The sequence below is a fragment of the Vibrio chemaguriensis genome, from assembly GCF_012275705.1.
GTDB lineage: Bacteria > Pseudomonadota > Gammaproteobacteria > Enterobacterales > Vibrionaceae > Vibrio > Vibrio diabolicus.
Genome location: NZ_SHOE01000031.1, coordinates 1 through 49,102, shown reverse-complemented (window position 1 = coordinate 49,102; position 49,102 = coordinate 1). Strand labels below are relative to the sequence as shown.

45 protein-coding genes, 3 tRNA genes and 1 pseudogene are annotated in these 49,102 nt (G+C 46.0%); 12 read left to right on the top strand and 37 right to left on the bottom strand.

Annotated elements, in window-relative coordinates; translation table 11 throughout:
• Nucleotides 1–154: 154 nt before the first annotated feature.
• From fusA to fkpA, 8 genes are all read right to left on the bottom strand, one after another.
• Nucleotides 155–2,254, bottom strand: coding sequence for an elongation factor G (gene fusA / locus EX191_RS20560; RefSeq protein ID WP_005397643.1), 2,100 nt, complete (start codon nt 2,252–2,254; stop codon nt 155–157).
• A gap of 75 nt (nt 2,255–2,329) precedes the next feature.
• Nucleotides 2,330–2,800, bottom strand: a complete 471-nt coding sequence (rpsG, locus tag EX191_RS20555; protein ID WP_005382796.1) for a 30S ribosomal protein S7 — start codon at nt 2,798–2,800, stop codon at nt 2,330–2,332.
• Between the two features lie 101 nt (nt 2,801–2,901).
• The gene (gene rpsL / locus EX191_RS20550; protein WP_004399892.1) at nt 2,902–3,276 is read right to left on the bottom strand and encodes a 30S ribosomal protein S12; all 375 of its coding nucleotides are present in this window, start codon (nt 3,274–3,276) and stop codon (nt 2,902–2,904) included.
• A gap of 177 nt (nt 3,277–3,453) precedes the next feature.
• Nucleotides 3,454–3,729 (bottom strand): sulfurtransferase complex subunit TusB, encoded by a 276-nt coding sequence (tusB, locus tag EX191_RS20545; RefSeq protein ID WP_041852883.1) that lies wholly within the window; start codon nt 3,727–3,729, stop codon nt 3,454–3,456.
• A 7-nt stretch (nt 3,730–3,736) separates the two neighbouring features.
• Nucleotides 3,737–4,093, bottom strand: coding sequence for a sulfurtransferase complex subunit TusC (gene tusC, locus EX191_RS20540; protein ID WP_005397648.1), 357 nt, complete (start codon nt 4,091–4,093; stop codon nt 3,737–3,739).
• Nucleotides 4,090–4,485 (bottom strand): sulfurtransferase complex subunit TusD, encoded by a 396-nt coding sequence (gene tusD / locus EX191_RS20535; protein ID WP_005397650.1) that lies wholly within the window; start codon nt 4,483–4,485, stop codon nt 4,090–4,092. Before tusD ends, tusC begins: the two co-directional genes overlap by 4 nt.
• Entirely contained in the window at nt 4,482–5,204 is a 723-nt protein-coding gene (locus EX191_RS20530; RefSeq protein ID WP_193448380.1) for a helix-turn-helix transcriptional regulator, read from the bottom strand. The genes tusD and EX191_RS20530 overlap by 4 nt, the downstream gene beginning before the upstream one ends.
• Nucleotides 5,205–5,347: 143 nt before the next feature.
• Nucleotides 5,348–6,130 (bottom strand): FKBP-type peptidyl-prolyl cis-trans isomerase, encoded by a 783-nt coding sequence (gene fkpA / locus EX191_RS20525; RefSeq protein WP_005397659.1) that lies wholly within the window; start codon nt 6,128–6,130, stop codon nt 5,348–5,350.
• Nucleotides 6,131–6,258: 128 nt separating this feature from the next.
• Here fkpA and EX191_RS20520 point away from each other — a divergent pair, with 128 nt between their 5' ends.
• Together EX191_RS20520 and EX191_RS20515 are read left to right on the top strand one after the other, a co-directional pair.
• Complete coding sequence (locus EX191_RS20520) at nt 6,259–7,245, top strand: WD40 repeat domain-containing protein (protein WP_031780644.1); 987 nt, start codon at nt 6,259–6,261, stop codon at nt 7,243–7,245.
• Entirely contained in the window at nt 7,242–7,469 is a 228-nt protein-coding gene (locus tag EX191_RS20515) for a SlyX family protein (protein WP_005381455.1), read from the top strand. Before EX191_RS20520 ends, EX191_RS20515 begins: the two co-directional genes overlap by 4 nt.
• Nucleotides 7,470–7,553: 84 nt before the next feature.
• Here EX191_RS20515 and EX191_RS20510 read toward each other — a convergent pair whose 3' ends face one another.
• The 5 genes from EX191_RS20510 to kefG all read right to left on the bottom strand — a co-directional run bounded on the left by EX191_RS20510 (nt 7,554) and on the right by kefG (nt 11,862).
• Nucleotides 7,554–8,495 (bottom strand): isoaspartyl peptidase/L-asparaginase family protein, encoded by a 942-nt coding sequence (locus EX191_RS20510; protein ID WP_193448379.1) that lies wholly within the window; start codon nt 8,493–8,495, stop codon nt 7,554–7,556.
• Between the two features lie 130 nt (nt 8,496–8,625).
• Nucleotides 8,626–9,162, bottom strand: a complete 537-nt coding sequence (gene slyD / locus EX191_RS20505) for a peptidylprolyl isomerase (RefSeq protein WP_047010415.1) — start codon at nt 9,160–9,162, stop codon at nt 8,626–8,628.
• Nucleotides 9,163–9,254: 92 nt separating this feature from the next.
• The gene (locus EX191_RS20500; protein ID WP_193448378.1) at nt 9,255–9,455 is read right to left on the bottom strand and encodes a YheV family putative zinc ribbon protein; all 201 of its coding nucleotides are present in this window, start codon (nt 9,453–9,455) and stop codon (nt 9,255–9,257) included.
• A gap of 33 nt (nt 9,456–9,488) precedes the next feature.
• A complete protein-coding gene (gene kefB, locus EX191_RS20495; RefSeq protein WP_046874533.1) occupies nt 9,489–11,285 on the bottom strand; it encodes a glutathione-regulated potassium-efflux system protein KefB in 1,797 nt (598 codons plus the stop codon).
• On the bottom strand, nt 11,269–11,862 hold the full coding sequence (gene kefG, locus EX191_RS20490) for a glutathione-regulated potassium-efflux system ancillary protein KefG (RefSeq protein ID WP_046874534.1): 594 nt from the start codon (nt 11,860–11,862) through the stop codon (nt 11,269–11,271). The genes kefB and kefG overlap by 17 nt, the downstream gene beginning before the upstream one ends.
• Before the next feature lie 209 nt (nt 11,863–12,071).
• Between kefG and EX191_RS20485 the strand changes: the two genes are divergently transcribed.
• The 6 genes from EX191_RS20485 (at nt 12,072) to crp (ending at nt 17,684) form a co-directional block, all read left to right on the top strand.
• Nucleotides 12,072–13,991 (top strand): ABC transporter ATP-binding protein, encoded by a 1,920-nt coding sequence (locus EX191_RS20485; RefSeq protein WP_193448377.1) that lies wholly within the window; start codon nt 12,072–12,074, stop codon nt 13,989–13,991.
• Complete coding sequence (locus EX191_RS20480; RefSeq protein WP_193448376.1) at nt 13,988–14,476, top strand: TIGR02444 family protein; 489 nt, start codon at nt 13,988–13,990, stop codon at nt 14,474–14,476. Before EX191_RS20485 ends, EX191_RS20480 begins: the two co-directional genes overlap by 4 nt.
• 87 nt (nt 14,477–14,563) lie before the next feature.
• Nucleotides 14,564–15,571 carry a hydrolase gene (locus EX191_RS20475; protein WP_046874535.1) on the top strand — a complete coding sequence of 336 codons (1,008 nt, stop codon included), beginning with the start codon at nt 14,564–14,566 and terminating at the stop codon, nt 15,569–15,571.
• Nucleotides 15,572–15,604: 33 nt separating this feature from the next.
• Nucleotides 15,605–15,817: a YheU family protein gene (locus EX191_RS20470; RefSeq protein ID WP_005397677.1), complete on the top strand. Its 213-nt coding sequence runs from the start codon at nt 15,605–15,607 to the stop codon at nt 15,815–15,817.
• Nucleotides 15,818–15,941: 124 nt separating this feature from the next.
• Nucleotides 15,942–16,811 carry a phosphoribulokinase gene (locus EX191_RS20465; protein ID WP_005397679.1) on the top strand — a complete coding sequence of 290 codons (870 nt, stop codon included), beginning with the start codon at nt 15,942–15,944 and terminating at the stop codon, nt 16,809–16,811.
• A gap of 240 nt (nt 16,812–17,051) precedes the next feature.
• A complete protein-coding gene (crp, locus tag EX191_RS20460; protein ID WP_005381432.1) occupies nt 17,052–17,684 on the top strand; it encodes a cAMP-activated global transcriptional regulator CRP in 633 nt (210 codons plus the stop codon).
• A 145-nt stretch (nt 17,685–17,829) separates the two neighbouring features.
• On the opposite strand, the gene EX191_RS20455 is transcribed toward crp, so the two are convergent.
• The 6 genes from EX191_RS20455 to EX191_RS20430 all read right to left on the bottom strand — a co-directional run bounded on the left by EX191_RS20455 (nt 17,830) and on the right by EX191_RS20430 (nt 26,777).
• Nucleotides 17,830–18,621 (bottom strand): DUF1338 domain-containing protein, encoded by a 792-nt coding sequence (locus EX191_RS20455; RefSeq protein WP_005397681.1) that lies wholly within the window; start codon nt 18,619–18,621, stop codon nt 17,830–17,832.
• Between the two features lie 249 nt (nt 18,622–18,870).
• A complete protein-coding gene (gene astD, locus EX191_RS20450) occupies nt 18,871–20,328 on the bottom strand; it encodes a succinylglutamate-semialdehyde dehydrogenase (RefSeq protein ID WP_193448375.1) in 1,458 nt (485 codons plus the stop codon).
• A 28-nt stretch (nt 20,329–20,356) separates the two neighbouring features.
• Nucleotides 20,357–21,376: an arginine N-succinyltransferase gene (astA, locus tag EX191_RS20445; protein WP_006742982.1), complete on the bottom strand. Its 1,020-nt coding sequence runs from the start codon at nt 21,374–21,376 to the stop codon at nt 20,357–20,359.
• A gap of 109 nt (nt 21,377–21,485) precedes the next feature.
• Complete coding sequence (locus EX191_RS20440) at nt 21,486–22,697, bottom strand: aspartate aminotransferase family protein (RefSeq protein WP_005397689.1); 1,212 nt, start codon at nt 22,695–22,697, stop codon at nt 21,486–21,488.
• A 361-nt stretch (nt 22,698–23,058) separates the two neighbouring features.
• On the bottom strand, nt 23,059–23,646 hold the full coding sequence (locus EX191_RS20435) for an aminodeoxychorismate/anthranilate synthase component II (protein ID WP_005397690.1): 588 nt from the start codon (nt 23,644–23,646) through the stop codon (nt 23,059–23,061).
• Nucleotides 23,647–23,822: 176 nt separating this feature from the next.
• Complete coding sequence (locus EX191_RS20430; RefSeq protein WP_053807772.1) at nt 23,823–26,777, bottom strand: ExeM/NucH family extracellular endonuclease; 2,955 nt, start codon at nt 26,775–26,777, stop codon at nt 23,823–23,825.
• Between the two features lie 546 nt (nt 26,778–27,323).
• Here EX191_RS20430 and EX191_RS20425 point away from each other — a divergent pair.
• Nucleotides 27,324–27,698: a hypothetical protein gene (locus tag EX191_RS20425; RefSeq protein WP_005395366.1), complete on the top strand. Its 375-nt coding sequence runs from the start codon at nt 27,324–27,326 to the stop codon at nt 27,696–27,698.
• Between the two features lie 55 nt (nt 27,699–27,753).
• Here EX191_RS20425 and trpS read toward each other — a convergent pair whose 3' ends face one another.
• The 5 genes from trpS to nsrR all read right to left on the bottom strand — a co-directional run bounded on the left by trpS (nt 27,754) and on the right by nsrR (nt 33,534).
• Nucleotides 27,754–28,770, bottom strand: coding sequence for a tryptophan--tRNA ligase (gene trpS / locus EX191_RS20420; RefSeq protein WP_005395367.1), 1,017 nt, complete (start codon nt 28,768–28,770; stop codon nt 27,754–27,756).
• A gap of 115 nt (nt 28,771–28,885) precedes the next feature.
• The gene (locus EX191_RS20415; protein WP_005395368.1) at nt 28,886–29,572 is read right to left on the bottom strand and encodes a phosphoglycolate phosphatase; all 687 of its coding nucleotides are present in this window, start codon (nt 29,570–29,572) and stop codon (nt 28,886–28,888) included.
• Between the two features lie 99 nt (nt 29,573–29,671).
• A complete protein-coding gene (gene rlmB / locus EX191_RS20410; protein ID WP_193448374.1) occupies nt 29,672–30,418 on the bottom strand; it encodes a 23S rRNA (guanosine(2251)-2'-O)-methyltransferase RlmB in 747 nt (248 codons plus the stop codon).
• Between the two features lie 70 nt (nt 30,419–30,488).
• Entirely contained in the window at nt 30,489–32,993 is a 2,505-nt protein-coding gene (gene rnr, locus EX191_RS20405) for a ribonuclease R (RefSeq protein WP_193448373.1), read from the bottom strand.
• Between the two features lie 115 nt (nt 32,994–33,108).
• Nucleotides 33,109–33,534, bottom strand: coding sequence for a nitric oxide-sensing transcriptional repressor NsrR (nsrR, locus tag EX191_RS20400; protein ID WP_005387939.1), 426 nt, complete (start codon nt 33,532–33,534; stop codon nt 33,109–33,111).
• Nucleotides 33,535–33,691: 157 nt separating this feature from the next.
• On the opposite strand from nsrR, the gene hmpA reads away from it, so the two are divergent.
• Complete coding sequence (gene hmpA / locus EX191_RS20395; protein ID WP_193448372.1) at nt 33,692–34,876, top strand: NO-inducible flavohemoprotein; 1,185 nt, start codon at nt 33,692–33,694, stop codon at nt 34,874–34,876.
• Nucleotides 34,877–34,960: 84 nt separating this feature from the next.
• Here the strand turns inward: hmpA and motX are convergent, their stop codons facing one another.
• Nucleotides 34,961–35,596, bottom strand: coding sequence for a flagellar protein MotX (gene motX, locus EX191_RS20390; RefSeq protein ID WP_005387944.1), 636 nt, complete (start codon nt 35,594–35,596; stop codon nt 34,961–34,963).
• Between the two features lie 219 nt (nt 35,597–35,815).
• Nucleotides 35,816–37,132: an adenylosuccinate synthase gene (locus EX191_RS20385; protein ID WP_005395372.1), complete on the bottom strand. Its 1,317-nt coding sequence runs from the start codon at nt 37,130–37,132 to the stop codon at nt 35,816–35,818.
• 172 nt (nt 37,133–37,304) lie between these two features.
• On the opposite strand from EX191_RS20385, the gene EX191_RS20380 reads away from it, so the two are divergent.
• Complete coding sequence (locus tag EX191_RS20380) at nt 37,305–37,490, top strand: DUF2065 domain-containing protein (protein ID WP_005381383.1); 186 nt, start codon at nt 37,305–37,307, stop codon at nt 37,488–37,490.
• A 62-nt stretch (nt 37,491–37,552) separates the two neighbouring features.
• Here EX191_RS20380 and hflC read toward each other — a convergent pair whose 3' ends face one another.
• The 8 genes and pseudogenes from hflC to tsaE form a co-directional block, all read right to left on the bottom strand.
• Nucleotides 37,553–38,533, bottom strand: coding sequence for a protease modulator HflC (gene hflC / locus EX191_RS20375; RefSeq protein WP_193448371.1), 981 nt, complete (start codon nt 38,531–38,533; stop codon nt 37,553–37,555).
• A gap of 2 nt (nt 38,534–38,535) precedes the next feature.
• Nucleotides 38,536–39,741: an FtsH protease activity modulator HflK gene (gene hflK, locus EX191_RS20370; protein WP_005395374.1), complete on the bottom strand. Its 1,206-nt coding sequence runs from the start codon at nt 39,739–39,741 to the stop codon at nt 38,536–38,538.
• Between the two features lie 45 nt (nt 39,742–39,786).
• A complete protein-coding gene (gene hflX / locus EX191_RS20365) occupies nt 39,787–41,076 on the bottom strand; it encodes a ribosome rescue GTPase HflX (protein WP_005381380.1) in 1,290 nt (429 codons plus the stop codon).
• Nucleotides 41,077–41,114: 38 nt separating this feature from the next.
• Nucleotides 41,115–41,378, bottom strand: coding sequence for an RNA chaperone Hfq (hfq, locus tag EX191_RS20360; protein WP_005381379.1), 264 nt, complete (start codon nt 41,376–41,378; stop codon nt 41,115–41,117).
• Nucleotides 41,379–41,571: 193 nt separating this feature from the next.
• Nucleotides 41,572–42,504: a tRNA (adenosine(37)-N6)-dimethylallyltransferase MiaA gene (miaA, locus tag EX191_RS20355; protein ID WP_005395375.1), complete on the bottom strand. Its 933-nt coding sequence runs from the start codon at nt 42,502–42,504 to the stop codon at nt 41,572–41,574.
• Nucleotides 42,501–44,513: pseudogene (gene mutL, locus EX191_RS20350) on the bottom strand (DNA mismatch repair endonuclease MutL). Before mutL ends, miaA begins: the two are co-directional and overlap by 4 nt.
• An 18-nt stretch (nt 44,514–44,531) precedes the next feature.
• Nucleotides 44,532–46,247, bottom strand: coding sequence for a LysM peptidoglycan-binding domain-containing protein (locus EX191_RS20345; RefSeq protein WP_193448370.1), 1,716 nt, complete (start codon nt 46,245–46,247; stop codon nt 44,532–44,534).
• Nucleotides 46,241–46,705 carry a tRNA (adenosine(37)-N6)-threonylcarbamoyltransferase complex ATPase subunit type 1 TsaE gene (gene tsaE / locus EX191_RS20340; RefSeq protein ID WP_005395381.1) on the bottom strand — a complete coding sequence of 155 codons (465 nt, stop codon included), beginning with the start codon at nt 46,703–46,705 and terminating at the stop codon, nt 46,241–46,243. Before tsaE ends, EX191_RS20345 begins: the two co-directional genes overlap by 7 nt.
• Nucleotides 46,706–46,982: 277 nt before the next feature.
• Between tsaE and queG the strand changes: the two genes are divergently transcribed.
• Nucleotides 46,983–48,110 carry a tRNA epoxyqueuosine(34) reductase QueG gene (gene queG / locus EX191_RS20335; protein ID WP_193448369.1) on the top strand — a complete coding sequence of 376 codons (1,128 nt, stop codon included), beginning with the start codon at nt 46,983–46,985 and terminating at the stop codon, nt 48,108–48,110.
• Nucleotides 48,111–48,729: 619 nt separating this feature from the next.
• On the opposite strand, the gene EX191_RS20330 is transcribed toward queG, so the two are convergent.
• The 3 genes from EX191_RS20330 to EX191_RS20320 form a co-directional block, all read right to left on the bottom strand.
• Nucleotides 48,730–48,806 (bottom strand) — tRNA-Met (locus EX191_RS20330).
• Between the two features lie 59 nt (nt 48,807–48,865).
• Nucleotides 48,866–48,941: transfer RNA gene (locus EX191_RS20325), tRNA-Gly, on the bottom strand.
• A gap of 35 nt (nt 48,942–48,976) precedes the next feature.
• Nucleotides 48,977–49,052 (bottom strand) — tRNA-Gly (locus EX191_RS20320).
• Nucleotides 49,053–49,102 lie beyond the last annotated feature (50 nt).

Sequence of the window (49,102 nt, the reverse complement as noted above, 5' to 3'; positions counted from 1 at the left end):
CGATCGTGTTCCTTCCTAGTTATGATTCGTCGTGATCATTATTGATCGACGACGCGCCAGAAATTGTTATTTTATGCGCCAACGCCCGTTAGCGCAATATTTGGACGCCCTGATCTCGCAAAAAGTCGTAAACTTTTTGTAGTTCAATCGTCAATTAGTAACCACGCTCTGCAATAATTTTATCTGCGAAGTTTTTCGGCACTTCAGCGTACTCGTGAAACTCCATAGAGTAAGACGCACGGCCTTGAGTTGCAGAACGTAGATCAGTTGCGTAACCGAACATTTCAGATAGTGGTACTTGAGCACGGATGATCTTAAGACCAGCCACACCTTCGTCCATGCCTTCAATGATACCGCGACGACGGTTTAGGTCACCAACAACGTCACCCATCCAGTCTTCCGGAGTGGTTACTTCGACATTCATCATTGGTTCTAGAATCACAGGTTGTGCTTCTAGTGCACCTTTCTTGAATGCCATCGAGCCAGCGATCTTAAACGCCATCTCGCTTGAGTCTACATCGTGGTAAGAACCATCAAATAGTGTAGCTTTAATATCTAGTACAGGGTAACCCGCTAGAACACCACTATTCATTTGTTCCTCGATACCTTTCGATACCGAACTGATGTATTCCTTAGGAATCACACCACCCACGATTTCGTCTACGAATACGAAACCTTCGCCAGGTTCAGAAGGCTCAAGTTTGACCCACACATGACCGTATTGACCACGACCACCTGATTGACGAACAAACTTACCTTCAACTTCCGCTTTACCACGAATGGTTTCACGGTAAGCAACCTGAGGTTTACCAACGTTACAATCAACGCTGAATTCACGCTTCATACGATCAACGATAATGTCTAGGTGAAGTTCACCCATACCTGAGATCAGAGTCTGACCTGATTCGTCGTCCGTTTCCACGCGGAATGATGGATCTTCCGCAGCCAGTTTACCTAGCGCGATAGCCATTTTCTCTTGGTCTGCCTTAGAACGAGGTTCTACAGCAATCTGAATAACTGGTTCAGGGAACTCCATGCGCTCTAGAATCACTTTGTGGTTCTGATCACACAGTGTGTCACCTGTTGTTACGTCTTTCAGACCGATAGCAGCAGCGATATCACCAGCGCGAACTTCTTTCACTTCTTCACGCTTATTCGCATGCATCTGAACGATACGACCGAAACGCTCTTTCTTCTCTTTTACAGAGTTGTAAACAGCGTCGCCGGAGTTTACTACACCAGAATAAACACGCATGAACGTTAGCGTACCCACGAATGGGTCAGTCGCGATCTTAAATGCTAGCGCAGAGAATGGTTCGTTGTCGTCAGCGTGACGCTCAACTTCATTTTCTCTTTCGTCAACACCTTTAATTGCAGGTACGTCAACTGGCGATGGCAAGAACTCGATCACAGCATCTAGTACCGCTTGAACACCTTTGTTCTTAAACGCACTACCACAAGTGGCCAGTACGATTTCGTTGTTTAGTGTACGAGTACGTAGAGCTTGTTTGAGCTCAGCTTCAGTCAATTCACCTTCTTCAAGGTACTTGTCCATCAGCTCTTCGCTAGCTTCAGCAGCGGATTCAACCATGTGGTTGCGCCACTCTTCAGCAAGTTCGATCATGTCAGCTGGGATGTCTTCGTAAGTAAACGAAGTGCCTTGATCGGCTTCATTCCAGTTGATCATCTTCATCTTGATAAGGTCGATGACACCTCTGAACTCATCTTCTGCACCAACGTTCAGTTGGATTGGAACAGGATTCGCACCAAGACGATTTTTAATTTGGTCCACAACGCGTAGGAAGTCTGCGCCCGCACGGTCCATCTTGTTTACAAATACCAAACGTGGAACGTGGTATTTGTCTGCTTGACGCCATACAGTTTCAGACTGAGGTTCAACACCAGATGAGCCACAGAACACAACCACAGCACCATCAAGTACACGAAGAGAACGCTCTACTTCGATAGTAAAGTCAACGTGTCCAGGGGTATCAATGATGTTTACGCGATGCTCAGGGAACTGTGCTTCCATACCACGCCAGAATGTAGTAGTCGCAGCGGATGTGATAGTGATACCACGTTCCTGCTCCTGCTCCATCCAGTCCATGGTTGCTGCACCATCGTGAACTTCGCCGATTTTGTGAGAAAGGCCAGTGTAGAACAGAATACGCTCAGTTGTGGTTGTTTTTCCTGCATCTACGTGAGCACAGATACCGATATTACGGTAGCGCTCAATAGGAGTTTTACGAGCCACGATTGTATCCTCTTACTAAGGTGTACCTTAGAGTATAGAAAAGTGCTGCGAGAGAACCTCGCAGCACAGAAGGTATTACCAGCGGTAATGAGCGAACGCTTTGTTTGCGTCAGCCATGCGGTGAACGTCTTCACGTTTCTTAACCGCAGTACCTTTGTTCTCAGACGCGTCTAGCATTTCAGCTGCTAGGCGTTGAGCCATAGATTTTTCACCACGCTTGCGCGCAGCTTCAACCAACCAACGCATAGCAAGTGCGTTACGGCGAACCGGACGTACTTCTACAGGTACTTGGTAAGTTGAACCACCAACACGGCGAGATTTAACCTCTACCGCAGGGCGTACGTTTTCAAGAGCTTCTTCAAAAATAGCTAAGTGGTCTTTACCAGACTTTTCAGCCATAGCATCTAGTGCAGTGTAAACGATTTTCTCTGCAGTAGATTTTTTACCGTCAACCATTAGGATGTTAACGAATTTTGCCAGCAATTCAGATTTGAATTTTGGATCTGGAAGGATCTTACGCTGACCAATGACGCGACGACGTGGCATGGATTTATCTCCGTTGTCTTCTTCAGGTTTTATCCAAAACTTTTCAGTTTTTTCAAAAAATTAAAAATAATTTAGTGTTTGGCCTTACTTAACGGAATCCATTAAGACTTAGGACGCTTCACACCGTACTTAGAACGACCTTGTTTACGGTCGTTAACGCCAGCACAGTCAAGTGCACCGCGAACAGTGTGGTAACGTACACCCGGAAGGTCTTTTACACGACCGCCACGGATTAGTACAACACTGTGCTCTTGAAGGTTGTGACCTTCACCGCCGATGTACGATGTAACTTCGAAGCCGTTTGTCAGACGTACACGACAAACTTTACGAAGTGCTGAGTTAGGTTTTTTAGGTGTAGTAGTGTAAACACGAGTACATACACCACGTTTTTGTGGGCACGCTTCTAGTGCAGGCACGTTGCTTTTAACAACTTGCTTTGCACGAGGCTTACGTACCAACTGGTTAATAGTTGCCATTAACTAGCTCCTGATTTACTTGAAAGTAAGCTTTGTGAAAAATCTATCCCCAACTACCATTGCAGTTAGGGACGCAAAATTCTATGCAGCAGTGAGAGGTGTGTCAAGAAATATACGGATCTTTTTTGTTCAATTAGGACAATTCATCCGTAAAGCTTTAGCGACAGTAAATCACGTTCAATCCCAAGTAAGCGATTTATCCTGTTTAACTGTGAGCTCAACGAAGCCTGAGTAATTCACGATCGTCAGTGATGGACTGATACGATTCGCAATACCGCGAGCGTGAATATCGCTCTCTAGCACAAATACACTGCGGTTTTTTAGGTGGGAGAACGCTTTATGCTGCGAATTAGCAGCGTACACGGCATCTTCTATAAGTAAGATGTCATCCTGTGCACTGCATAAGGGCATGGCGTCTTCTAGAGCGGAGACCGTTTTTATAATATGTAGCATAACTTCCTCAGAACGACAGTAGCTTGCCAGCGTGTTGCAACTTATCTTTGAGCTGCTCTGAGCTTAACGCTTGAGCTTCAATGACTAAGTCCGCTTGAGCCAAACCTCGCTGAGCTAATGACTCTGAGCACACAAAGACTTGTTCAATATCGTATAAATCGAAAAGCTTCAGCATCGGCGCATAATCTTTGCTCAAGATCTTACTCGGTTCTTGTCCTAGTAGAAGCTGGTAAACCCCATCGCCCATGAAAATGACGCTGATATCTTCACAGTAAGCCGACGCGGCTAACAGTGCATCCACACCTTCACGGCCAGCCGCACTGCCATGCGGTGCGCTACGAAATAGATAAGTTAGCTGACTCAAAACTGTACCACTCTGTCTTGGGTTAACATCGCTTCGGCTAAGCTACCTAAGCCGGCTTGCTCAAAACCTTCCGCTAGATTGCTCTGGAGCAAACCATGTTGATTCGCTTCTTCTTCACTTACGATCCCGCGACGCAAAGCCGCAGCAACACAAGTTTCTAGACGAACACCATGCTCTTTTGCCAAAGATTGCCATGCCTTATTGAGATCAAATTCGTCGTTGGCAGGCACACTCAAAGCAGTACCATTGGTCACGCCCTCTTGATAAAAGAAAACGCTCACTAACTGATGGCCTTGCTCAATCACCGCCTTGGCGAACTGATAAGCACTGCGCGCTGACTGGCTACCGTAAACAGGACCGTTCACCACCAACGTGTAAGTCAGTTTACTCACTTTTCATCGTCCTCGGTTTTACGTTGACGAATGTATAAGTAGACGGTGTGTTTTGAAATGTTAAGACGATCTGCAACGCGGTTGATGGCATCTTTAATATCGAAGATGCCTTTGTCGTACAATTCCATCACGATTTGGCGATTCTTGGTGTTGTTCGATACGGATTTATCCGCATTGATCTCTTCGATGGTGCGTTCAACAGTTTGGTCCACCAGCTCTTCTACGTCACTAGCAAAGTTAACCGAGGAAGCCGCTTCTTTTGCTTCTTGCGTTGGCATGAAAGATTGAAGGACTTGCGAGAAGGGCGCGTCCAAGCTGACGTTGATACACAACAAACCAATAACGCGATTTTCACCATTACGAATGGCGACAGTGATCGACTTCATCAACACGCCACCTTTTGCACGGGTAAAGTACGAACGTGAGAAGTTGCGCTCCGAGCCTTCGATGTCTTTTAGCATTTTAAGCGCTAAGTCAGTGATCGGTGAGCCGACTTGGCGACCCGTGTTTTCACCGTTAGCGATTTTAATTGCAGAGGTATTTAAGTCTTCTAGCGAGTGAAGAACGATTTCACAAAAGGGACCTATCAGGCTGGCGATACCATCAACGACCGCCTCATAAGATCTTAAAATGATTTTGTCGTGCTCGGTAAACGGCATCACGTTAACGGATTCCATTTCGAGCAGCATCTCCGCGTTTATTGTTTCTGTAGTTGTCATAAGCCTTCGAGCGAAAAATCAACAAATTGGTGTAAGTTTATCAGAAAATTTGAAAATCAACCTAGCAAACTCACCAACTAGTGACCTAGAACAAAAAAGGCCCGTTAAACGGACCTTTTTCAATAACTTATCGCGGCTTATTGTTATTGCTCTGCGTTGTCGTTCTCAACTTTTAGCAGCTCAACTTCAAATACTAGCGTTGAGTTAGCAGGAATGCTTGGTGTGTCTTGATCACCGTATGCTAGCTCTGGCGGGATAACGAATTTGAATTTAGAACCCACAGGCATTAGCTGAACACCTTCTGTCCAACCTGGGATTACACGGTTAAGTGGGAATGTTGCAGGTTCACCACGATCGTAAGAGCTATCAAATTGCGTACCATCGATTAGCGTACCTTTGTAGTGTACTTGAACCGTATCAGTGTCTTTTGGCTTCTCACCTTCAGCAGGAGTAATAACTTGGTATAGAAGACCTGTATCTGTCTTCACTACGCCTTCTTGCTTCTCGAACTCAGCACGGAAATCATCGCCAGCTTTTTTTGCTTCAGCTGCTTTCTCAGCCGCTTGTGCTTGCATCTTTTCAGCAACACGCTTATCTAGAGATTCTAGTGCTGCACGTGTTTCTTCTTCATTCAACTCAGCATTGCCTTTGAAGACGTCTTCGATACCTTTTAGCACCAAGTCTTTGTTAAGATTAATGCCGATTTCGCTTGGCTTGTCGATGCTTGTGCTTAGGTAGTTAGCAAATGAAACACCGATTGCGTATGCCGCTTTATCGTCGTCGGTTTTAAAGTGAACCGCTTTACCGGTTTCTGCTTGAACTTGTTCTGCTTGAGGTGCGGCTTCTGTTTTAGTTTCTTCTTTCTGACAACCTACCGCTAGCATAACTGTTGCAGCAAGTAGCGACACTTTTAAAACTGATTTCATTAAATTCTCCCAATAATGGCTTTGCCATTGGTTGTTGTGCACAAATCTTCTATGAGACTAGTGAAGACAATCGTTATACCAATATACTAGCTATATGTCTTAAGACACAAACCGGATTATTAGATGTGATGCAAAGAATTTCTCATTTATTCCTATATTTAATTGTCATCACCACGTTAAATGGTTGCTTTTTCGCCGAGCGTGAAGTGCAGCGTTGGCCGATAGAACCTCAGGGTGCGACGAGCTTCGCACTTAGCAGAGATGGACGATTTGCTCTGCTCTATTCTCAGCAACACCATTTGATGTTGTGGGACCTAGAGCAAAATGAACAACTAGCCAACCTGGGTGAGCTCGATGCCGATGCCAACGTGGTATCCCATATTCGTATCTCAGACAATGGTCGCTATGCAGTCACAGCAAGCCAAATGAACTTCGCAGTTTGGGACTTAGGTTGGACGCAATCCGAAGGCCTTTGGTCTATTTCTGATGCGCTCATTCGCGACGTTGATATCACCAGTAACGGTGAGCAAGTTCTGCTCGGGTTATCCAACGGTAAAGCAATTTACGTCAACTTAGTCACCGGACGTCGCTTGGAGTTCCTTGCGCATCGTGAAAAAGTCAATTCCGTCGCCATTTCTCCTAATGGCCGATTCGCACTGACTGGTGGTAATGACTACAAAGCGTATTTGTGGGACACCGAAACCGGACAAGTGCTGCGGACCTTCGAACATGAACAACGGGTTGTTCGTGTTGCCCTGCAACGAGATGGCAAGTTAGCAATGACATCCGATGGCGGAAACCAAGCGGTAATTTGGGATTTAAAAACTGGACAAGAGGTCACACAGTTGAGCAGTTGGTCGCGCCAATTGATCTTCTCTACTGCGCGATTTTCTGATGACGGAACTCAGTTAGTGACAGGAACGCCTTCTGGCCGCGTTTCAATATGGGATACTCAAACCGGAAAACGGATTGGCGGATTTGAAGTTGAGCCAAAAAAAGACACTCGCCCTCCCCGTGCGGTCGTGTATGATGCAGCCTTTGATTCAAAACAACGCGTAATTACTGCTACTTCAGCAGGTATTGCCCAAGCTTGGCAGTTAGAGAACGGATCATGACAGAAAAAATCATTCAGCAATTGGAAGCACGCATTAATGACTTAGAATGTCAGCTTGCGTTCCAAGAACAGACTATTGAAGATCTGAACGGCGCCTTATCGCAGCAGCAACTGCAAATTACCAAGATGCTCGATCAGATGAAATATGTGGTAGGTAAAGTAAAAAATATGGACTCGTCGAATTTAGCCGATCCGTCAGAAGAAACCCCACCACCGCATTATTAAAATGCAGGCTCAAATAGCACAAAGCCCAGAACATATTCTGGGCTTTTTTGTATTGATTACTTAAGAATGTTGCTCAAGGGGAAGCTATTCGTCAGCGTAGATTTTGACGCTCAACTCGCCTTGAGTGTTGATGCCAGCTCGGTACATACCAGAGCTGTTCATCGCAAAGTGCAGCTCACCTTGCGCGTCAATTGCGATTAAACCGCCTTCGCCGCCCATCTCTTTCAGTTCCCCCTGAATAATATGCTCACAAGCAGTATGAATATCTTCTTGTAAGTAACGCATCCGCGCGGCGACGTCTTCTGCGGCACGTTTACGGATAAAAAACTCACCGACACCCGTAGTTGAAACCGCGACAACGCCATTTTCGGCCACCGTGCCACAGCCTATCAAAGCCGAATCCCCAACTCGGTTGTATTTCTTATTCGTCACGCCACCCGTACTGGTGGCAGCGGCTAAGTTGCCTTGTTGGTCCAATGCCACCGCACCAACCGTACCGTGCTTACGATCATCTGGGTAACGAGACTCCGACAAAGCAAACTGCCCTTTCTCACGCATAGACAGCAACTGCTCATAACGGCGATCAGTAAAGAAGTAATCCTGTTCGGTATACTCATGGCCTTGTTCAAAAGCAAACTTCTCTGCGCCCTCACCCACCAACAACACGTGATTGCTGTTTCGCATCACGTCACGAGCGAGCTCAATTGGATTCTTGATATGACGAACACCAGCGACCGCGCCTGCGGCTTGGTTTCGACCATCCATGACAGAGGCATCCATTTCTACCATTTCGTTGTTGGTCAGCACCGAGCCTTTACCCGCATTAAAGTTAGGCGAGTCTTCCAATACTTTTACTGCAGCAACAACCGCATCCAAAGCGTCGCCGCCTTTCTCTAGAATTTGATAGCCAGCTTTTACCGACGCTTCCAAATCAGCCAAGATCGATTGCTGAAGTTCATTGCTCATCTGTTCACGTAAAATGGTGCCTGCGCCACCATGAATCGCAATCGAGAAAGGTTTTGTCATCGCTTTTTCCATGAGTTGTTCTTTTCTTCTATGCACTACACCTTAGATAAACAAAAAGCGCAAGTTGAAACCTCAACTTGCGCTTTTCAAAGCTTTACTAGATAAGATTATCTAGTGAAGGAGCTTGTGATTAGTGAGAACCACAGCTGCCGCCGCCACAGCAGCCTTCATCATCGTGATCATGGTCATGACCACAACCACCAGCTTGATGGATATGACCGTGTTCGATCTCTTCTGCTGTTGCTTCACGTGTAGACATAACTTCTACTTCGAAAGTTAGTGTTTGACCAGCTAGCATATGGTTACCGTCAACAACCACTTCGTTGCCATCAACTTCTGTTACTTCTACAGGGATTGGACCTTGGTCAGTGTCAGCTAGGAAGCGCATGCCCACTTCGATTTGGTCAACGCCTTGGAATACGTCCGCAGGAACGCGTTGTACTAGCGCATCGTTGTGCTCGCCGTAAGCTTCTTCAGGAGCTACCGTTACTGAGAACTTGTCGCCAGCCACTTTACCTTCAAGCTCTTTTTCAAGACCAGTGATTAGGTTGTTGTGACCGTGAAGGTAATCTAGAGGCGCTTCTGCTGTTGATTGATCAACAACGACACCGTCTTCCAACATTACTTTGTATGCAAGGCTTGCAACAACGTTCTTTTCAATTTTCATACTAACTCCAGGGAGATTAATTGACTTAACCTGAATGGGGTTAAGTACTGAGATATCTGGGTGTATTATGGGGATCAATTATCGAAGTTCAATTATTCCGGCTTAAAAATTCCGATCATTTCCTGATTTGAGTGTTTATTTTTCTCTACAGATTGCGGTTTACGCTGCTCAGTAAACTCACACTCGACACACTCAACTAACTCGATATTATTTTCAATCCACCAGCGCAGGGTATCTTGCTGGCTGCAATTTGGGCAGCTAGCGCCGGCAATAAAACGTTTCTTGATTTTCACGCTATTTCCTTAGCTTGAGTCTTGGCTCAAGTACTACTTCCAATGATTAGGTGACTGATGGTCGCTCTCCATCTCACGACCAAAAATTTCTTCTAGCTCTTTGCGTGCCTCTTTCGCTCTCTGAGCCAATTTCTTATCTTCATTGTGCTGAGGCAATAAGTCCTTAAGCATAGCATTATCTAACTTACGAAAATGTGCTTCTGCCCGCTTTGCTTGATAAGGGTGCATACCAAGTTCTACGAGCGCTTGACGACCGAGATCCAATGCCCCTAAAAATGTTTCACGAGAGTAATTCTCGACACCGTGGCTCATTAACTGATACGCCTCGACACGGCTTCTTGCTCGGGCTAGCAACTTAAGTTTCGGGAAGTGCACGCGGCAGATATCAACGATGGCCATCACCTCATCAGGTGAATCGGTACAAATGACCAATGCTTCTGCTTTATCTGCGCCAGCAGCCCGCAAAAGATCAATTTGGGTAGCATCGCCATAAAACACTTTGTAACCATACTTGCGCAGTAGGTGGATTTGGCTGGCATCACTTTCTAATACCGTCACTTTGATTTTATTGGCATACATTAAACGTCCGACGATCTGACCGAAACGTCCAAAGCCTGCAATGATCACACGCGGCCGACGATCCACTACTTTCGTGGTCATGCCCTCTTCTTCTTGATTCAGGGTATGAGCAAACCATTTTTTTTGTCCCATCAGCAAAAGTGGTGTCGTCACCATGGATAAACTGACCACCACCAACAAAAACGCCACTTGCTCTTTGGATAAAATGCCCTCTTGGCTCGCTGCGGTAAATATGACAAAGGCAAACTCACCACCTTGGCTTAAAATCGCGGCCATACGGCTTCTCGCTTTGGCTCCGACACGGGCAGCTCTCGCCAATGCATACAAAACCAAGCCCTTAACCACCACCAAAGCCACCACCGCGCCCAGAATCTCTAAAGGGTGTAATGCCAATAACCCCAAATTTACCGCCATGCCAACCGCGATGAAGAACAACCCCAACAACAAACCTTTAAACGGCTCGATAGCGATTTCCAATTCATGTCGATATTCACTCTCAGCCAGCAGAACGCCGGCTAAGAAAGTTCCTAGAGCCATAGAAAGCCCAAGCTTTTGCATCACGACAGAAATCCCAAGCACGACCAATAGTGCGGCGACGGTAAAGAGCTCACGAACGCCGCTCATCACAACAAAACGAAATAGTGGACGCAATAAGAAATGGCCACCAATCAACAGGGCCACCACACTGCCTAATACCGTGAAGACATCCAACCAACTACCACCACTCTGCCCGCCAGCAAGCAAGGGCAACATTGCCAACATTGGGATCACTGCAATATCTTGAAAGAGCAATACTGCAAAACCAGACTGACCCGTTTCGGTGCCATTGAGCCCTTGCTCTTCAATCACTTTTAGAGCAATTGCCGTTGAGGACAGCGCCAACCCCATCCCAATCACCAAACTCACTTGCATGCTTACGCCGAACATACTGACGACACTGCCTAGCACGGCGGTCGTAACCACCACCTGCGCGCCGCCTAAACCTAGAATCGGTCCTCGCATTTGCCACAGTTTTTTAGGATTTAGCTCAAGGCCGATCAAGAACAGTAACAACACGACCCCAAGTTCAGCAAAGTGCAAAATAGCATCAACATCACTGATTAAGCCAAGACCCCAAGGGCCAATCAACACACCGGCAAGTAAATAACCTAAAACCGAGCCAAGTCCGAGACGCTGAGCAATCGGCACCGCGATAACCGCAGCCGAGAGAAAGACCACGCTACTTTGAAGAAACTCACTGGTTATCGCCATACTGACCTCCTTGGTCTGTTGCTTCCCAGTTTTCAAGTGGGTTGTTCAACCACCGACGATACAATTCTGCGTGCTCATACCGCTCAATATCCGAGACATTACGCGACCAATACAACACCAAAGGTTCAATCCAGTGCATTTGACACAGGGCAGCCGTCAGTTCAAACGGTTGTAAGATTTGCTCTAATGGATATTTGTTGTACCCCTTCGCGCTAAAGGCCTCTTCTTTCCCCCCCGTTGTAATCACACTGCGCCAGTATTTTCCCTCTAGCGCCGAACCTCCGCCAAAAGCAAAACCTTTGCCCAGCACTCGGTCCAACCACTCTTTTAACAGGGCTGGGCATGAATACATATAAAGCGGGTGATGAAACACGATCACATCATGCGTGAGCAACAACTCATGTTCATAATTCACATCAATAAAGAAGTCAGGGTAAACACCGTAAAGATCGTGCACAGTGACGTGATCAAGCGACTGAGCTTTTTTAATCATCACTTGATTAGCAATCGAGTTATGTGGCTCTGGATGAGCATAAATGACCAGAACTCTTGGGAGAATAGACGGTGCAACAGCCAAATGGTCGTCCTTGTGGTTATTTTTATCCGTTATCAAATTGTTATACTTTTTTGTACAGCATAATGCAATTAAAGCGAATCAATCGACTTTTCCGGCCAATACCCCTACTATTCACCGCTAGATATATACCCAAGTGGCTTTAAAAACGATTGAAACCACTTCGCTATGTAACCAAGCAACGCGCACTGCGCAAAGTGAATGAAAACTTTATGATTACCTTCTCTGATATTCAGTTACTGCGTGGCGGTAAACCTCTTTTAGATCAAGCTTCAGCGACTATCCATCCTGGCGATAAAGTCGGCCTTGTGGGTAAAAACGGCTGCGGTAAATCAACGCTATTTGCATTGCTGAAAGATGAACTGTCGATTGATGCAGGCTCATTTAGCCAACCTCAACATTGGGAGTTGGCCTGGGTCGCACAGGAAACGCCTGCGCTAGAGCGCACTGCACTGGAATACGTCATTGATGGTGATCGCGAGTACCGAGCGCTCGAAAAGCAGTTGGCTGAAGCGGAAGCACAAGACAACGGCACCTTGGTTGCCGAGATCCACGGTAAAATTGAAACCATCGGCGGTTATAGCATTCGCGCTCGCGCGGCAGAATTGCTCGACGGTTTAGGTTTCAGCCAAGAGCAAATGAGTTGGAGTTTGACTCAATTCTCAGGTGGTTGGCGTATGCGCCTTAACTTAGCCCAGGCGCTATTGTGCCGTTCTGACTTATTGCTACTCGATGAGCCAACCAACCACTTGGACTTAGACGCAGTGATGTGGCTTGAACGTTGGCTACAAAACTACCCAGGCACACTGATCCTGATCTCGCACGACCGTGACTTCCTTGACCCAATTGTCGGCCGTATTATTCACATCGAAAACCAACAATTGAACGAATACACGGGTAACTATTCGTCGTTCGAAAACCAACGAGCGCAAAAAATGGTGCTGCAGCAAGCGATGTTCGAGAAGCAACAGAAACAGATGTCGCACATGCAAAGCTACATCGACCGCTTCCGTTATAAAGCCTCTAAAGCACGCCAGGCTCAAAGCCGTATTAAAGCTTTGGAGCGCATGGAGAAAGTGTTACCCGCTCAATTCGATAACCCATTTAGCTTCCAATTCCGTGAGCCCGCGGCGCTGCCAAACCCAATCATGATGATGGATGAAGTATCGGCAGGCTACGGTGACAACCTGATCTTAGAGAAGATCAGGTTGAACTTGGTTCCTGGCAGTCGCATTGGTCTACTCGGCCGTAATGGCGCGGGTAAATCGACCTTGATCAAATTGCTCTCTGGTGAGCTTAACGCGCAAGGTGGCGATCTGACTTACTCACAAGGCGTAAAAATAGGTTACTTTGCCCAGCATCAATTAGAAACGCTGCACCCAGAGGAAACGCCGCTGCAACACATGATGCAGATCGCGCCGGATCAAACCGAACAACAGCTACGTGATTACCTGGGCAGCTTTGGCTTCCAAGGCGACAAAGCACTGGAGAAAGTCGCGCCGTTTTCGGGTGGTGAAAAAGCCCGTTTAGTGCTGGCCTTAATTGTGTGGCAAAAGCCAAACCTGTTGCTACTTGATGAACCAACCAACCACTTGGATTTGGACATGCGTCAGGCATTGACGATGGCACTGCAAACGTTCGAAGGTGCAATGGTGATTGTTTCGCACGACCGTTACCTATTGCGTGCTACAACCGATGACTTGTACTTGGTGCACGATCGTCAAGTTGCGCCGTTCGATGGTGACTTAAACGACTACTACAAGTGGTTAACCGGGCAACAAAGAGCAGAACGCAAAGAAGCACAAGCCGCACAGCCAGCCAAAGATAGCGCCAACAGCGCGGCAGCGAAAAAAGAGCAGAAACGTCGCGATGCAGAATTTCGTAAGCAGACGGCGCCAATTCGCAAAACGCTGACACAATTAGAAAATAAAATGGATAAGTTAGGTGCTGCACTGGTCGAAGCTGAAGAACAATTGGCAGATAACTCACTGTATGAAGCCGAAAATAAAGCTAAACTTAACCAAGTGCTGGCTCTTCAAGCTTCTAGTAAGGCAGAGCTCGAAGAAATTGAAATGGAATGGATGTCTGCTCAGGAAGAACTGGAGCAGATGGAGCTAGAGTTTAATCAATGAGTAATCAACACGCTGAATACACACTCACCCTAGAACACCTTTGGCAGTTCAGTCTGCAATTTTATGGTGTGCGAGAAGTGAAAGAAGCGTGTTTATCATTACAGAACAATTATCACGGCAACGTGAACCTACTCCTGCTGCTCAGATGGCTCGATGAGCAGCAACTCATTTTCCAAGAAAAAGACTGGCCTCTGGTGCAAAGCTGTCTGGGCCGAAGCGAAACCTTACTGCACTCTTTTCGCGACTTACGTCGCCATCTTAAGTCTCAAGTCAATGACGCTTTATATCGTGAAACCTTGCAGTTTGAGCTGCAACTAGAAAAGCAGCAACAAGCGGATTTGGTGAACTGCATTAACTCGCTCACGCTGGTCAAAAATGATGGCGCCCCACTCACGCTGAGATACTGTCGTCAACTTGGTGGTGAGCATTTGCAACAGGCCTTTGCTATTCCGGTGCCAAACATTCAACCACCAAAACGCCCATAAATCTGTAGAATACCTATAATCTTTATAAAGGATTATATTAATAAGCTCTTCAACTGACACCGAAGAACCGCATAAGAGCAGTTAGGTATGACACAATTTTTCGCAGCCGCCGGGATCAAAAACCCGCATCTTCAAACGCTTTTACCGCGTTTTATTCGCAAAAAAGCGTTGTTTACGCCGATTTGGCAAACCCTCGATACATCCGATGGCGATTTTCTCGATCTCGCATGGAGCGAGGACCCAACCCAAGAACCTGCGCAAAAAAAGCCGATTTTTGTTTTATTTCATGGACTAGAAGGCTGCTTCTATAGCCCTTACGCCAATGGCCTAATGAATGCATTTGCTCAATCCGGATGGCTGTCGGTGATGATGCATTTCCGCGGTTGTAGCGGTAAGCCAAACAAGAAAGCTCGCGCCTATCATTCTGGTGAAGTGACTGACGCCCGCCACTTCTTAGAGCACCTTGAGCAACGCTTTCCTGATAACCCCAAAGTTGCGGTTGGTATTTCTCTTGGCGGTAACATGTTGGCGAATTATTTAGCCCAATACAAAGACCACCCCATTTTGAATGCGGCGACCATTATCTCAGCACCTTTAGACTTAGCAGCGTGTGCGAACCGTATTGAACAAGGCTTTTCGAAAGTGTATCGCCGTTACCTACTCTCTTCGCTCAAACGCAACGCATTGCAAAAACATCACTTGTTGCATGGCGAGCTCGCTTTGTCCTACAACTCAATAAAACGTGTCACACGATTGTATGAATTCGATGATTTGATCACGGCACCACTGCACGGTTTTAAAGACGCACAAGATTATTACGATCAATGTTCTGGCTTAAGTAAATTACAACAGATCACGCTACCGACACTGATCATTCACGCCAAAGACGATCCATTCATGACCGACGATGTGATCCCGAAATTTGTTCTGCCAGATAATATTGATTACCGTCTCTTTGAGCACGGTGGGCATGTTGGTTTCCTTACAGGTTCAGCGCTCAAGCCGAAATTTTGGTTGGAAGAAGCGCTGCCAGCGTATTACGAAAGTATTGCCGCAGATTACCTTTCTGCTGTATCCAAGCAGCGAAAGCAGTAAACTAGCCGCTCATCATAAAAGTTCGAGGTATTTATGATCATTCCATGGCAAGACATTGCGCCAGAAACATTGGAAAACTTAATTCGTGAATTCGTCTTACGTGAAGGCACGGATTACGGAACCGTCGAGGTTTCTTTGCAAGACAAAGTGGATCAAGTAAAAACTCAATTAGAAAAAGGCGAAGCGGTTATCGTATTCTCTGAACTGCACGAAACCGTCGATATTCAGGTAAAAACAAAATTTTAGACCCTTCACATTTTACCGTACCCCACTCAATGACAAGGCATTGTTACGTGCTATAGTGGGTTATCGACCGTGCAGTAGCAGCCTACTGCACATTACAGGTAAGTAATTTTCGACAAGGTTTGTCATGTCAGCTAAACACCCAATTATTGCGGTTACTGGTTCATCCGGTGCCGGCACGACCACTACATCTGAAGCCTTCCGTAAGATGTTCAATATGATGAACGTTAAACCCGCATGGGTTGAAGGCGACAGCTTCCATCGCTTTACTCGCCCTGAAATGGATATAGAAATCCGTAAAGCGCGCGAGCAAGGTCGACACATTAGCTACTTTGGCCCTCAAGCTAATGACTTTCCAGGATTGGAAGAGTTTTTCCGTAAATATGGTCACGATGGCGCAGGCAGCGTACGTCGCTACCTACACACCTTTGACGAGGCCGTACCTTATAATCAAATGCCTGGTACCTTCACACCGTGGCAAGACTTACCGGAGAACAGTGACGTTCTCTTCTATGAAGGCTTGCACGGCGGTGTTGTGGATGGCGATGTTAATGTTGCGCAGCATGTGGATTTCTTGATTGGTATGGTACCAATCGTAAACTTAGAGTGGATCCAAAAGTTTGTGCGTGATACTCGTGACCGCGGTCATTCACGAGAAGCAGTAATGGATTCTATCGTGCGCTCGATGGACGATTATCTTAACTACATCACTCCGCAATTTTCTCGCACTCATATTAACTTTCAGCGCGTCCCAACGGTCGATACCTCCAACCCCCTTAATGCGAAGGGTATCCCAAGCCTGGATGAGAGCTTTGTCGTAATTCGCTTGCGTGGGATAAAGAAAGTCGACTTCCCATATCTCCTGGCTATGATTGATGGCTCATTCATGTCACGCCACAACACGATTGTCGTGCCAGGCGGTAAGATGAGCTTTGCAATGGAGCTCATAGTTCGACCTATCCTACAACAGCTCATCGAAACAGGGAAAATTGGCTAAAAACCTGCCTGCGAAGATGTTTACTTTTCATACCGTGATCATGTGCACAGTTTTGCTTACAAAATCTCAATCATGGCACGATTAAAATCAAGAAATCGTTTTCGAAAAAGGATACTATTTCTTACCGAAACACAAGAGAGCTTGCAGCATATAAAAAGTGCTCTTATTCTAGTAGGCCTAATTCAGGCTTAGCTAAAATATGGATAGCGCAAGCGTACCCTGCAGAGGAAGTGAGATATTATGGTTCTAGGTAAACCTCAAACCGACCCAACATTAGAGTGGTTTCTTTCACACTGTCATATTCATAAGTACCCTTCAAAGAGCACGCTAATTCACGCGGGCGAAAAGGCAGAAACTTTGTACTACATCGTTAAAGGTTCTGTTGCGGTTCTTATCAAAGACGAAGAAGGTAAGGAGATGATCCTTTCTTACCTAAACCAAGGAGACTTTATTGGTGAACTTGGTCTATTCGAGGAAGACCAAGAGCGCACAGCTTGGGTTCGTGCTAAATCTCCTTGTGAAGTTGCTGAAATTTCTTTCAAGAAATTCCGTCAGCTTATCCAAGTAAACCCAGACATCCTAATGCGCCTTTCTGCGCAGATGGCTCGTCGTCTTCAAGTAACTAGCCAAAAAGTGGGTGACCTGGCGTTCCTAGACGTAACTGGTCGTATCGCTCAGACGCTTCTGAACCTTGCAAAACAACCAGACGCAATGACTCACCCAGACGGCATGCAAATCAAGATCACTCGTCAAGAAATCGGTCAAATCGTTGGCTGTTCTCGTGAGACAGTAGGTCGTATCTTGAAAATGTTAGAAGAGCAGAACTTAATCTCTGCGCACGGTAAAACTATCGTGGTTTACGGTACTCGTTAATCTCAAACCAGAGTGACGCGAACAAAATTATAAAAGCCACCAATGGCGACATTGGTGGCTTTTTATTTGTCTTGTAACCACATTGAGCTCAGAGCAACAAAAGACTAATGAGCAAGTTGGTTAGCCGAAAGGTTAACCCTAAAAGTTAGCCATTCGTACTTTCAAAGATTTTGTCCGCTGAAGCCGCCACAAAACCTGGGTACAGCTCACCGTTTTCCATCGGGTAGCGCTTAGCAAACTCGTAAAAGCCGCCAGGGATAATTTCAGTGCCTTCGCTAAAGCGAACCGCCACTTTATCCGCCATAGTCGATGATTGTTCTAGTAGCACCTCAGGAGTGCCCTTCACTTCCCCGCCGTTTTCATTAATGGTAAATCCGGCCGTACGTAAGTGATCGTTTACTTGCTTCACTTCTTCGTATTCATTGAGCTGGTTAACGCTCACCGTGAAGTGGTTTGCGCCGTAACCATGCGCCGCCAACCAAGATGCGTACTCACTTTCTTTAGCCAACGTTTGGTAGTCAGCAAAGCTTAAATCCCATAAGCGTCCACCATGTAAGAATGCGCTATCGTTCAGCTTGCCTGCATCGACTTGTGCCACCAGCTTTTTCACAATCTCTTGCAGCTCAGGTGAACACTCCTCAACTTTTAGCTCACTAATAAAGACTTTCGGTTGCTTCGGATCAGGGTGTTCATAGTGCTTAGCAACCAGCTTTTTACTTTCGAAAACGTAGTCACCACATGCCTGATAGCCAATGGCTACAAAAGGTTTAGCTAAGGTTTCGATACCAAGAGGCGCAATATTGAAGGTACGTAAAGCTATATGATCATTAATCAGAGGCTCATCTTCTTGAAGCAGCTGATGTACTTTCGCAGCAGAAGGGCAAAGACGTTGAATGTAATCTTGCCATAGCGATTCAAATAACACATCGGGCGTCATAACGACTCCTTGTTACGAGATGTAGAGTTAAAAGGTAAGCGGAAGTTGACTGCTCGTTCACAACGAAAAGTTGTCCAGAATAATGAACGAGCAGCCATCAACCTGTGACGGTAAATGCCAGTCAGTCAACACGCTTTTCCGAGTCTTTGCTCACTTTCCGTGTTCTGCCAACGATCACTACAACCCATACCTAAATGATTCGCCGGCAAGGTGAGCCGCAATACATGGTTGCGACTCTGTTATTAAAACTTATAGCGCCACACCTGGGCTTAATGTTGCAGGCAAGATAGTCTCTTGACCTTCCATTGATGCCATCGGGTACGCACAGTAGTCTGCTGCGTAATAAGCGCTTGGACGTAGGTTACCTGACGCACCAGGACCACCAAATGGCGCATCACCACTTGCACCAGTGAGCTGGCGGTTACGGTTCACGATCCCTGCACGAATATGGTCAACGAAGTATTCCCATTCTTGGTCGTCAGTTGAAACTAAACCAGCAGAGAGACCAAAGCGCGTGTCGTTCGCCAGTTCTACGGCTTTTTCTAGCCCTTCGTAACGCGCCACTTGCAGAAGTGGACCGAAGTACTCTTCATCTGGTAGCTCAGCAATGTTCGTTACATCAATAATGCCCGGAGAAACAAACGCCGCCTCTCCTGCTTTAGCTTCAATCAAGCTTTCACCACCAAGTGATTGAAGGTTCGCTTGTGCATCGAGAATGAACTTGGCTGCGGCAACGGAGATTTGCGGCCCCATAAATGGCGCAGGCTCTGCAAATGGTTGGTCTACGCGAATATTCTTCGTCGCTTCGACGAGCTTGGTGATAAGCGCATCGCCTTTCTCACCCAATGGCACATACAAACGACGAGCACACGTACAACGCTGCCCGGCACTGATAAACGCTGACTGGATGATGGTGTACACCGTGGCATCCAAATCACCGTATTTATCAGAGATCACCATCGGGTTATTACCACCCATTTCTAGTGCTAACATTTTGCCTGGTTGACCCGCAAATTGACGGTGCAATACATGCCCCGTGTTCGCGCTGCCCGTGAACAGTACGCCATCAATGCCTTTCGCATTAGCAAGCGCAATACCGGTTTCTTTCGCACCTTGGACAAGGTTGATCACGCCTTTCGGCAGACCTACTTCTTCCCAAAGTTTCATAGCTAGCTCGCCAGTCCAAGGCGTTTGCTCGGATGGCTTGAACACAACGGTGTTACCCGCTAGTAACGCAGGCACAATGTGACCATTTGGTAGGTGACCAGGGAAGTTATATGGGCCAAATACCGCCATCACGCCCAGTGGGCGATGACGTAACACAATTTGGTTGCCCGCCGCTTCACGGCTCGCTTCACCAGTGCGGTCATGGTAAGCACGAATAGAGATTGCAATTTTACCTGCCATTGCCGCTGCTTCAGTGCGCGTTTCCCAAATTGGCTTACCAGTTTCTTTGGCAATGACTTCAGCGATTTTCTCGCTGTTCTCTTTTACTTTCTCAGCAAAAGCCAACACGATCGCTTCACGCTCTGCAAATGGGCGTTTTTTCCAGTCAATAAACGCTTCACGCGCTGCAGATACCGCTTGATTCACCTGCTCTGCCGTTGCACCGTTGCCTTGCCAGATCACTTCTTGGTTGTAAGGTGACAGAGACGTAAATGCTTCACCCTGACCTTGTACCCATTCACCTGCAATCCAATGTGTCATTGTTTCTATCCTTAAATTCTGTCGTCTGTTACTGCGGAAGAAGGCGAACAAAATCCCCTTCCTCAACCAAAAGTGCATCCGCAACGTCTGGTGCGATCATGACGCTTTGTGTTTCAGCGTCATACGCCGCTTTGGTGACTGCTGCGCGGAAGTTTTCGAACGATGAGTTGCACATCAAGAAGTCTTGCGTACTGCTATGTTGTGCAATTTTCACTTGCGCACGGAACGAGTGACGTACCGATTCAATATTGCGTAAGTCACATTCAACGGTTGGACCCGCATCGAAAATATCCACGTAGCCACGGTTAGTGAAGCCTTCACGCTCAAGCAGCTTTAATGCTGGGCGAGTATTGTCATGCACTTGACCAATGACCGCTTGCGCTTCTGGACTCAACAGGTTGATGTAAATAGGCAGCTTCGGCATTAAGTCAGCAATAAAGCCTTTCTTGCCGATACCTGTGAGGTAATCCGCAAGCGTGAAATCGATGGAGAAGAAATGCTCTTGTAACCATTGCCAGAACGGCGAGTTGCCTTCGTCGTCTGAAACACCACGCATCTCCGCAAAGATCGTTTCAGAGAAACGTTCTGGGTGCTCAGCCATCATGAGGAAACGACACTTCGACATTAGACGACCATTCAGACCTTGGCGGAATTTCTCACGCAAGAACAAGGTACAAATTTCGCTGTTACCCGTGTAGTTATTACCAAAAGTAAGCAGTTTGACGACATTATTGACGCCAAGCTTTGGTGACGAGTGCACCACTTTACTAATGTGATACGAGTAAAATGGGACATCCCAACCGATAGATGCTTCGATTCCGGTGGTACCCGCAACCTCACCCGTTTCAGAGTCAAAGCCGACCATCAAATAGCCTTCATCACCTGGTTCTGCCACATCTGGCTTACCAAAGCTGTACTCTGAGTGTTTGATTCGATTGGTTAACAGTTCTTCGTTAACCGGTAGAGATGTAAATCCGTGACCAGACTCCACCGCACAAGTGTGCAGCGCGTCATAATCCGACATCGCGATAGGGCGAACTACTAGCATCAATACTCCCTCCAGATGCAAGAAGATCCTAACTATATTGTAGGAACAATTCCCCCATCAGAGATCCTTGACGGGGGTGTCTGCGTTGACGTTGAAACTGATATCGCGCTTAAACTAAAGTCGCGATCGCTTTATCCAGTTTCGCCAAGCCTTCTTCAATTTCTTGTTGTGTGATAACGAGTGATGGTGTGAAACGTACGACATTGGCACCCGCAACCAATACCATTAGACCTTGTTTGCCCGCAGCGACGAGAACATCACGTGCGCGGCCTTGCCATTCTTCATTCAGTGCAGCGCCAAGCAAGAGACCTTGACCGCGCACTTCTGAGAAGATGTTGTACTTAGCATTGATCTTCTCTAGACCTTCGCGGAACATCGCTTCGCGTTCTAGCACACCAGCCAACACTTCAGGCTTAGTAACTTCGTTCACAACTGCTTCTGCTACAGCACACGCGAGTGGGTTACCGCCGTATGTTGAACCGTGCGTACCGACTTTCATGTGCTCTGCTAATTTTGCAGTAGTCAGCATTGCACCGATTGGGAAACCACCACCGAGTGATTTCGCGGTGCTTAGAATATCAGGTGTAATACCTAAACCTTGGTAAGCGTAGAAGTTACCTGTACGACCATTACCGGTTTGCACTTCATCGAAGATCAGTAGCGCGTTGTGTTTGTCACACAGCTCACGTACTGCTTGAGCAAACTCAGGCGTTGGTGGCACGATACCGCCTTCACCTTGTAGCGGCTCCATCATCACCGCACATGTGCGATCAGACATGTGTGCCTGTAGTGCTTCGATATCATTGTAAGGTAAGTGGGTAACGTCACCAGGCTTAGGACCAAACCCGTCAGAGTAAGCCGCTTGACCACCAACCGTTACGGTGAAGAACGTACGACCGTGGAAACCTTGTTTGAATGCGATAATTTCTGATTTCTCAGCACCATGTACGTCAGCAGCGTAACGACGTGCCAGCTTAAGTGCCGCTTCGTTCGCTTCTGCGCCAGAGTTAGCAAAGAATACGCGCTCAGCAAAGCTCACTTCTGTTAGCTTTTTCGCCAGACGAAGTGCTGGTTCGTTCGTCATCACGTTACTTAAGTGCCAAAGCTTGTTAGCTTGCTCTGTTAATGCGTTTACCATTACTGGATGACAATGGCCAAGACAGCTCACTGCAATACCACCAGCAAAGTCGATATATTCATTACCTTCCTGATCCCAAACACGTGAACCTTCACCTTTAACAGGGATCATTTCCATCGGGTTATAGCAAGGTACCATTACCTCATCGAATAAACCGCGCTCTACTTTAATTTCCGTTGTCATTGCACATTCCTTCTTGATACCGCATGCGTAGCAGATAAGCGAATTTAACCGGCTCTCTTTGCCAGCAAATAATGTTTTGCATTTAAGCTATTGCGGCATTGTATTTACATTTAATTAACCATTTCAATAGTGATTTATTCTTTTCGTTCTCGAAAGCAACTTCCATTAATCACTGCTTATGACTATTTATGCATCAAGAAAGTAAAATAGAGAAGCGATTTTTTATAAATGTTATGTAATACAGGGGATAGAAGGTTTAAAAAGACATGAATAGACAAAGAGGCCAGAATGAACCGCATAGTTTTGCAATCCACTCACCTCGGCAAAAAGATGAATGATTTGTTAAGAAAAGTGATCGCGATCAGATCGCTTTACGTGCTAAAAAGTTCGCGAGCAACTCGTGACCTTGCTCTGTTTTGATCGATTCTGGGTGAAACTGCACTGCGTCAATTGGCAGAGTTTTATGTTGGTAACCCATGATTTCGTCCATACTTCCATCCGGCAGCTCAGTCCATGCGGTCAGTTCAAACACATCGGGTAACGTACCGTTTTTCACCACGAGAGAGTGATAACGGGTTACGGTGAGTGGGTTATTCAGGTTTTTAAACACACTGCGACCATTGTGACGAATAGGTGACGTTTTCCCATGCATCACTTGTCGGGCGCGCACGACTTCCCCACCAAACACTTGCGCTATCGCTTGATGACCAAGGCAAACACCCAATATTGGAAGCTTACCAGCGAAGTATTCTATAGCTTGTAGAGAGATACCTGCCTCGTTTGGCGTACACGGTCCAGGTGAGATCACCAAGTGAGTTGGGTTCAACGCTTCAATCCCTTGAATGTCGATTTCATCGTTACGCACGACTTTTACACTAGCGCCAAGCTCGCAAAAGTATTGGTAGAGGTTGTAAGTGAAAGAATCGTAGTTATCGATGATCAACAACATAGAGTGTCAGCTGCTCCAATCCGTTTAGGCAAGACTTAAGAGATGATTGTCTGGTTTGCGACAATTAAGGGCGGTATTTTGCAACACCAAACTAGAAAGGCAAGTCTTTGTGCAATAAAAAGGCCAGCATCGGCTGGCCTTTGGTCTTTACAGCTGTATTTTAGGAGACAACAAGCTTAGTTGCGGCGACGTAGTAAGCCAAGTCCAAGCATCGCGAGTAGCGCGCCAAAACCAAACGAACCACCATCTGAGTCCTTCGAACCTTCTGCACCCGTTTCAGTTTGCGTCATTGAGACATCACGAACAGAGCTAAACTTAACGACGTTGCCTGTCGAGTCTGTCACTTTCTCTTCTAACTGGTAATTACCTTGTTCTGGCGCTTGTTCAAACTCAATATTCACGCTGCGTGCGTCAATGTCAGTTTGAGTCAAGGTTTGGCTAGCCGAGTAAACTTTTGCATCACTGCTTGTCGCGGCCGCTTGTGTGGATGCTGTTAAGTTCACTGTCACAATATCGCCCGCAACCGCAGTTGGTGGTAGACGTACATCAATAGCTAAGTTTTCACCCGCTTTCGGTAAATCGATATCATCATCTGGCAAATCAATAGCAATAATCACTGGATCATGATCAGACGCTGAGAACGCATCTTTATACTTCGGCATGTCACCCGTGTATTTGCTGCTGTATTCAAACAAGTTACTTTCTAGGGAGTTGATGTGCCAATCTTCAATCGCCACCACTTTTTGCGCTAAACTGCTGCTTGCCAATGCATGGTCCAAGTTCCCCAACTCACCTGAATAGGTGTACGAGAACGTATCAGCGCCATGCAGCAAGGTGTTTAAATTGTGCAGACCGTAGCCTTTTTCAATCTTGGTTTTCTCTACTTGAAGCTCACCGCCACCAATGGTTGTGTAAGCGGCAGTGTAGATATCACGGCCGTATTTCTCTTGTGAGTAATCAGTGAGGGTCAGTAACGGATCTTCTTTGCCGTAAGCGTTCAAATCGCCCATAACGAGCACATCGCCATCAATATCTTTCAGCGCTTCACCAACGACTTTCGCAGCAGAAACACGGAAGTTGTTGCAGTTGCCTTGCAGATCCGCGGGTTCTGAGTCTTCTACACCAGCAATCCACTCTTCAATACATTCAGAACCTTTCGATTTAAAGTGGTTCACGACCACTGAAAGATCTTCGCCAGTCTCTTTCACTGTAAAGGTCTGTAATAAGCTATGGCGTTGATATTTGTCGTAAGCAGGGTTACTTTCAGTGCCCTCTTTACGAGTAATTGTGTTTTCTGCAATGTGTTGCTCTGGCGTCACAATGACTTTTGCTGCTTCTTTTGGTGTTACTGCGTTAGCACGATATAAGATCGCCACCATGATCGCATCACTGCCAAAGTATTCCTCTTGGTATTTGTCTTGCTCTTCGATTTCGACATACGTGTAATGATCTTCCACGTCATCAATCTCAGCGTTTAAAGCATCAACCAAGTTTTGGATAGCGCTACCATCACCAAAGCCGTTATTTTCCACTTCCATCAAGCCAATGATGTCCGCGTCCATCTTATTCATTGCTGAAACGATTTTCGCTTGCTGGATCAAGAACTCATCAAGGTTTGTCGCGCCACGATTTTGCCCGGTTGGGTTGTCGTGCCCGCTGTCAGCAACTGAAGTGAAGTAGTTAAGAACGTTGAAGCTCGCTACTCGTAAATCAGAATCGGCTATGGCTGGCGCCGCTTTACGCGCAACGTCAAAGTCATCACCTGACGTGACAAAGTTGCTGCTATCAACTTCATTGGTCGCAATTAGGCGGTACTCGTTGTAGCTGTAAGCCACAACACCTTGCAGGCCTTCGACACGAGAGCCTAGGCGAATGTGCTGCTCTGAAGAGCCATTTTGGTCAAGATCTTGTGCAAACGTTGGGAAATATGGGATTTGACCATTTGGCGCTTTGCTATCCGATTCCAAGTAAATACGGTTGGCCGCATTCTCTTTGGCAAGGGCAACCGCAGCGTCACTCTCTGCTGCATGCAATTGAGTCGGCTTAAACAACGGTGCTTCATGAGACAACATCATGTTGTTGCGTCGAGAGTCATAATCGTAAGAAAAGTTACGAGTAACGAAAAGTTCGCTAGCCGAGCTGAGCTCAACTTGCATACCTTCATGACGCTCTAGTGCATCACGTAGTGTTTCCCCTTCCTTAATCGTTAACGGAGTAACCAAAGAGGCGTTTGATGTGCCTGTTTTTACATAACTGTTTGCATCAGAAGAAAGCTGAGTGTTGCTGTAGTACTCTTGTACTTTCCCTTTCACACAAACAACATCACCAGCTTTCAGCTCTGTATCGGCAACATCGGTGTGAATAAACAAACCTTCAGATGTCTTGTCGTTGCCATCATTCTCAAGTGCTTGCAGGTAGAAGCCTTTAGTTAAGCCTGTTGTTACAGCACTGACCACACCAGTTACGAAGTGATCTTCGGTCGTGATGTAAGGGTAGCCATCAATAAATGGAGAAGAAGCACCTTCACCTTGAATCTCTTGGATGGTGGTAAAGGCTGGTTCTTGTCCATCTACTTCACAAGCAAATGGCGCAGGTGGCTCAGTTGTATTTAATTCTCCTAAACCATCAATATTATCTTTAGGTAAGGCTGTCCACTGAGTGGATTGGTAGGTAGTTGAAGGTGTAAGCGCATCACTGTTACGAACTAACGTGGTGTCTTTAGCGAAATCCACGTCCCCCATCACACCTAATATATCGTGCACTTCCCCATCTTTAAGAAGTGCCAACGGATCGTCGCCGTTAAAGTTCGCTACATTTTTATCAGTGTAATCCGCAACCGCCTTTATTGCTTCGCTCGCATCGCCATGAGCAAGCACATACACTTGCTTCGCTTGTAACGTTACGTCACTAAGATCAAGAGTGCTGCCCCACGAGCCGCCACCATTCGAAGATTTTGCTAATTCATAGCCTGTGAGTGTCACCGCAGTATCACCTGTATTGGCGATCTCGACCGCTTTATTATAAGCGCCGCCTTCCACATACTGGGAAATAATAATCTCTGCGTTCGCGTTTGCGCTAAGTGCACTGGCGATGGTTAGTGCGAGTATTGAGGGTTTGATTAACGTGTCCATTGTCATACCTGATATTTATGTAAATGCAAACTTAGCTCTGATCAGAGCCTACCATTTGCGTCTACTATCAGGTTTATTTATGAAATAAATAAGAATGAGCAATTAAAGCCGTGAAATGAATCACATGTGAATGTAAGAAAATATGCCAGAACATCCCATTCAAACATTTTTTGTAATAAATACAGGACGCTATTGATAAACAAATCAAAATTTAGATTAATTACTCAGTTTATTTTTTCACTTCATGTTAAGGAGTAGAAAATACATCGCTCGTGAAGTGGCTTATTAACCAAGCTCACTTTGTTATAAATGAAAATATAATTAATCACTAATTTAGAAAGCTGTGATTTTCATTTTTATAGCCATGTCTAAACTTAAGTCACCTATTATTCGCTTGGCTTTTTCTTACACATGACCCTTATACTTCAAAATTTTCATCATTTGCTCAATAACTTCTCCTTATTCACTAGCCAAATTCATACACAAAAGATATAACACCTGCGCGAGACATTAAGATCTCATTAGCAGTAAACCCAGGAACGATAAATGAAAAAAATTCAACGCAGTGTGCTAGCTCTCTTCTTACTTGGCTTGATAACGGGATGTCAATTGACCGCCAGTGAGCCACTTCAACCTACCGCGAATCAAAACATCATCGAATCAGCCAAAAATGAGCTGGATGGAATTGAAGAGTTAGAGGTCAGTGACGAGGGTGTTATTACTTTTACCCAGCGTCTAAGAACACCAGGAACCTACTGGATCCCAGCAAGAATTAAAGAACTTAGCTACGATATATCATGCGTGCAGCTCAGTTACTTCATTGATAGAGGCATGGTGGTGAAGTCCGCCTTTTTAGGTGCTCGAGGACGTGTTGAATATTACGATATGGAACGTTGCATGAAAGACACGCCATTCCAGTAAAAAGTATAAAAAAAGCTCCACCAACGTGGAGCTTTTTGTAATCTATTCTTAGCGACTATGGGCGAGCGACAAAGCCTACCGCTTTGTATGCTTTCTTCAGCGTTTCAGCAGCGCGAGCCGATGCTTTTTCTGCACCTTGCTGCATTACCTCATCCATGTAAGCACGATCAGCGCGAATACGATGGTATTCTGCTTGAATTGGCTCCAGCATTGCTACAACCGCCTCGCCAACATCTTTCTTAAATGGACCATACATTTCTACGCCTTTGTACTTGGCTTCGATATCTTCAAAGCTCATTCCTGTCGCCGCAGAGTAAAGTCCCATTAGGTTCGCGATACCCGCTTTGTTCTCGATATCATGGCGAATGCTTGGTGGGGTTTCGGTGTCTGTTTGCGCCTTGTTGATCTTCTTGATGATCGACTTTGGCTCTTCAAGCAGAGTAATCACGTTCTTACGGTTGTCATCTGACTTCGACATTTTCTTCGTCGCGTCTTGAAGACTCATCACACGTGCATTGACTGTTGGAATGTACGGCTCAGGAACGGTAAAAATCGGACTCTCTGGTGAGTAGATGTTGTTAAAACGCGTTGCGATATCACGCGCTAACTCAAGGTGCTGTTTCTGGTCGCTACCAACTGGTACTTGGTGTGCGCCGTAAAGCAAAATATCTGCTGCCATCAACACAGGGTAATCAAACAGACCCACGTTTACGTCATTCGCGTAACGTGCCGATTTGTCTTTAAACTGAGTCATACGGCTCAGCTCACCCATTTGCGTGTAACAGTTAAGAAGCCAACCAAGTTGAGCATGCTCTGGTACGTGTGACTGAACAAATAGCGTGCTCTTCTTCGGATCAACACCAACTGCCAGACAAATTGCCAGTGCGTCTAATGTCGCTTCATGCAGTGCTTTAGGATCCTGACGAACCGTAATCGCATGAAGGTCTACTACACAGTATTGGCAATCATAATCGTCTTGCATCTGCTGCCATTGACGTAGAGCACCCAAGTAGTTACCGATACTTAGTTCACCTGACGGTTGAACACCACTCAATACAATGGGTTTGCTCATTAGAATGATTCCTTTGACTTCTTAATCTAATTAAAATGAAAAACCGTGCGGCTTTTAGCGCACGGTTTACTCAGTGTACTCATTAACAAGTATTTTGGAAGATCTTTTGTTGCCGTTATGCAGAAACAGCGACGACTTCCAGTAATTCCGCGAGGCGGTTCGCCACTACGTCAGGGTTCGAAGCTGAAATGGGCTCGCCGTGGTTATAACCGTAAGTTAAACCAAATGAAGCACAACCCGCATTTTTCGCCGCCAAGATATCGTTTTTCGAATCCCCAACCATCAGCATCTCTGCTGGTTTTACCTGGTGCTTTTCCATTAGCCAGTTCAGCGCCACCGGGTTTGGTTTTTTCTCTGGAAACGCGTCACCACCTAATACGTCTACGAAGTACTTGGCGATGTCATGCTGCTCTAGAATTTCTGGTACGAATTTCGAGGGCTTGTTCGTCACAATCGCCATCGTAAAACCAGCTTGGTGTAGCTCTTCAAGCGTCTCTTTTACTGTTGGGTAAAGGTGACTTAGCTTATGGCCGCTTTGCTTGTAGTATTCATCAAACAGCTCACGCGCTTTAGCACGCAGCTCATCACTCAAATCACTGCTGATGGTCATGCTTTGGCTTAATGCACGTCCAATCAATATATCTGCACCATTACCAACGTAATCACGCACCTGCTCTTCTGATACAGAAGGATAGCCTAACGCCTGAACTGCTTGATCGGCCGCTACGGCAAGATCTGGCACGCTATCAAGCAGTGTTCCATCCAGATCAAAAGCAATCAATTTAATATCTTGTTGGGTCATAAATTCCCTAGCTAAAATAACACAGGATGGTTCCCCATCCTGTGTGCTTAATCTTGATGTCACTCAGTGTCACACTCAGCGACGCTTAGTGTGCTCGCCTTATTTTGGGGCAGCCAAACGCTGACGAACCGCTTCAAACAAACAGATACCAGAAGCCACTGATACGTTCAAGCTTGATACACTGCCCGCCATAGGGATCTTAATTAAATCATCGCAGGTTTCGCGAGTAAGACGACGCATACCATCACCTTCAGCACCCATCACGATAGCAAGAGGACCAGTAAGCTTAGCTTGATAAATGTCGTGCGTAGCTTCACCAGCCGTACCCACAAACCAAATACCTTTTTCCTGTAGCGTACGCATTGTACGTGCAAGGTTGGTTACACGAATCAAAGGCACAACCTCTGCAGCGCCACATGCTACTTTACTTACCGTGGCATTCATTGGTGCAGAACGATCTTTCGGTACGATGATCGCCGCAGCGCCTGCCGCATCTGCGTTACGCAAACACGCACCAAGGTTGTGCGGGTCCGTCACACCATCCAGCACTAACAGTAGCGGTGATTCATGCTGCGCTAAGATGTCATCAATGTCGTTCTCGTTCAGCTGTTTTGCTGGTTTTACGCGAGCAATGATGCCTTGGTGATTTGCACCACGCGCTTTATCATCCAGAGTTTTACGCGTCATTTGTTGAATAGAGACACCACAAACCTGAAGATCATTTAGGATTGGCATCAGGCGATCATCTTGACGACCTTTTAAAACGTATGCCTCGATAAAACGCTCTGGTTCGCGCTCCAATACCGCTTTCACTGCGTGAATGCCGTAGATAAATTCGTTACTCATTGTTTAACCTGTTGTTCGGGTCGTATTGCCTGCGCCAGCCGAGTTTGAACTGAGCTGGCGCTTCAGCCTACTACGCTTCTTTTTTAGTGCGCTTGGTTTTCTTCGGCTTACTGTGTGGCTTTTTTTTACGTGCTTTTTTCACTTTAGGCTTCTTTTTGCCTTCGGCGTCATCACGTTTGGGGCCATTGCGCTTACTCACTGCGCCCGTTTCTTCTGGACGCTTAGTTGGCTCTATCGCAGGAACTGCGCGAGGCGCGCCACCTTCTTTCGATGAAGAGCGAGTCGCAGCGCGTTTTTTATCTTTCGCTTTGCGTTTTGCTTCCGCTGCGCGTTTCTTCGCAGTCTTACCTTCACCGCGTAGCTTACGACTTGTTTCGACCAATTCAAAGTCAATTTGCTTATCATCGAGGTTAACAGCCAGTACTTTTACTTTTACTGCATCACCTAAGCGATAGATGTTACCGAAACTTTCACCAATAAGTCGTTGACCAATCGGGTCAAATTGATAGTAGTCGTTCGCAAGGGTAGAAATATGCACCAAACCATCGATGTGCAAATCCGTTAAACGTACAAAGAAGCCAAAGCTAGTGACATTAGCAATCACACCGTCTAGCTCATCACCGACGTGGTCTTGCATATATTCACACTTCAGCCAATCCGCAACATCACGTGTGGCATCGTCCGCACGGCGCTCTGTCATCGAACATTGTTCACCGTAAAAGTCCATATCATCGAACGAGTAATGGTAGCCACCCGTTGGTGTCCAGCGATCTTGATTACGACCTTCTTCTTTCGCAATCAGATACTTGATTGCACGGTGAAGTAACAGGTCAGGGTAACGACGAATTGGCGACGTAAAGTGCGCATAGCGTTTCAGTGCTAATCCAAAGTGCCCCGCGTTATCTGCGTTGTATACCGCTTGCTTCATTGAGCGCAGCAGCATGGTTTGAATCAACTCTTGATCTTGACGCCCAGAGATTTGACGTGCGAGATCAGCATAGTCCGTTGGTGAAGGCTCTAGACCACCTTTTAGCTCAAGACCAAGTTCACTTAAGAAGTCACGGAAACCTTGCAGGCGTAATTCACCTGGAGATTCGTGGATACGATAGAGCGCAGGCTCTTTCGCTTTTTCTACCAGCGATGCCGAAGCAATGTTGGCTAAAATCATACATTCTTCGATGATCTTGTGCGCGTCATTACGAATTACTGGCTCAATGCTTTCGATTTTACGTTCCGCATTGAAGATAAATTTGGTTTCAACGGTTTCAAATTCGATTGCACCGCGTTGATCTCGTGCTTCTTTCAGCACTTTGTACATCTTATGCAGCTCTTCTAGATGAGAAACAAGCGGCTGGTAACGCTCACGTAGTTCCTCATCTCCTTCTAAAATCGCGCTCACTTTGCTGTAAGTGAGGCGAGCGTGCGAGTTCATCACCGCCTCGTAATGCTTGTAACCAGACAGCTTACCAGTATCGGAAATGGTCATTTCGCACACCATACACAAGCGATCTACTTGCGGGTTAAGCGAACATAGGCCGTTCGACAGCACTTCCGGTAGCATTGGCACTACTTGCGAAGGGAAGTACACCGAGTTACCACGGTTGATGGCTTCTTTATCCAGCGCAGAGTCAGGACGAACGTAGTAACTGACGTCAGCAATCGCTACCCATAAACGCCAACCACCTTCTTTGTTCTTCTCACAGTAAACAGCATCATCAAAGTCTCGTGCGTCTTCGCCGTCAATGGTCACAAGTGGTAACTCACGTAGATCCACACGACCAACTTTGGCTTCTTCTGGTACTTCTTCGCCTAAGTTTTCGATTTGTTTATCGACGGCCTCTGGCCACTCGTGAGGAATTTGGTGTGTACGAATCGCAATTTGCGTTTCCATACCTGGTGCCATATTTTCACCAAGTACTTCAACCACTTTACCCATCATGCCACGTGAGCGTGAGCCACGATCAGTAATTTCAATCACGACCACGTTACCCATGCGTGCACCCGCTTTGTGCTCATTTGGGATCAGAATATCTTGGCTGATACGCGAGTCATCAGGGACAACATAGGAATAACCATATTCGAGGAAGAAACGACCGACGATTTGAGCATTACGCTCCTCTAACACTCGAACCAAGCGCCCTTCACGACGACCGCGCTTGCTGTTGTCTGTAGGTTGCACTAAAACAAAGTCACCGTGGATGATGTTCTTCATTTGATGGTGCGGTAACAGAATATCATCATCCTTGCCGACGCTGCCTTCTGGACGCACCCAACCGTGGCCATCACGATGACCAATCACGTAACCTTTCACCATTTCAAGTTTTTCAGGCAATGCGTAGCACTGACGGCGGGTAAACACCAGTTGACCATCTCGCTCCATCGCACGTAGCCGACGACGCAACCCTTCGTATTGCTCTTCGCCCTCAAGCTTTAGTGCCTCAAACAAGTCATTGCGATTCATTGGAACGCCCGCTTGCTCTAGAAACTCGATGATAAACTCTCGGCTTGGAATTGGATTTTCGTAATTTTTGGATTCACGATCTGCAAAAGGATCGTTTGGAATATTGTCTGACATAGGCACGCCTATCTAGCAAGGAAGGTATATGGCTAGTATATCTGAGTCTCTCGATAAGCTACAGAATTGCTTTGAAAAAAGAATGATCGAGATCGACTCTAGACGTGCAAATGAGTTAAGGACGAGCCAGTAAGATCAACAACTCAGAATTGTCGCTAAGCAAGGATTCGATCGTGCAATCATCCAGCTCCGCCAAGAAGGCACTTTTTGCTTTTGCCAATTTATCTTTGAGGCGACAGGCAGGGGTAATATGGCAAAAATCTACGCCGCAATTGACCAAATCTAACGGCTCTAAATCTCGCACGACACCACCTACTGTGATTTCAGAAGCAGGTTTCATCAGCCGAATACCACCGTTTTTTCCACGCACGGTGTGGACATAACCTAGTTGCCCTAAACGGTTGATAACTTTGACCATATGGTTACGTGACACACCAAATAAATCCGTCACTTCAGTGATATTAGTTAACTCATCTTCCGGCAACGAAGCCAAGAAAATTAAGGTTCTCAACGCATAATCAGTAAAGCTCGTTAACTGCATATTCTCTCCCAAAGTGCGACTCAATAACTCGCTGGTGACACTAAAACGCCAAACTTGAGCTATCGATAAAAGTGTAAATCTTTTCTTGATCGAAAGATACATTTGAGATACAACTCTAAACATGCATTATAAATACAACTTAAAGTAGGAAGCCCATATGCTCAGCAATCAAACCATCGAGATCGTCAAAGCGACCGCACCACTTATCGCCGAAACGGGACCAAAACTGACCGCGCACTTTTATGAACGTATGTTTACTCATAACCCTGAGTTGAAAGATATTTTTAACATGAGTAACCAGCGTAACGGCGATCAGCGTGAAGCGCTATTCAACGCCATCTGCGCCTATGCTGCCAATATTGAAAATTTGCCAGCTCTACTTGGCGCAGTAGAAAAAATTGCGCATAAACACACGAGCTTTTTGATCACAGAAGATCAGTACCAAATCGTTGGTAAACATCTACTTGCGACGATTGATGAGTTGTTTAATCCAGGTCTGGAAGTGTTGGATGCTTGGGCTGAGGCTTACGGCGTACTTGCGAATGTATTTATTCAGCGCGAAGAACAAATTTACCAACAAAATGAAGCTTTGGAAGGCGGCTGGCGCGGTCTACGCGAATTTGAATTAGTCGATAAAAAGATTGAGAGCGAACACATTTGCAGCTTTGTGTTCAAGCCAACCGATGGCCAAAAAGTGGCACCGTATAAACCGGGACAATATCTTGGCATCTATATCAACAGTGACCAGTTAGAAAACCAAGAAATTCGCCAATATAGCCTATCTTCTGCGGTCCAAGAGAACACTTACCGTATCTCGGTAAAACGTGAAGAAGGCGGAAAAGTATCGAACTTCCTGCACGATAGCCTGAACATTGGCGAAAAAGTGCAGCTTGCCGCCCCTGCCGGTGATTTCTTTATGGATGCCGAACCACAAACACCCGTTGTTCTAATTTCTGCAGGTGTAGGACTGACGCCAACGCTGTCCATGCTAGAAAGTCTCTCAGCACATCAAGCACCTGTAACTTGGGTTCATGCAACAGAAAATGGTCAACATCATGCTTTCAAGCAACACGTGAACCAGCTCGTTGCAGAAAAAGAAAACATGAACGCGCTCGTTTGGTATAACCACCCAACGGCAGAAGACAAGCTAGGTGAAGACTTCCACTTCACGGGTTTTGTCAATCTGTATGAAATTGAAGCCGCATTAAAGCAAGATAACGTGCAGGTGTACTTCTGTGGCCCTGTCGGGTTCATGCAGCACGTAGCGAAACAACTATTAGAACTTGGCGTACCACAAGAGCAATTCCATTACGAATGCTTCGGTCCACACAAAGTCGTTTAATCGCTCAAGATTACTCTTCGGGAAAACAACAAAGCCCACATTATGTGGGCTTTGTTGTATGAAGTTGTTTGCCTTGATAGGACGTTACCAAAAGGTATCTCGCCGTTTAGCTCGAGCAATAACGTTTTGTGGCATGCGCTGCTCAAGGCCATTTCTCAATACAGTGATACGCTTATGCTGCCGCTTATCTGCTGTGACAGAGTTATATAACCAACGATACGCATCTTCGTAATCAAGTGGGCTGCCGTAATCACGCAGGAGCAACTCGGCTAAATGAATACGCGCATTTAGGTTTCCCATTGATGCAGCTTCTCGCAAGTAAGGAATTGCTCGTTCTTTATCTTGCTGCACTAAAGTGCCACGCGAATAATATCGACCAATTTGCTCTAGCGCGGCAGGTAATCCCTGATGTGCTGCATTTTCGATGTAGTAAAGGCCCAGTTCGACATCTTGCTCGACACACACACCCCACGCCAACATGTCGCCGTACAGAAATTCATAAGCGGGCAAGTTAATTCGAGTCGCACGAGCAACGATATCCTCCACCAGCTGGCAGTTATCAGCGCGCACACGTTGTAAGTGCTTATTTTGCTCAATAAGCTTTATCAGCTCTGCTTCGGTGTAGATAGGAACTGGCGCCCCCACATCAGCAACATTGGCTTTCGCTGTGGTAGCTACCAAGGTCAATAACAGTGAAGCAGCCACTGTTCGTAACTTCATAAACGTACTCTTTAAGGTATCTAAGAAACCAAAGATCGATGAAGGATCTCCTCTGCTTGATAACCTTATCGGCAAAAACCAGCTAAGCTTTAGACAATTTTTGCCTCTGACTTAAACTCAGCGGCAAAAATTTGCCATATGAGAATCACTGCCGTTTTTTGTTCAGATACAAAAAAGCCGACCAGAAGGTCGGCTTTTGCAATCTTTAACGACTATCAATTAAGCTTCGAATGGATGAACCTTGATGATAGTTTCGTTACGGTCAGGACCTGTTGAAATGATATCTACAGGCACACCTGTTAGCTCTTCAATACGCTTGATGTAGTTAAGAGCCGCTTGTGGTAGATCTTCTAGCGCTTTAGCACCGAATGTGTTCTCAGACCAACCAGGCATAGTTTCGTAGATTGGCGTCGCTTTTTCGAATGCTTCAGCAGCCATCGGAGAAACTTCTAGCACAGAGCCATCTTCCATCTTGTAACCAGTACAGATTTTTAGCTCTTCTAGACCATCTAGTACGTCTAGTTTAGTTAGACAGAAACCAGATACAGAGTTGATTTGGATTGCACGACGCATAGCAACAGCATCGAACCAACCAGTACGACGTAGACGACCAGTTGTCGCACCGAACTCGTGGCCAACTTCACCTAAATGCTTACCAATTGGATCTTGCTTATCTAGACCGTCGTATAGTTCAGTCGGGAATGGACCTGCACCAACGCGAGTACAGTACGCTTTCGCGATACCCAAGATGTAACCGATGTGACGAGGACCAAAACCTGAACCTGCAGCAACACCACCAGCAGTCGTGTTAGAAGACGTTACGTATGGGTAAGTACCGTGGTCGATATCAAGTAGCGTACCTTGTGCACCTTCGAACATGATCTTATCGCCGCGCTTACGTGCTGCGTCTAGTTCGTCAGTTACGTCGATAACCATTGAAGTAAGTAGCTCTGCGTAGCCTTTTGCTTCTTCAAGCACAGCTTCGTAGCTTACTGGTTCCGCTTTGTAGAAGTTAACGAGTTGGAAGTTATGGAACTCCATGACTTCTTTTAGCTTCTCAGCGAACGATTCCATATCGAATAGGTCGCCAACGCGTAGACCGCGACGAGCAACTTTATCTTCGTATGCTGGACCGATACCACGACCTGTTGTACCGATAGCTTTTTTACCGCGAGCGATTTCGCGAGCTTGGTCCATTGCAACGTGGTAAGGAAGAATTAGCGGACATGCTTCAGAAATGAAAAGACGCTCGCGTACTGGAATACCGCGCTCTTCAAGAGGTTTCATTTCTTTAAGTAGAGCTTCAGGTGATAGTACAACACCGTTACCGATAACACATTTTACGTTATCGCGAAGGATACCTGATGGAATTAAGTGAAGAACGGTTTTTTCACCGTCAATTACGAGAGTATGACCTGCGTTGTGACCGCCTTGGTAGCGTACCACGTATTTTGCATCTTCAGTTAAAAGGTCTACGATTTTACCTTTACCTTCGTCACCCCATTGGGTGCCTAGAACGACTACGTTATTTCCCATCTTTCCAAGTCTGATTGCTAGTTAAAAATGGATTCTAGCACCGAATCACGCTTCTTGCAGTCATTTTTTGTTCACAGAGTTGCTACCAGAATGTCATCTTGCTGCTTTGCTCATTTTGAAATCAGCATATCACTGATAGTATTTAGTTTTCTTTATTCGACTGGAAAGCGGTATGTCTGAATCCATATGGTTGGCGATTGGGCTCGTCTTGATCGTGGAAGGCATTGGACCACTCATTGCTCCAAACGGTTGGCGGAATATGGTGGCTCAATTAAGTGAACAGCCCAACAATCAGCTACGACGCATCGGTGGCTGCCTAGTAGTTGCTGGAGCCGTAATCGCCATAATGATGAGCTAGCACTTAGCATCAGATACAAAAAAGGCTCCCTAAGGAGCCTTGTGTTTCATTTGACGCTGAGATTATTTCTCCATGCCGCCCTTCGACTGGTTCATGTATTGGAAGAACTCACTCTTCGGATCAAGTACCAGGATATCGCTCTTAGAGCTGAAGGACTTCTCATACGCACGTAGCGAACGTAGGAAGCTAAAGAATTCAGGGTCTTTGTTGTATGCTTCAGCATAAATCTTCGCAGCTTCAGCATCCGCCTCACCTCGTGTTACACGAGCAGTCTTATCAGCTTCAGCTAGAATGGTTGCCACTTCTAGCTCAGCTTGAGCACGAATAACTTCCGCTTTCTCACGACCTTGAGAACGGTGCTTACGAGCTACAGACTCACGCCCTGCACGCATACGGCGGTAGATAGACTCACTGATTTCATCAGGCAGGTTGATTTTCTTCATGCGGAAATCAACAACACGAACACCTAAGTCTTTCATCGCGCTTTCACGCGTGTCTTTCAATACTTCAGACATAATTAGGTCACGTTCACCATCAATCTCAAGCGCTTCACGTGCCGCTTCAGTTGCGACAACATCTGCACTTGCATCTTCTGGTAGTACATCATCGTTACGTGGACCAGATACAATCTGTTTGATTTCACGAGCACCGATTTCAGAACGAAGCACATCCGTTACTTTACGCTCAAGTAGTGCCTCCGCCGTTAGCGAATTACCACCGCCTGTCGCTAGGTAGTAACGACCAAAGTCTTCAATACGCCACTTCACGTAGGTATCAATAATAACGTCTTTTTTCTCAGACGTTACGAAACGGTCTGCACGGCCATCCATCGTTTGGATACGTGCATCAAGTTGTTTCACACGGTCAAACAGAGGCATCTTGAAATGCAAACCAGGCTCGTAAATTCGAGTGATGTCGTTGTTGTCTTTAAGAACACGACCAAATCGAACCACGATACCGCGTTCACCTTCAGGAATCACAAACAGAGACATCAACATTAATGCCAGTGCGATTACCAATACAGGGATCATTAACTTACGCATTCTTAGTATCTCCCTTGACGTGAACCTGTTGAACGAGACTGCGTGTTCGAAGTGTCTTCTTGTGTACGCTCAGACTCCAGTTGAATTTGATCGTAGGTTGAAGATGACTTCGATTTACGTTTTGTGTCTGCCTGACCTTCTTGGCCCGCCAACTTATCGATTGGAAGGTACAGAAGATTGCCGCTTGATTCCGAGTCAATCAACACTTTCGAAGTGCTTGAGTACACTTCTTCCATTGCGTCAATGTACAGACGGTCACGCGTTACACCTGGTGCCGCTTGGTATTCTGGTAGTAGTTTTTCGAACTGTGCTACCTGACCAAGAGCCTCGTTAGTGACACGTTCATTGTAACCTTGCGCTTCTTTCTTCAAACGTTCAGCACGACCCGTTGCCTTCGGCAAGATTTCGTTCTTGTATGCTTCAGCTTCACGGATGAAACGCTCTTCATCCTCACGTGCAGCGATTGCATCATCAAACGCATCTTTCACTTGCTCTGGTGGACGAGCAGACTGGAAGTTTACGTCAACAAGTACCAGACCCATATCATAGCTATCAATGATTTGGTTCAGTGTTTCTTGCGTAGTTTGACGAATTTGCTGACGACCACTGGTTAGAATGCTATCCATCAATGAGTCACCAATTACCGCACGTAGTGCAGAATCCGTTGCTTGACGCAAGCTATCGTCCGCATTGGTTACACGGTACAAGTATTTGTACGGGTCAGTCACTCGGTACTGAACATCCATCGCGACTGTTACGACGTTTTCATCTTTAGTCAGCATTAGACCAGATGCACGTAGTGAACGAATCGCTTGTACATTTACCGCTTCGTATTCATCAATAAAACGAGGGCGCCAGTTAAGACCTGGGTCTACGATACGATCGTATTTACCTAAACGCAGCACAACACCACGCTCTGCTTCACCGATGGTGTAAAAACCAGCGAAGAACCAAACTGCAACAGCAATAAGAGCAATCACGCCAAAGCCAATTGCACTACCACCACCGCCGCCGATTGGAGAACCACCGCCGCCTTTTTTACCAAACTTGCCACCCAGTTTTTGACTCAGTTTATTGAACACTTCATCTAAATCTGGCGGACCTTGATCTCGGCCACCAGGACGCTGGCCACCACGATTATTATTACCCCAAGGGTCATTATCGCGGCCATTGTTGCCGTTGTTATTTCCAGGCTCATTCCACGCCATTAGAAAGCTCCATCATTTGATATGACGTTATACTGTAGCAGTCCTTTAAGTGACTATAAAGCCAGTCAAAACTGCCCCTTCTCTTTTTTCAAGTCTAGACCAATCTACTTGCTGCATTCGAATATCGATCAACAAGTTACCATCCTGGTCATATTCCTCACGTTGAATACACTTCATTTGGAAGAAGGTACTACGGAATCGTCCTTGATACTGTGGAGGAATTCGCAACTGATGCTCGACCATTTGTGACGCCAGACGTTCCGTCAGTGCCTCAAACAGGACATCAATGCCCAACCCATCCATTGCTGAAACCCAAACTGCGCGAGGTACGCCTTCCTCGTCTCGTTCTATACGTGGTTTCTGCGAATCTAGATTGTCGATTTTGTTCATGACAACCAGAGTCGGCACTTCATGTGCGTCGATCTCTTCTAGTACTTCATGAACAGCTTGAATATTCTCACGAAAACGCTCATCACTGGCATCAACAACATGTAACAAAATGTCAGCTTCTTGCGTTTCCTGCAAGGTTGCCTTGAAGGCCGCAACCAAGTCGTGAGGCAAATGTCGAATAAAACCAACCGTGTCTGCCAAAATGGCAGGCCCAACATCTGCTAACTCTATCTTACGTAAAGTCGGGTCCAAAGTAGCAAATAGTTGATCAGCGGCATACACGCCAGCTTCTGTAATACGGTTGAAGAGTGTCGACTTACCCGCGTTGGTGTAACCCACAAGTGAAACCGTTGGGATTTCAGCTCGATTTCGGGCGCGGCGCCCTTGTTCACGCTGCTTCGCTACTTTGTCTAAGCGTCGCAGGATGGCTTTGATTCTGTCACGCAATAAGCGACGGTCGGTTTCCAGCTGGGTTTCACCCGGGCCACGTAAACCAATCCCCCCTTTCTGCCTTTCAAGGTGCGTCCAACCACGAATCAAACGAGTAGAGATATGACGAAGTTGAGCCAGCTCTACCTGTAGCTTACCTTCGTGTGTTCGAGCTCGTTGAGCAAAGATATCGAGAATAAGACCAGTGCGGTCGAGAACTCGACATTGGCACAGTGCTTCGAGGTTACGTTCTTGGGCAGGAGAGAGGGCGTGATTAAAAATCACAATTTCGGCACCTGTCGACTGTACCGCAGTAGCAATCTCTTGGGCCTTACCCTCTCCGACATAGTATTTCGGGTGTGGGGATTGACGACTACCAGTTACCACTTGTAGCGCCTCTACCCCAGCAGAAGAAACCAGCATTTCGAACTCAGCCAGATCTTCCCATTCACCTTCTTGCGTGAAGTTGATATGAACAAGTACGGCTCGCTCACCGGATTCATAACGGTCAAACAAGCAATCAACTCCTTATTTTAAAAATACTCGATGAAGAATTAATCTTCTGATTTCTCTTGTGGACGCTCACCTTGTGGACGTTCACCGCTGTGATGGCTCACTGGACGAGCCGGCACAACTGTTGAGATCGCGTGCTTGTACACCATTTGGTTTACAGTATTCTTCAGCAGGATCACAAATTGATCGAACGATTCGATCTGACCTTGTAATTTAATACCATTCACAAGGTAGATAGATACCGGGATACGCTCACGACGTAGCGCGTTTAGAAATGGGTCTTGTAGAGATTGCCCCTTAGCCATTTTATTTTCCTTATTTAATTTGTAGTTGTAATTATTTAGCTAGTGGTGCAATGCAAAAGATACTGCTTTTGCATCTGAGCTAAACGAATCAAAAATGCACTCTAAGTAATTAGCAGCATAGTATAAAAACCGCCAACAACAGATCCTTTGAGAGTGCGTTCACGCAAAAACGATCACATTATACACAGCTATGTCAATCAGATGCTATTGCTTCCGACATCGTTTCTAATGCCTGTTCAATGTTCTCGCTATCCAACCAAGTTAAGTCATCCCAGCTGCGTAACCAGGTGATTTGACGCTTGGCCAATTGACGAGTCGCGCATACGCCACGAAATACTGCTTCGTCACGTGTACACTCCCCATCTAAATACTCCCACATCTGTCGGTAACCGACGCATCGTATGGAAGGAAGATCGGGGTGAAGATCTTTTCGCGAATGTAGCGCTTTCATTTCTTCTTCAAAGCCCGCTTCCATCATCTTTTCGAAACGAAGTTCAATTCGACGGTGAAGTTCTGCCCTATCCTTGGGAGCTATTGCAAACTGCTTGACTCGGTATGGCAGGCTTTCACCTTTCGTTTGAGTCAATTCAGTCAAAGTTTTACCTGAAATACGAAAAACTTCCAATGCCCGAGATAAACGTTGGGGATCATTGGGATGGATTCTCGCTGCTGACACAGGATCAACCTCTTTGAGTTCATCGTGCAACACTGACCAACCTTTAGTCAATGCTTCTTGTTCAATTTGCTGACGAATTTCAGGATTTGCAGCAGGAAGTGGGGATAAACCTTCAAGTAGCGCCTTATAATACAGCATTGTTCCACCCACTAAGAGTGGAATTTTTCCTTCTGCAACAATATCATCCATCGCTTTCAATGCATCACGACGAAAGTCGGCTACAGAGTAAGATTCGCTCGGATCCAAAATATCAATCAAGCGATGAGGCGCTAAACTTAACTCTTTTTCATCCGGTTTCGCCGTACCGATATCCATCCCTTTATAGATCAAAGCAGAATCAACACTGATGATCTCAACCGGGAACTTTTGACGAAGACGAATCGCCAACTCAGTTTTTCCTGATGCAGTTGGCCCCATTAAAAATAGCGCCAAAGGTAGTTTATCTGTCATGGTTTTAATTTGGCTATCGTGGCAGAGAAATCAACAGCGGATACAAATTTTGTATCTTCTAATGGCAATTGACCATCTCTTAGCTGTTCAAGTTCCGCAATAATTTGAATTGCTTCAGAAAAAGTATAATGACTCTTCACTGTCGTGACCTGCAATGCGAGCCAATCTATCAACTCAGACAGCATCTGAGCCGTTGCTATACCTTCCTTCACACAAGATTGCGCGTAAGATAACAGATCTGGTACTAGATTTTGTAAGTTTTGTTGACGTAGCGGCGCGGGAACGCCCATCACCATTAAGGCTTGCTCATTTCTCGCTTTCAATTGAATGCCAAGTAACGCCAAATCTTGTTGATAATCTTGAGCCAGCTTCACTAACTCGGCCTCTAACTTAATAGATAGAGGAACGAGTAGAGGCTGTGCTTTAAGCGCGCCATCGCTTGGAGTGAGCTGCCCTTTTACACGATAAAATTCCGCTCTAGGTAACGAGACTAACGCCGCCCCACTGTCACTGCTCATCAAAACAAATTGCTCATCGACCATCACTAGCGCTTTGCCTAGTGCATTAATCGATGGAAGTGATGCATGCGCAGTTGCCTTTTGGGGCTCTATCGGCGTTACGGGTTGAGACTCAAACTCTGGCGTTTTCAACAACTCGTGATAAGCGCGCACTTCTTGCTTGCTTGGTGCTGGCTCAACATGGCGCTCTTTATTGTGATTCGGCTTTGGTGCTGGTTTGGATTCCACCCAATCAGTACGCTTGAACGAGTCCGCAACGCGAGCTTCTCGCACGGATGTATCCCTAGGACTGCGATCGCGAGGTTTGACTTCATAATCACTGCGTCCAGGATAAGCCGGTGCACTTTCTATCGCTTGATAAACACGCTCTGGAACTGGTGAAGATGCTGGCCTTTGCACTTTTTCAGGCTCAGGCGAATGCTCAACCTCTTCGGACTCAGTCGGTTCCACACGATGAAATGCGGATTCATTAACCTGTGGTTTATCAATCACGGCGCTTTGCGCAAGTGCATCCGCCAAAGCTTGATAGATGAAATCATGCACTAAGCGAGCTTGGTGAAAGCGCACTTCATGCTTAGCGGGGTGGACATTCACATCTACCTGGTGCGGGTCTAACTCAATAAAGAGCACATAGGCAGCGAACTGATCTGGCTTTAAGCTCATTTCATAGCTTTGACGAATCGCGTGATTGATTAATTTGTCACGCATCATTCGGCCATTCACATAGCAATACTGTAAATCGCTTTGCTGCCTTGCTCCTTCTGGTGTGGTAATCCAACCATGTAGCTTTAACCCTTGATGCTCAAGCTCGATTCTAAGCATATGCCGCACAAACGCATTACCGCAGACAGCTGCAATACGTTTTTCGGTTTGAAGCTGATTTTTCGCCGCACGATATTGACGAATGATCTTGCCGTTATGGCGCACATTGATGGTGACATCAAAGCGGCTTAACGCAATGCGTTTCAATAACTCATCAATATGAGCAAATTCAGTTTTCTCGGTACGCAGAAATTTGCGACGCGCTGGAGTATTAAAAAATAAGTCCAACACCTCAACAGTTGTGCCAATCGGGTGCGCTGCTGGCTTAAGCTTCACCTGCATATCACGCCCTTCGGAGTAGGCACTCCAGGCTTCTTCTTGCGCCGCAGGACGCGATGTGAGTGTCAGACGCGAGACTGAGCTAATACTGGCTAACGCTTCACCACGAAAACCTAGACTCATGATGGCTTCGAGATCATCCAAGGTATGTATCTTAGATGTCGCATGACGACTGAGCGCTAAGCCGAGTTCATCTTTCGCGATACCTTTGCCGTTATCACGAACACGAATCAGCTTTGCGCCTCCTTTCTAGATATCGATATCGATTCGAGTTGCGCCAGAATCAAGACTATTTTCAACCAGTTCTTTAATCACAGAGGCGGGTCTTTCGACCACTTCCCCTGCTGCGATTTGGTTTGCAAGTCTAGCTGGCAAAATTTTAATCGTCATAATGAGTTAAAAGCTCACCTACTTGTTTGGAATGATAAGAACTTGCCCAACCGCCAGCTGATCAGAGCGTAAGTTGTTCGCTTTACGAATGCTCGAAACGCTGACGCCGTATTTGGACGCTATTTTACCAAGGTATTCACCTCGAGAAACTTTGTGCTTACGGATCGGCTTATCTTTGACAGCGACGGTTATCTTCAACTTTTGTCCTACCCACAAGGTATCTGACTTCAAGTTGTTCTCACGGCGGATATCTGAAACCTTCACTTTATAGTGACTCGCGATCTTACCTAAGAACTCACCTGACTTAACCTTGTGAATAATGGTTTCTGTCTCAACAGTAATCGGTTTACTTGGCACTTTAATCGTGCCAGCAGAAGGGATTTTGAGCTTCTGACCAATTGCTAATCCAGTCGACTTCAAGTTGTTTGCCGACATCAGCGCTTTAGAGCTAAGCCCATATTTATTCGCAATCACCGATAACGACTCGCCACGTTTTACGGTATGCACTATTGGCTTCGCTGAAGGCGAGAATACCGTACCCTCTGGTGGATTATCTTTTAAGTACTTAACGACCGCCTTGGTGATCGCCTGAGCTAACTTATCTTGGTGCGCTCGTTGAAACAGCAACCGCTCTTCTGTTGGGTTAGAAATAAAGCCCGTTTCCACTAATACAGACGGAATCTGCGGAGAGCGTAAAACAGCAAGGCTAGTATTAATCGGTTTGGTGTTATGCAGGTGCGCAACACGCCCCATCTCACCAAGGATTTCTGTTGCCAGCTTATACCCTTCTTTTTGTGAATGACTAAACTGCAAGTCCAACAAAGTTTGGTTCACGTTACGATCTTTCGTCTTAGTGAAGAACGCATTACCCGAACCACCTAATATTTCAGATTGTTTCTCATGGTTCTCAACCCAGCGAGCAATTTCAGTATTTGCACGACGGGTATTCAGTACAAAAACCGAACCTCCGCGAGGCTTCGGTGATGTAAACGCATCAGCGTGAATGGAAATCAGTAAGTGCGCATCATTTTCACGGGCAATGGCCACACGACGGTTTAGATTCACAAAGTAATCTCCGGTACGTGTCATACGCGTTTTAATCCCAGGCGTAGCATCGAGCTGAGCAGCAATTTTTCTTGAGATACTCAATACCGCGTCTTTCTCGTACTTACGGCGTGAAGGGCCAATAGAGCCAGGATCTTCACCACCGTGACCAGGGTCGATAACGATCAAGACTTCTTGAGCTCGTTGAACTGAACTCATGTCTTTACTGGTCGCCGCTGGCTTGCTCGGTTTAGAGGCTGAAGTCGATGCTTTCTTACCGTGCGGCAGGTCAATCACCAAACGGTGACCATATTGCCCGCCAGGTGTTGGGCTTAATTTAAACAATTCCACTTGAACGCTCTTTTTCAGTTCAAACACCAAACGATAGGTGCCCTTCTCTGGCGGAGAGCTTTTTCGAACTAGCTTTAAAACCGGGCTGTCCGTAACAGTAACAGGCAGTTTGGCCTGCATGGTCGTGCTTTTTAAATCCACGACAAGACGATCCGGTCCGGATAAAGAGAAATAGGAATAGTCAGCTTCCGAGCCTAAATCGATGACAACACGCGTTTCATCAGGAGAAGGCCAAACTCGAAAACTCTTAACGACGTTAGCAAATGCTAAATTGGGGATGAGAAGGAGAAAAGTGGCGACAAACGTCGCCACTACTCTAAAATTTGAAAAACTCAACATAGCTCCAATCGACTGAGTAACTGCACACCATAATCATTATTAGCTGTTAGTTCGGCTACACGCTGCTCACCTTGGTAGCGAATGTTCACATCAAGATCCGGTTGTGGCAACAAACCATGCCCTTTTTCAGGCCATTCAACCAAGCAAATTGCATCATCTGTGAAGTAATCTCGAATCCCCATGAACTCAAGCTCTTCAGGATCCGCAAGACGATAAAGATCGAAATGGTACACTTGCCACTGATCCAACTGATACGGTTCGACTAGAGTATAAGTTGGGCTTTTCACGTTACCTTGATGGCCAAGAGCACGGACAAAACCACGACTAAAGGTTGTTTTACCTGCACCCAAATCACCATGCAGATAAATTGTGGTTTGTTGCGAACAAAGGTGAGCCAGAGCGGTACCTAGTGCAACCGTTTCGTGCTCATCTTTTAAATTGAATTGTTTCGTGCTCATTGATGCTTCTCTAACTAATGATCGTTGACTATATAAAAATCAAAAGAACAGGAATAGTAAACCGTGTTGGTTTTGAGAGACAAGCTTTCAAATGTCATATGTGCGAAAAAAGTATCCAAGGAACGGTATCTTAATCACCTTAGTATCGACCTAGATTTAGAATATATGCAAATGACTTCAATAAGCAGTATTCACAGCATCAAAAACGTCCCTAACTGGGTAGCACCAAAGCCAGAGATCCGTTAAGATCCGCCCCCCTTTTATTCCGGTGGTTAGCATGAACTACGAACAACTCGCACAACAAATCAAAATTTGGGGAAAAGAGCTCGGCTTCCAAAAAGTTGGGATCTGCGACGTTGATCTGAGTGAGCATGAAGCCGCACTGCAAAAATGGCTCGATGTAGGCTACCACGGCTCAATGGACTGGATGGCTCGTCACGGCATGATGCGAGCTAGACCCAATGAACTACTCCCGGGAACCATTCGTGTGATCAGCGTTCGGATGGATTACCTACCACCAGAAGCACAATTCGCTTCGAACCTAGCGAATAAAAATCATGCCTATATTAGTCGCTATGCATTAGGGCGTGATTATCACAAGCTCGTCAGAAAACAACTGAATAAACTTGGCAAACTTATTGAACAAGAAGTTGGTCAGTATGGTTATCGACCTTTCGTCGACTCCGCACCAATATTGGAGCGACCACTCGCCCAAAAAGCAGGCTTAGGCTGGACAGGGAAACATTCCCTGATTTTAGATCAAGACTGTGGCTCGTGGTTCTTTTTAGGCGAGTTACTTATCGACTTGCCACTTCCCGTTGACGAGCCAAGCGTTGATCAGTGCGGTAAATGCAAAGCATGCATTACCTCATGCCCAACACAAGCCATCGTTGAAGACAAAGTTGTTGATGCTAGACGCTGCATCTCTTACCTCACCATCGAGTTCGATGGCGTGATCCCTGAAGAGTTTCGCAAGCCAATGGGTAACCGCATTTATGGCTGTGATGACTGCCAATTGGTTTGCCCATGGAATCGCTACGCCGACATAACGGAGCAGAGTGATTTCCATCGTCGCGATAGTTTCAAAAACCCGGATCTCGTAGACATGTTTAACTGGGATGAAGCGACTTTTCTAAAAAATATGGAAGGCTCCGCTATTCGTCGCATTGGTCATATACAGTGGCTGCGTAATATTGCTGTCGCACTTGGTAATGCAGAATACAGTCAACGAGTCATTGATGCGTTAGAAAGTCGACAAGGTGAAAATAAATTACTTGATGAACACATCAAATGGGCTTTGGCCGAGCAACTTAATCAACTCCCCATTGAGAATAAAGCATCTACAGAGACGAAAAAGCAGCGCTTAATAAGAATAGTCGAGAAGGGGCTACCAAGAGACGCATAGTGCGTAGTCTATATGCAAGAGATTGAAAGCACTTTTACATGTTCAATTCATGACCTTGTTCTCAATTTTGTAATGTGGAAAAAAATTTGAGATTCAAGAAAAACAAGCTAGCAGAAAAAAGTTAAACACAGCTTGGAGAAATGACTAGGATCAAAAAAATACCAGTTAATGATCGTATCTTAACGTATCCGATCCGACAAAAAACTTATTTTTCTCTTGTTTAACAAAGACTTAATCAATATTTCGTTATTATTTCGACTTTCCTTCAGCGAAAAGATCTTTCTTCTCCATCGCAAAAAGTCAAGCTAAAAACACTTTATCAACTAACTTATCCACAGAACGACGTATGTGGATAACTCTGTTAATTAAAGTAGATAAAACATGCAGAACCTCATCATGCTTGTACGCCAGCCGATTCATATCGTGTTTTAAACACAAACGAAATCGTCCGACATCATATGATGCGGATAAAATTTAGTTTTTGGGGATTCATGCTTCGCAGCATTATGAAAAGAGCGATGTGATTGGTTGCGAGAAGCAGGAATTGAATCAAGCGGCGCATCCGTCGACGACTTAGGATTGTGCTAATAAATAAGCATTCAATCTATCGTCTTGTATTTGGTTGCGGGGGCCGGATTTGAACCGACGACCTTCGGGTTATGAGCCCGACGAGCTACCAAGCTGCTCCACCCCGCGTCCGAGTGCTTCATCTTTGTTGATGATGAAGGCTTTGCTTTCATTTATAAAAAAGAAACTGGAGCGACACACGAGGTTCGAACTCGTGACCTCAACCTTGGCAAGGTTGCGCTCTACCAACTGAGCTAGTGTCGCTTTTGTCACCGTTAAGCACGATGAAGGCTATATATTGGAGCGACACACGAGGTTCGAACTCGTGACCTCAACCTTGGCAAGGTTGCGCTCTACCAACTGAGCTAGTGTCGCATTTCGTCACCGTTAAGCACGATGAGGGCTATATATTGGAGCGACACACG

Coding starts and splice junctions, on each gene's coding strand:
- rpsG (WP_005382796.1), bottom strand. CDS start 2,800: ATGCCACGTCGTCGCGTCATTGGTCAGCGTAAGATCCTTCCAGATCCA.
- rpsL (WP_004399892.1), bottom strand. CDS start 3,276: ATGGCAACTATTAACCAGTTGGTACGTAAGCCTCGTGCAAAGCAAGTT.
- tusB (WP_041852883.1), bottom strand. CDS start 3,729: ATGCTACATATTATAAAAACGGTCTCCGCTCTAGAAGACGCCATGCCC.
- EX191_RS20530 (WP_193448380.1), bottom strand. CDS start 5,204: ATGACAACTACAGAAACAATAAACGCGGAGATGCTGCTCGAAATGGAA.
- fkpA (WP_005397659.1), bottom strand. CDS start 6,130: ATGAAATCAGTTTTAAAAGTGTCGCTACTTGCTGCAACAGTTATGCTA.
- EX191_RS20520 (WP_031780644.1), top strand. CDS start 6,259: ATGCAAAGAATTTCTCATTTATTCCTATATTTAATTGTCATCACCACG.
- EX191_RS20515 (WP_005381455.1), top strand. CDS start 7,242: ATGACAGAAAAAATCATTCAGCAATTGGAAGCACGCATTAATGACTTA.
- EX191_RS20510 (WP_193448379.1), bottom strand. CDS start 8,495: ATGACAAAACCTTTCTCGATTGCGATTCATGGTGGCGCAGGCACCATT.
- slyD (WP_047010415.1), bottom strand. CDS start 9,162: ATGAAAATTGAAAAGAACGTTGTTGCAAGCCTTGCATACAAAGTAATG.
- kefB (WP_046874533.1), bottom strand. CDS start 11,285: ATGGCGATAACCAGTGAGTTTCTTCAAAGTAGCGTGGTCTTTCTCTCG.
- EX191_RS20485 (WP_193448377.1), top strand. CDS start 12,072: ATGATTACCTTCTCTGATATTCAGTTACTGCGTGGCGGTAAACCTCTT.
- EX191_RS20480 (WP_193448376.1), top strand. CDS start 13,988: ATGAGTAATCAACACGCTGAATACACACTCACCCTAGAACACCTTTGG.
- EX191_RS20475 (WP_046874535.1), top strand. CDS start 14,564: ATGACACAATTTTTCGCAGCCGCCGGGATCAAAAACCCGCATCTTCAA.
- EX191_RS20470 (WP_005397677.1), top strand. CDS start 15,605: ATGATCATTCCATGGCAAGACATTGCGCCAGAAACATTGGAAAACTTA.
- EX191_RS20465 (WP_005397679.1), top strand. CDS start 15,942: ATGTCAGCTAAACACCCAATTATTGCGGTTACTGGTTCATCCGGTGCC.
- crp (WP_005381432.1), top strand. CDS start 17,052: ATGGTTCTAGGTAAACCTCAAACCGACCCAACATTAGAGTGGTTTCTT.
- EX191_RS20455 (WP_005397681.1), bottom strand. CDS start 18,621: ATGACGCCCGATGTGTTATTTGAATCGCTATGGCAAGATTACATTCAA.
- astD (WP_193448375.1), bottom strand. CDS start 20,328: ATGACACATTGGATTGCAGGTGAATGGGTACAAGGTCAGGGTGAAGCA.
- astA (WP_006742982.1), bottom strand. CDS start 21,376: ATGCTAGTAGTTCGCCCTATCGCGATGTCGGATTATGACGCGCTGCAC.
- EX191_RS20440 (WP_005397689.1), bottom strand. CDS start 22,697: ATGACAACGGAAATTAAAGTAGAGCGCGGTTTATTCGATGAGGTAATG.
- EX191_RS20435 (WP_005397690.1), bottom strand. CDS start 23,646: ATGTTGTTGATCATCGATAACTACGATTCTTTCACTTACAACCTCTAC.
- EX191_RS20430 (WP_053807772.1), bottom strand. CDS start 26,777: ATGGACACGTTAATCAAACCCTCAATACTCGCACTAACCATCGCCAGT.
- EX191_RS20425 (WP_005395366.1), top strand. CDS start 27,324: ATGAAAAAAATTCAACGCAGTGTGCTAGCTCTCTTCTTACTTGGCTTG.
- trpS (WP_005395367.1), bottom strand. CDS start 28,770: ATGAGCAAACCCATTGTATTGAGTGGTGTTCAACCGTCAGGTGAACTA.
- EX191_RS20415 (WP_005395368.1), bottom strand. CDS start 29,572: ATGACCCAACAAGATATTAAATTGATTGCTTTTGATCTGGATGGAACA.
- rlmB (WP_193448374.1), bottom strand. CDS start 30,418: ATGAGTAACGAATTTATCTACGGCATTCACGCAGTGAAAGCGGTATTG.
- rnr (WP_193448373.1), bottom strand. CDS start 32,993: ATGTCAGACAATATTCCAAACGATCCTTTTGCAGATCGTGAATCCAAA.
- nsrR (WP_005387939.1), bottom strand. CDS start 33,534: ATGCAGTTAACGAGCTTTACTGATTATGCGTTGAGAACCTTAATTTTC.
- hmpA (WP_193448372.1), top strand. CDS start 33,692: ATGCTCAGCAATCAAACCATCGAGATCGTCAAAGCGACCGCACCACTT.
- motX (WP_005387944.1), bottom strand. CDS start 35,596: ATGAAGTTACGAACAGTGGCTGCTTCACTGTTATTGACCTTGGTAGCT.
- EX191_RS20385 (WP_005395372.1), bottom strand. CDS start 37,132: ATGGGAAATAACGTAGTCGTTCTAGGCACCCAATGGGGTGACGAAGGT.
- EX191_RS20380 (WP_005381383.1), top strand. CDS start 37,305: ATGTCTGAATCCATATGGTTGGCGATTGGGCTCGTCTTGATCGTGGAA.
- hflC (WP_193448371.1), bottom strand. CDS start 38,533: ATGCGTAAGTTAATGATCCCTGTATTGGTAATCGCACTGGCATTAATG.
- hflK (WP_005395374.1), bottom strand. CDS start 39,741: ATGGCGTGGAATGAGCCTGGAAATAACAACGGCAACAATGGCCGCGAT.
- hfq (WP_005381379.1), bottom strand. CDS start 41,378: ATGGCTAAGGGGCAATCTCTACAAGACCCATTTCTAAACGCGCTACGT.
- miaA (WP_005395375.1), bottom strand. CDS start 42,504: ATGACAGATAAACTACCTTTGGCGCTATTTTTAATGGGGCCAACTGCA.
- EX191_RS20345 (WP_193448370.1), bottom strand. CDS start 46,247: ATGTTGAGTTTTTCAAATTTTAGAGTAGTGGCGACGTTTGTCGCCACT.
- tsaE (WP_005395381.1), bottom strand. CDS start 46,705: ATGAGCACGAAACAATTCAATTTAAAAGATGAGCACGAAACGGTTGCA.
- queG (WP_193448369.1), top strand. CDS start 46,983: ATGAACTACGAACAACTCGCACAACAAATCAAAATTTGGGGAAAAGAG.